The organism is Streptomyces tamarix, assembly GCF_032423885.1.
In the GTDB taxonomy this organism is placed as follows: domain Bacteria; phylum Actinomycetota; class Actinomycetes; order Streptomycetales; family Streptomycetaceae; genus Streptomyces; species Streptomyces tamarix.
In genome coordinates, this window is record NZ_JAWCTQ010000047.1 from 1 (window position 1) to 56,779 (window position 56,779).

At 73.4% G+C, this 56,779-nt stretch carries 44 protein-coding genes and 1 tRNA gene; 17 read left to right on the forward strand and 28 right to left on the reverse strand.

Annotation, left to right across the window (positions count from 1 at the left end; all coding sequences use genetic code 11):
- The first annotated feature begins 302 nt into the window (after positions 1-302).
- A complete protein-coding gene (locus tag RND61_RS27300; protein ID WP_315880785.1) occupies positions 303-1,481 on the forward strand; it encodes a trypsin-like serine peptidase in 1,179 nt (392 codons plus the stop codon).
- 94 nt (positions 1,482-1,575) lie between these two features.
- Here the strand turns inward: RND61_RS27300 and hflX are convergent, their stop codons facing one another.
- From hflX to miaA, 6 genes are all read right to left on the reverse strand, one after another.
- Positions 1,576-3,069, reverse strand: a complete 1,494-nt coding sequence (hflX, locus tag RND61_RS27305) for a GTPase HflX (protein WP_315880786.1) — start codon at positions 3,067-3,069, stop codon at positions 1,576-1,578.
- Between the two features lie 136 nt (positions 3,070-3,205).
- Positions 3,206-4,663: a M1 family metallopeptidase gene (locus RND61_RS27310; RefSeq protein WP_315880787.1), complete on the reverse strand. Its 1,458-nt coding sequence runs from the start codon at positions 4,661-4,663 to the stop codon at positions 3,206-3,208.
- A 131-nt stretch (positions 4,664-4,794) separates the two neighbouring features.
- A complete protein-coding gene (locus RND61_RS27315) occupies positions 4,795-6,879 on the reverse strand; it encodes a RelA/SpoT family protein (protein ID WP_315880788.1) in 2,085 nt (694 codons plus the stop codon).
- Between the two features lie 179 nt (positions 6,880-7,058).
- Positions 7,059-7,931 (reverse strand): diaminopimelate epimerase, encoded by an 873-nt coding sequence (gene dapF, locus RND61_RS27320; RefSeq protein WP_315880789.1) that lies wholly within the window; start codon positions 7,929-7,931, stop codon positions 7,059-7,061.
- 72 nt (positions 7,932-8,003) lie between these two features.
- Positions 8,004-8,474 (reverse strand): hypothetical protein, encoded by a 471-nt coding sequence (locus tag RND61_RS27325; protein WP_315880825.1) that lies wholly within the window; start codon positions 8,472-8,474, stop codon positions 8,004-8,006.
- A gap of 106 nt (positions 8,475-8,580) precedes the next feature.
- Positions 8,581-9,519: a tRNA (adenosine(37)-N6)-dimethylallyltransferase MiaA gene (gene miaA, locus RND61_RS27330; RefSeq protein WP_315880790.1), complete on the reverse strand. Its 939-nt coding sequence runs from the start codon at positions 9,517-9,519 to the stop codon at positions 8,581-8,583.
- Positions 9,520-9,701: 182 nt separating this feature from the next.
- Between miaA and RND61_RS27335 the strand changes: the two genes are divergently transcribed.
- Both RND61_RS27335 and RND61_RS27340 read left to right on the forward strand, forming a co-directional pair.
- Positions 9,702-9,992 (forward strand): hypothetical protein, encoded by a 291-nt coding sequence (locus RND61_RS27335; RefSeq protein WP_315880791.1) that lies wholly within the window; start codon positions 9,702-9,704, stop codon positions 9,990-9,992.
- 78 nt (positions 9,993-10,070) lie between these two features.
- Positions 10,071-10,328, forward strand: a complete 258-nt coding sequence (locus RND61_RS27340) for an antitoxin (RefSeq protein ID WP_315880792.1) — start codon at positions 10,071-10,073, stop codon at positions 10,326-10,328.
- Between the two features lie 76 nt (positions 10,329-10,404).
- Here RND61_RS27340 and RND61_RS27345 read toward each other — a convergent pair whose 3' ends face one another.
- Entirely contained in the window at positions 10,405-11,139 is a 735-nt protein-coding gene (locus RND61_RS27345; protein ID WP_315880793.1) for a hypothetical protein, read from the reverse strand.
- A gap of 79 nt (positions 11,140-11,218) precedes the next feature.
- On the reverse strand, positions 11,219-12,733 hold the full coding sequence (gene miaB / locus RND61_RS27350; protein WP_315880794.1) for a tRNA (N6-isopentenyl adenosine(37)-C2)-methylthiotransferase MiaB: 1,515 nt from the start codon (positions 12,731-12,733) through the stop codon (positions 11,219-11,221).
- 137 nt (positions 12,734-12,870) lie between these two features.
- Here miaB and RND61_RS27355 point away from each other — a divergent pair, with 137 nt between their 5' ends.
- Entirely contained in the window at positions 12,871-13,920 is a 1,050-nt protein-coding gene (locus tag RND61_RS27355; RefSeq protein ID WP_315880795.1) for a TAXI family TRAP transporter solute-binding subunit, read from the forward strand.
- Positions 13,921-13,956: 36 nt separating this feature from the next.
- On the opposite strand, the gene RND61_RS27360 is transcribed toward RND61_RS27355, so the two are convergent.
- Together RND61_RS27360 and RND61_RS27365 are read right to left on the reverse strand one after the other, a co-directional pair.
- Complete coding sequence (locus tag RND61_RS27360) at positions 13,957-15,387, reverse strand: sensor histidine kinase (protein WP_315880796.1); 1,431 nt, start codon at positions 15,385-15,387, stop codon at positions 13,957-13,959.
- Between the two features lie 31 nt (positions 15,388-15,418).
- Entirely contained in the window at positions 15,419-16,153 is a 735-nt protein-coding gene (locus RND61_RS27365; RefSeq protein WP_315880797.1) for a response regulator transcription factor, read from the reverse strand.
- 265 nt (positions 16,154-16,418) lie between these two features.
- Here RND61_RS27365 and RND61_RS27370 point away from each other — a divergent pair, with 265 nt between their 5' ends.
- From RND61_RS27370 to RND61_RS27390, 5 genes are all read left to right on the forward strand, one after another.
- Positions 16,419-17,204, forward strand: a complete 786-nt coding sequence (locus RND61_RS27370; protein WP_315880798.1) for an amino acid ABC transporter ATP-binding protein — start codon at positions 16,419-16,421, stop codon at positions 17,202-17,204.
- A gap of 33 nt (positions 17,205-17,237) precedes the next feature.
- Positions 17,238-18,161 (forward strand): glutamate ABC transporter substrate-binding protein, encoded by a 924-nt coding sequence (locus RND61_RS27375; RefSeq protein WP_315880799.1) that lies wholly within the window; start codon positions 17,238-17,240, stop codon positions 18,159-18,161.
- A 97-nt stretch (positions 18,162-18,258) separates the two neighbouring features.
- The gene (locus tag RND61_RS27380) at positions 18,259-18,906 is read left to right on the forward strand and encodes an amino acid ABC transporter permease (RefSeq protein WP_315880800.1); all 648 of its coding nucleotides are present in this window, start codon (positions 18,259-18,261) and stop codon (positions 18,904-18,906) included.
- Positions 18,903-19,820 (forward strand): amino acid ABC transporter permease, encoded by a 918-nt coding sequence (locus RND61_RS27385; RefSeq protein WP_315880801.1) that lies wholly within the window; start codon positions 18,903-18,905, stop codon positions 19,818-19,820. Before RND61_RS27380 ends, RND61_RS27385 begins: the two co-directional genes overlap by 4 nt.
- Positions 19,821-20,140: 320 nt before the next feature.
- Positions 20,141-21,805, forward strand: a complete 1,665-nt coding sequence (locus RND61_RS27390) for an FAD-dependent monooxygenase (RefSeq protein ID WP_315880802.1) — start codon at positions 20,141-20,143, stop codon at positions 21,803-21,805.
- A 66-nt stretch (positions 21,806-21,871) separates the two neighbouring features.
- Here RND61_RS27390 and recX read toward each other — a convergent pair whose 3' ends face one another.
- Positions 21,872-22,441, reverse strand: a complete 570-nt coding sequence (recX, locus tag RND61_RS27395) for a recombination regulator RecX (protein WP_315880803.1) — start codon at positions 22,439-22,441, stop codon at positions 21,872-21,874.
- 3 nt (positions 22,442-22,444) lie between these two features.
- Positions 22,445-23,575, reverse strand: a complete 1,131-nt coding sequence (gene recA / locus RND61_RS27400; protein ID WP_315880804.1) for a recombinase RecA — start codon at positions 23,573-23,575, stop codon at positions 22,445-22,447.
- Positions 23,576-23,962: 387 nt separating this feature from the next.
- On the opposite strand from recA, the gene RND61_RS27405 reads away from it, so the two are divergent.
- From RND61_RS27405 to RND61_RS27420, 4 genes are all read left to right on the forward strand, one after another.
- Positions 23,963-25,186: a sensor histidine kinase gene (locus RND61_RS27405; protein WP_315880805.1), complete on the forward strand. Its 1,224-nt coding sequence runs from the start codon at positions 23,963-23,965 to the stop codon at positions 25,184-25,186.
- Complete coding sequence (locus RND61_RS27410; RefSeq protein ID WP_315880806.1) at positions 25,183-25,848, forward strand: response regulator transcription factor; 666 nt, start codon at positions 25,183-25,185, stop codon at positions 25,846-25,848. Before RND61_RS27405 ends, RND61_RS27410 begins: the two co-directional genes overlap by 4 nt.
- 205 nt (positions 25,849-26,053) lie before the next feature.
- Positions 26,054-27,361: a cytochrome ubiquinol oxidase subunit I gene (locus RND61_RS27415; RefSeq protein WP_315880807.1), complete on the forward strand. Its 1,308-nt coding sequence runs from the start codon at positions 26,054-26,056 to the stop codon at positions 27,359-27,361.
- Positions 27,362-27,376: 15 nt separating this feature from the next.
- Positions 27,377-28,162, forward strand: a complete 786-nt coding sequence (locus RND61_RS27420) for a cytochrome d ubiquinol oxidase subunit II (protein ID WP_315880808.1) — start codon at positions 27,377-27,379, stop codon at positions 28,160-28,162.
- A gap of 530 nt (positions 28,163-28,692) precedes the next feature.
- On the opposite strand, the gene RND61_RS27425 is transcribed toward RND61_RS27420, so the two are convergent.
- Together RND61_RS27425 and RND61_RS27430 are read right to left on the reverse strand one after the other, a co-directional pair.
- Positions 28,693-29,994 (reverse strand): AI-2E family transporter, encoded by a 1,302-nt coding sequence (locus RND61_RS27425; protein WP_315880809.1) that lies wholly within the window; start codon positions 29,992-29,994, stop codon positions 28,693-28,695.
- A 79-nt stretch (positions 29,995-30,073) separates the two neighbouring features.
- Entirely contained in the window at positions 30,074-30,268 is a 195-nt protein-coding gene (locus tag RND61_RS27430) for a DUF3046 domain-containing protein (RefSeq protein ID WP_315880810.1), read from the reverse strand.
- 91 nt (positions 30,269-30,359) lie between these two features.
- Between RND61_RS27430 and RND61_RS27435 the strand changes: the two genes are divergently transcribed.
- Complete coding sequence (locus RND61_RS27435; protein WP_315880826.1) at positions 30,360-31,274, forward strand: hypothetical protein; 915 nt, start codon at positions 30,360-30,362, stop codon at positions 31,272-31,274.
- A 25-nt stretch (positions 31,275-31,299) separates the two neighbouring features.
- On the opposite strand, the gene RND61_RS27440 is transcribed toward RND61_RS27435, so the two are convergent.
- The 3 genes from RND61_RS27440 to RND61_RS27450 are packed head-to-tail and all read right to left on the reverse strand — an operon-like array spanning position 31,300 to position 33,252.
- Positions 31,300-31,617, reverse strand: a complete 318-nt coding sequence (locus RND61_RS27440) for an AzlD domain-containing protein (RefSeq protein ID WP_315880811.1) — start codon at positions 31,615-31,617, stop codon at positions 31,300-31,302.
- Positions 31,614-32,336, reverse strand: a complete 723-nt coding sequence (locus RND61_RS27445; RefSeq protein ID WP_315880827.1) for an AzlC family ABC transporter permease — start codon at positions 32,334-32,336, stop codon at positions 31,614-31,616. Before RND61_RS27445 ends, RND61_RS27440 begins: the two co-directional genes overlap by 4 nt.
- A gap of 43 nt (positions 32,337-32,379) precedes the next feature.
- Complete coding sequence (locus RND61_RS27450) at positions 32,380-33,252, reverse strand: helix-turn-helix transcriptional regulator (protein WP_315880812.1); 873 nt, start codon at positions 33,250-33,252, stop codon at positions 32,380-32,382.
- 90 nt (positions 33,253-33,342) lie between these two features.
- Between RND61_RS27450 and RND61_RS27455 the strand changes: the two genes are divergently transcribed.
- Entirely contained in the window at positions 33,343-37,962 is a 4,620-nt protein-coding gene (locus RND61_RS27455) for an ATP-dependent helicase (protein ID WP_315880813.1), read from the forward strand.
- Between the two features lie 69 nt (positions 37,963-38,031).
- Complete coding sequence (locus RND61_RS27460; protein ID WP_315880814.1) at positions 38,032-38,835, forward strand: Fpg/Nei family DNA glycosylase; 804 nt, start codon at positions 38,032-38,034, stop codon at positions 38,833-38,835.
- A 126-nt stretch (positions 38,836-38,961) separates the two neighbouring features.
- On the opposite strand, the gene RND61_RS27465 is transcribed toward RND61_RS27460, so the two are convergent.
- From RND61_RS27465 to RND61_RS27510, 10 genes are all read right to left on the reverse strand, one after another.
- Entirely contained in the window at positions 38,962-39,297 is a 336-nt protein-coding gene (locus tag RND61_RS27465; protein WP_315880815.1) for a hypothetical protein, read from the reverse strand.
- 126 nt (positions 39,298-39,423) lie between these two features.
- The gene (locus RND61_RS27470) at positions 39,424-39,894 is read right to left on the reverse strand and encodes a Dps family protein (protein WP_315880816.1); all 471 of its coding nucleotides are present in this window, start codon (positions 39,892-39,894) and stop codon (positions 39,424-39,426) included.
- A gap of 167 nt (positions 39,895-40,061) precedes the next feature.
- Positions 40,062-40,445: a helix-turn-helix domain-containing protein gene (locus RND61_RS27475; RefSeq protein ID WP_019889909.1), complete on the reverse strand. Its 384-nt coding sequence runs from the start codon at positions 40,443-40,445 to the stop codon at positions 40,062-40,064.
- Positions 40,446-40,554: 109 nt separating this feature from the next.
- Entirely contained in the window at positions 40,555-41,058 is a 504-nt protein-coding gene (locus RND61_RS27480) for a CinA family protein (RefSeq protein WP_315880817.1), read from the reverse strand.
- Positions 41,059-41,096: 38 nt separating this feature from the next.
- On the reverse strand, positions 41,097-41,780 hold the full coding sequence (gene pgsA / locus RND61_RS27485; RefSeq protein ID WP_315880818.1) for a CDP-diacylglycerol--glycerol-3-phosphate 3-phosphatidyltransferase: 684 nt from the start codon (positions 41,778-41,780) through the stop codon (positions 41,097-41,099).
- On the reverse strand, positions 41,777-43,273 hold the full coding sequence (rimO, locus tag RND61_RS27490; protein WP_315880819.1) for a 30S ribosomal protein S12 methylthiotransferase RimO: 1,497 nt from the start codon (positions 43,271-43,273) through the stop codon (positions 41,777-41,779). The genes pgsA and rimO overlap by 4 nt, the downstream gene beginning before the upstream one ends.
- Before the next feature lie 135 nt (positions 43,274-43,408).
- Complete coding sequence (locus RND61_RS27495) at positions 43,409-44,242, reverse strand: helix-turn-helix domain-containing protein (protein ID WP_315880820.1); 834 nt, start codon at positions 44,240-44,242, stop codon at positions 43,409-43,411.
- Between the two features lie 214 nt (positions 44,243-44,456).
- A complete protein-coding gene (locus tag RND61_RS27500; protein WP_315880821.1) occupies positions 44,457-47,306 on the reverse strand; it encodes a DNA translocase FtsK in 2,850 nt (949 codons plus the stop codon).
- A 123-nt stretch (positions 47,307-47,429) separates the two neighbouring features.
- On the reverse strand, positions 47,430-48,110 hold the full coding sequence (locus RND61_RS27505) for a response regulator (protein WP_315880822.1): 681 nt from the start codon (positions 48,108-48,110) through the stop codon (positions 47,430-47,432).
- Between the two features lie 245 nt (positions 48,111-48,355).
- Entirely contained in the window at positions 48,356-53,509 is a 5,154-nt protein-coding gene (locus RND61_RS27510) for a hybrid sensor histidine kinase/response regulator (protein ID WP_315880823.1), read from the reverse strand.
- A gap of 385 nt (positions 53,510-53,894) precedes the next feature.
- Here RND61_RS27510 and RND61_RS27515 point away from each other — a divergent pair, with 385 nt between their 5' ends.
- On the forward strand, positions 53,895-56,546 hold the full coding sequence (locus RND61_RS27515; RefSeq protein ID WP_315880824.1) for a SpoIIE family protein phosphatase: 2,652 nt from the start codon (positions 53,895-53,897) through the stop codon (positions 56,544-56,546).
- A 54-nt stretch (positions 56,547-56,600) separates the two neighbouring features.
- Here RND61_RS27515 and RND61_RS27520 read toward each other — a convergent pair.
- Positions 56,601-56,673 (reverse strand) — tRNA-Thr (locus tag RND61_RS27520).
- Positions 56,674-56,779: the final 106 nt, after the last annotated feature.

Consider the following 56,779-nt stretch of genomic DNA (forward strand, 5'->3'; position numbering starts at 1 on the left):
GCACGGCGGCCGGCTCCCCGAGCCGCGCCGCGCCGGCAGCCGGGCGCCGGTGCCGCGCGTCCCGCCCGTACCAACGACGACATCTGCGGGGGATCACGGGCATTTCGAAGATCCCCGCACCGGGGAACCGCCGCCCTGCCGCACGCCGTCCCCAAGGGCACCGGCATAGTGGGGGCCGCGTCCGGCGCCCGGCGCCGTCCCGGCCGCTGCCGGAGCGCGCAGTTCCGCAGTACGAAGTTCCGCGTTCGAGGAGCGCTTCCGCAAGAGCGCTCGGCTCACGAAGTCCCAGGGGGATCACTCACATGCGAACGATTCGTCCGTTGCTCGCGTCGGCCGCCGTCGCGGCGGCGCTGACGCTGACCGCCACGGGCTGCGGCCCCGAGGAGGACCCGGCCGCCGCTCCCAGCGCCTCCGCGGTCCACACCCCCGGCGGGAACGGGAAGATCACCATCCCGGACGACCTGAAGAACCGGCTCAAGGAGCACGGGATCGACCTGGACAAGTGGCGGGACGGCGAGTGGCGGAACTGGGACAGGGACAAGTGGCTGCGGGAGGCCCAGGACTTCGTCAACCCGATCATCGAGGACCTCTGGAACCCGGACCGCATGCGGGAGGCGGAGGAGCCGGACCGGCCGGTCGAGGAGGGGGACCTCCCCAGTGACGAGGGCGTGACGGACCCGACGCCCCGGCGGGTCGAGGCCAAGGAGGTGGAGCCGGAGTACCACGGCAGCGCGCCGGAGGCCGGCAAGCTCCTCTTCGACGGCCCCAAGGGCTCGATGGTGTGTTCGGCGACGGTCGTGAAGGACCCCGCGAACCCCGGCAGGTCGAACCTCGTGTGGACGGCCGGGCACTGCGTCCACGCCGGCAAGAACGGCGGCTGGTACCGGAACATCGCGTTCGTCCCGTCGTACAACGACAAGGGCCTGTCGACCGCGGAGCTGGAGAAGGCGTCCCGCGAGGAGATCGCCCCGTACGGCGTGTGGTGGGGCGACTGGGCCCAGACCTCCGAGCAGTGGATCGACCAGGGCGCGCCGACGGGCGGCCAGGGCGCCCCGTACGACTTCGCGGTCGTCCACGTGACGCCGGAGAAGGGAAGCGGCGGCAAGTCACTGGAGGAGACTGTCGGTTCCGCGCTGCCGGTCGACTTCGAGGCGCCTGCGGTGTCGAAGATCGCGAGCATGGAGGCGACCGGCTACCCGGCGGCGCCGCCGTACGACGGCCAGAGGATGTTCCGGTGCGCGGACGAGCCGGGCCGACTGTCCGTGAAGGCCGACCAGCCGACGATGTACCGCATCGGGTGCAGCATGACCGGTGGTTCGTCGGGCGGCGGCTGGGTCGCCACGGGCGGGGACGGCAAGCCGGCGCTCGTGTCGAACACCTCGATCGGGCCGGTGCAGGCGGGCTGGCTCGCCGGGCCGCGCCTCGGCGCGGAGGCGAAGGGCGTCTTCACGGCGGTCAGCGAGAAGTTCGCGGGCCGATAGGCCACCGGACCGCCGGGCCTCGGCGGCGGTGACGACGCGAGAAGCGGGGGTCCCCGGCCGGGTGCGGCCGGGGACCCCCGCTTCGTCGTGCGCGTCAGGCCGTGACGGCGCTGTACGGGGCGAGCAGCGCGGCGAGCTCGCTGTGCACCCGCGCCTTGAGCAGCGTGCCCTCCGGGGTGTGCTCCTCGGAGATCACCTCGCCCTCGGCGTGCACCCGCGAAACCAGTCCGCCCTGCGTGTACGGCACGAGCGCCTCGACCTCGACCTCCGGGCGGGGCAGCTCGGCGTCGATCATCGCGAGGAGTTCCGCGATGCCCTGGCCGGTCCGCGCCGAGACGGCGATCGAGTGCTTCTCGACGCGCAGCAGCCGCTGCAGGACGAGCGGGTCGGCCGCGTCCGCCTTGTTGACCACGACGATCTCGGGCACGCCGGTCGCGCCCACGTCGCGGATCACCTCGCGCACGGCGGCCAGTTGCTCCTCCGGCGCCGGGTGCGCGCCGTCCACCACGTGGAGGATCAGGTCGGAGTCCCCGACCTCCTCCATGGTGGAGCGGAACGCCTCGACGAGGTGGTGCGGCAGGTGCCGGACGAAGCCGACCGTGTCGGCCAGCGTGTACAGGCGGCCACTGGGCGTCTCGGCCCGGCGGACCGTCGGGTCGAGGGTGGCGAACAGGGCGTTCTCCACCAGGACGCCCGCGCCGGTCAGCCGGTTGAGCAGGGACGACTTGCCGGCGTTGGTGTAGCCGGCGATGGCGACCGACGGCACCTTGTTGCGCCGCCGCTCCTGGCGCTTGATGTCGCGGCCCGTCTTCATCTCCGCGATCTCCCGGCGCATCTTCGCCATCTTCTCGCGGATCCGTCGACGGTCCGTCTCGATCTTGGTCTCACCGGGGCCTCGGGTGGCCATGCCGCCACCGCCGCCGCCGCCCATCTGCCGGGACAGCGACTGGCCCCAGCCGCGCAGCCTCGGCAGCATGTACTGCATCTGGGCGAGCGCGACCTGCGCCTTGCCTTCGCGCGACTTGGCGTGCTGGGCGAAGATGTCGAGGATCAGGGCGGTCCGGTCGACCACCTTGACCTTGACGACGTCCTCCAGGTGGATCAGCTGGCCGGGGCTCAGCTCACCGTCGCAGACGACGGTGTCGGCACCGGTCTCCAGCACGATGTCCCGCAGTTCGTCGGCCTTGCCCGAGCCGATGTACGTGGCCGGGTCGGGCTTGTCGCGGCGCTGGATGACGCCGTCCAGGACGAGCGCGCCCGCCGTCTCGGCGAGGGCGGCCAGCTCGGCCAGGGAGTTCTCGGCGTCCTGCACGGTCCCCGAGGTCCAGACGCCGACCAGCACGACGCGCTCCAGGCGCAGCTGCCGGTACTCGACCTCGGTGACGTCCTCGAGCTCGGTGGAAAGGCCGGCCACACGGCGGAGCGCGGCGCGCTCCTGGCGGTCGAACTGGTCGCCGTCCCGCTCTCCGTCGATCTCGTGGCTCCAGGCGACGTCCTCTTCCATCAGGGCATCGGCCCGAAGGCTCTCGGCGCGGTTCGGCTCCGCGGAGCTCAGCTTGTCCTGGGAAGGGGATGAAGAGGAGGTCATTGGATCCTTACGTCGATGGAAAAGTCGATTCGTCAGGCACAACGCCCGCTCTCCCCGGATCATTCCCGCAGAGGGCCGGGCCACTCCCCGGCGGCGCCGCCGACGTGACGATGGTCGCACGGTGCGGTCGGGTCCGTCACGCGGGTTTCCCGTTCGACGGGGCCTTGCCGCGCCAGTCGGGGTGGCCGGGCATGGGCGGGGTCTTCTCGCCGTAGAGCCATCCGCGCAGGAAACCGGTGAGGTCGCGGCCCGCGGTGTCGGAGGCGAGGCGGACGAAGTCGGCGGTGCCGGCGGTGGCGTGCGCGTACTCGGTCACCCAGCGCCGCTGGAGCTCGTCGAAGGCGGCGGCGCCGATCTCCTGCCGCAGGGCGTACAGGACGAGGGCGCTGCCGTCGTAGACGACCGGCCGGAAGAGGCCGCTCTTGTCGCCCGGTGCGGACGGGTGGGGCGCGGCCGGGGGGCCGCCGGCGGCGCGCCACTGGTCGGACGCGGCGTACGCGTCGCGCATGCGGCGCTCCAGGGGGGCCTGGCCGGTCTCCTGCGCGTACAGCGCCTCGTACCAGGTGGCGTGGCCCTCGTTGATCCACAGGTCGGACCAGGCGCGGGGGGTGACGCTGTTGCCGAACCAGTGGTGGGCCAGCTCGTGGACCATGATCGATTCGATGTACCACTCGGGCAGGTCGGTGCGGGTGAACAGTCCGCGCTCGAAGAGGGAGAGGGTCTGGGTCTCCAGCTCGAAGCCGGTGGTCGCGTCGGCGACCAGCACGCCGTACGTCTCGAAGGGGTAGCGGCCGACCCTGTCCTCCATCCACCGCAGGTGGCCGGGGGTCTTCCTCAGCCAGGGCTCCATCCGCTCCCGGTCGGCGACCGGGACGACGTCGCGGAGGGGCAGGCCGTGCGGGCCGGTGCGGCGGACGACGGCGGAGCGGCCGATGGAGACCTGGGCCAGCTCGGTCGCCATGGGGTGGGCGCCGCGGTACGTCCAGGTCGCGGTGGACCCGGTGACGACGTGGTCGACGGCATGGCCGTTGGCGACGGCGACGAGGTCCTTGGGCGCGGTGACGCGGAAGGTGAAGCGGGCCTTGTCGGCGGGGTGGTCGTTGCAGGGGAAGACGCGGTGGGCGGCGTCGGCCTGGTTGGCCATGGCGAGGCCGTCGGAGGTGCGGACCCAGCCGCCCTCCGCGTCGGCGGCCGGGTCGCTGGTGTGGGTGACGGCGATGCTGATCCGCGTACCGGCGTCGACGGGCCGGCCGAGCTCGACGACGAGGTCCTCCTCCACGCCGGCGAAGTCGGCGGGGCGGCCGTCGACGGTCACGGACTCGACGGTGCCGTGGGCGAAGTCGAGGTTGACGCGCTCCAGCCGGCCGGTGGTCCGCGCGTCGATCGTGGTGAGGGCGTCGAGGGCCTTGCGGTTGTCGCCGCCGTAGGTGAGGGCGATGTCGTACGCGAGGACGTCGTAGCCGGGGTTGCCGAGGTGCGGGAAGAGGGGGTCGCCGATGCCGAGCGGCTCGGGGGCGGGCACGGCCGCCGCGATGAGCCCCGCGGACGTCGCGGCGAGGAGGACGGCGCGCAGGCGTGGGGAGGTGAGGAACATGGAGCCACCGCTACCAGCGCGCCCGGCCCGCTTCGGGACGGCGCGCTCCCGGCGCACCCGAACGAGCGCCGCGCGCTGGCCCGCGGTGGCCCGTCCGGCGGTCGCCGGGCGCCTCGCCGCCCGCGGGCCCGCTACTGCGCCGGGGCCGGGTGCTGCGCGCGGCTCACGTCGTACACGCCGGGTACGTCGCGCATGGCGCGCATCAGGGCGGGCAGGCCGGACGCGTCGGGGAGCCGCAGCGTGTACGTGTGGCGGACCCGCTGTTCGCTGGGGGGTTCGATGGTGGCGGAGACGATCGCGGCACCCGCCGTGGCGATCGCCTCGGTGAGGTCGGCGAGCAGCCGGGGCCGGCCGAACGCCTCGGCGACGAGCGTGACGCGGCAGGCCGCGGCACCGCTCCAGCGCACGGTCACGGGCTGCCGCCCGAGGCTTTCCATCCGGTGCACGGCGGGGCACTCCGCGCGGTGGACGGTGACGGCGCCGCCGCGCACGGCGAACCCGGTCACGGTGTCGGGCGGTACGGGCGTGCAGCAGCCGGCCAGGCGGACGCCGGTGTGCGGCGCGTCGACGACGGCGTTGGCCGTGGGCCTGCGACCGGTGACGACGGAGGCGGGCGGGCGCGGGTCGGCGGCCGGCGCGTCGGCGCCGTGGGGGTGGGTGGCGAGCCAGTGGTCGATGGCGATGCGGGCGGTGGGGGTGCGGGCGTGGTCCAGCCAGTCGGGGGACGGGCCGGAGCCGGCGTCCTCGGCGAGCAGCGGCTGGACGGTGTCGCCGTCGCGCAGGACGGTGCCGAGGGTGGCGAGGCGGCCGTTGACGCGCGCGCCAACGCAGGCGTGGGCGGCCGTGCCGTACTGCTCGTACGCGGCGTCCACGCAGGTGGCGCCGGCGGGGAGGGCGAGGGTGCCTCCGTCGGGCAGGAAGACCGTGATCTCGCCGTCCTGGGCGAGGTCCGCGCGCAGCGAGGTCCAGAACGTGTCCGGGTCGGGCGCGGACTGCTGCCAGTCGAGGAGGCGGGAGAGCCAGCCGGGGCGGGTGGGGTCGGCGCGCTCCCCGTCGTCGGCCGTGTCGGAGGCGTCGGCGGGGACGGCGTAGGGGTTGCCGAGGGCGACGACGCCGGCCTCCGCGACCCGGTGCATCTGGTGGGTGCGGATGAGGACTTCCACGACGGCGCCGTCGGGCGCGGCGACGGCCGTGTGCAGCGACTGGTACAGGTTGAACTTGGGAGCGGCGATGAAGTCCTTGAACGCGGAGATCACCGGGGTGAAGCAGGTGTGCAGCTCGCCGAGCACGGCATAGCAGTCGGCGTCCTCCCCGACGAGGACGAGCAGCCGCCCGAAGTCGGTGCCGCGCAGTTCGCCGCGCTTGCGGCTGACCCGGTGCACGGAGACGAAGTGGCGGGGGCGGACGAGGACTTCGGCCGGGATCCCGGCTTCCCGCAGGACGGCGCGCACGTCGGCGGCGACGGTCGCGAGGGCGTCGCCGGCGGTGGCGTTCTCCGCGATGAGGGCGCGGGTCCGCTCGTACTCGACGGGGTGGAGGATGGCGAAGACCAGGTCTTCCAGCTCGGTCTTGAGGGCCTGGACGCCGAGCCGCTCCGCGAGGGGGATGAGGACGTCGCGGGTGACCTTCGCGATGCGCGCCTGCTTCTCGGGGCGCATGACGCCGAGGGTGCGCATGTTGTGCAGCCGGTCCGCGAGCTTGATGGACATGACGCGGACGTCGTTGCCGGTGGCGACGAGCATCTTGCGGAACGTCTCGGGCTCGGCGGCGGCGCCGTAGTCCACCTTCTCCAGCTTGGTGACGCCGTCGACGAGGTAGGCGACCTCGTCGCCGAACTCCTCGCGGACCTGGTCGAGGGTCACCTCCGTGTCCTCGACCGTGTCGTGGAGGAGGGAGGCCGTCAGGGTCGTGGTCTCCGCGCCGAGTTCGGCGAGGATGAGGGTGACGGCCAGGGGGTGGGTGATGTAGGGCTCGCCGCTCTTGCGGAACTGGCCGCGGTGGGACGACTCCGCCAACTCGTACGCGCGGCGGAGGACGGCCAGGTCGGCGTCGGGGTGGTGGGCGCGGTGGGCGTCCGCGACGTGGCCGATGGCGTCGGGCAGCCGGTCGCGGCCGGTGGGACCGAGCAGCGCGGCGCGGCCGAGTCTGCGCAGGTCGATTCTGGGGAGGCCGCGCCTGCGGCCGGTGGCACTGGGGTTGGTGGCCTCTGCGCTCATGGGGCACCTCCGGCGGCGTCGACCGGCGGTGGACGGGTACGGCGTCGCCGCCCTGCCGGTGCTTGATGCTACCGAGCCCACCACGCGGCGCAGTCGCGCTCTCGCTCAGCGTGAACGGGATCACCCATTCGAGCGAGGTTTACGCACGTACGGTTTCGCTCCGTGATCGCTCCGGAGGCTCAGACGGCCGTTTCGGAGAGCCAGGCGGGGTCGATGCGGCCTTCGGCGACGATCACGGCGGGTCCGGTCATCTCGATCTGCCCGTCGGGCAGCTCGGTGATCACCAGCGTGCCGCCGAGGACGTCGACGGTGTACGTGACGGGCGTGCCGGTCGCGGCCGGGTCGACGCCGTCGCGGCGGGCTGCGGCGACGGCGACGGCGCAGGCGCCCGTACCGCACGAGCGGGTCTCGGCGGCGCCGCGCTCGTGGACGCGCATCGCGACGTGCCGGGGGCCGCGGTCGACGACGAACTCGATGTTGACGCCGTCCGGGTAGACGGCGGCGGGGGCGTAGAGCGGCTCGGTGGAGAGGGAGCCGGCGTGGGCGAGGTCCTCGACGAAGGCGACCGCGTGGGGGTTGCCCATGTTGACGTTGCGCGCGGGCCAGCTCCGGTCCTCGACGGTGACCGTGACACCGGCTTCCGGGAGAACGGCGCGGCCCATGGAGACGGTGACGTCGCCGTTCTTGGCGAGGTGGACCCGCTTGACGCCGCCGCGGGTGGCCACGGCGACGTCACCGGCCGCGACGAGGCCGGCGTGCTCCAGGTAGCGGGCGAAGACGCGGACGCCGTTGCCGCACATCTCGGCGATCGAACCGTCGGCGTTGCGGTAGTCCATGAACCATTCGGCCTCGTCGGCCATGTGGCGGGCCTCGGGGTGGGCGGCGCTGCGGACGGCGTGCAGCACCCCGTCGCCGCCGATCCCGGCGCGCCGGTCGCAGACCCTGGCCACCAGGGCGGCGGACAGGTCGACGGCGTTGTCCGGGTCGGGCACGATCACGAAGTCGTTCTCGGTGCCGTGGCCCTTGAGGAAGGCGAGGGGTGCGGTGCTCACGCGATCAATCGTACGGGGTCGGTGCGGCGGCGGCGGAGACGTCCGGTCGGTGGACCGCTTCGGCGGGCCGCGTCAGCGGAGGCGGGCGACGCGCCAGACGGCGAGGGCGACCAGCAGGGTGACCCCGGCGGCGTACAGGGCGATCACGCGCCAGTCGGGGCGCTCGCCGGAGCCGCGCGGGGGCAGGCCGGGCCAGGTGTGACCGACGCGGCGGGCGGCCATCATGCCCCAGCCGGCCGCGCAGCCGCAGAGCAGCAGCCCGAGCATCGCGAGGACGGCGCCGCCGTCGCCCGACCCGAAGGCCAGGGGGAAGGCGAACATCAGGGAGCCGAGCGCGCCGAGGCCGACGATGGGGGCGAGCTGCCAGATGCGCAGGCGCCGCTGCGGGCGCAGCTCCACCTCGACCTCGTCGGGGGTGATGTCCTGCGCCCCGTCCTCGGTCAGCTCGGGGCCGTCCGGGCTGAGCCGCGGCGCGTCCTGCGCCTGCGGGTCTTCGCCGTCCGGCGCCTCTCGCCGTTCTCTGTCGCGAGGGCCGGCCTCCATCGCCACGCGCCCTCCCCACTCGGATCCACTGGTCGATCGATGCTCGATGATGGCACGGACACGGCCGCCGGGATGACGGGCAGGACGTCCCGATGCCATCACGTGATCAGGCTGTAACCGCTCGTTCGACGAACGTCAGCGCCTGGCGCGGGAGTTCCCCCCGGTCGGCGGCCGCGCCGCTGAGCCACCGGACCCGCGGGTCGCGGCGGAACCAGGAGTCCTGACGGCGCGCGAAGCGCTTGGTGGCGCGCACGGTCTCGTCGCGCGCCTCCCGCTCGGTGCACTCCCCGGCGAGCGCGGCGAGGACCTGCTGGTAGCCGAGGGCGCGGGAGGCCGTACGGCCTTCGCGCAGGCCCCGTTCCTCCAGCGCGCGCACCTCGTCGACCAGTCCGGCCTCCCACATCCGGTCCACGCGCGCGGCGATGCGCGCGTCCAGTTCGGGGCGTTCGACGTCGACGCCGATCTGGATCGTGTCGTAGACGGAGTCGTGTCCCGGGAGGTTGGCGGTGAAGGGCCTGCCGGTGATCTCGATGACCTCCAGCGCCCGCACCACGCGGCGGCCGTTGCTGGGGAGGATGGCGCGGGCCGCGTCGGGGTCGGCGGCGGCGAGCCGGGCGTGCAGGGCGCCGGGGCCGCGCTCCTCCAGCTCCGCCTCCAGGCGGGCGCGGACGTCGGGGTCGGTACCGGGGAACTCCAGGGCGTCGATGGCGCCGCGGACGTACAGTCCGGAGCCGCCGACGAGGACGGGGGTGCGGCCCTCGGCGAGCAGCCGGTCGATCTCCGCGCGGGCCAGCCGCTGGTACTCGGCGACGCTGGCGGTCTCGGTGACGTCCCAGACGTCGAGGAGGTGGTGGGGGATCCCGCCGCGCTCCTCGGGGGTCAACTTGGCGGTGCCGATGTCCATCCCTCGGTACAGCTGCATGGAGTCGGCGTTGACGACCTCGCCGCCGAGCTCCCGCGCCAGGTGGACGCCCAGATCGGACTTTCCGGCTGCGGTGGGGCCGACGACGGCGATGACGCGGGGGGCGGGGAGTGTGCTGCTCACCGACCCAGTCTCGCAAACATCGGGGGGTGTCCCCGAACGAGTTACGTGACGGAGCACGGTCGGCGTCGTTGCCAGTTGCGAGGTTCCGACCGCCGGTTCACGGACCGGCCCCGCCGGGCGACGCAATGGGGCGCTCCGGACAGCGCGGGATTCCGCCCGCACGAGTACGCTATGGAGTTGATATGGGCGTTTTTGCATGGTTTCGCCGGAAGGGTGAGAAAGGCGAGCCGACTGCCGAAGCCACCGCCGACACGGCGGCGGACACCGCGCTGACGGCCGAGCCGGAGGAGCGGGCCGAGGAGGACGCGGCGCCCGGCGGGCCGGAGAGCGGGGAGCGCCCCGAGGAGGCGGCCGCGGAGGCCGCGTCCGGCGGGACGGCCCCGGAGGGGGCGGCCGAGGGCGTGGAGATCCCCAAGCAGCAGTCGGCCGAGGAGGCGGCGGACAACGAGGCGGGCGAAGGCGCCCGCAAGTAGGCCGGGCGGGCACGGCCGGCAGAGCCGGTCCGCCGGGCCGGCCCGGCGCGAACCGGTCAGTTCGAGGGAAGGTGGGTCATGGGCTTCCTGGACACGTTGAAGACCAAGCTCGCCCCGGCCAGGGGAAAGGTCTCGGACCTCGCCCAGCAGCACGGCGACAGGATCGACCACGGCATCGAGAAGGCCGCCCGGATGGTCGACCAGAGGACCAGGGGCAAGTACAGCGACAAGATCGAGTCCGGCACGGTCAGGGCCAGGCACGCCGTGGACCGGCTCGCCCACCGGGACGACGGGGGCGGTGCCCCGCCGGCCCCGCCCGCACCGCCGCCGGTCTGACCGCCGTCCGGTCCGGGGTGCGCGGCGCGGCGCGCGGTCGTGGAGCACGACGCTCCGCGACCGCGCGCCGCCGCGTTCAGGACCAGGCGGCGACCAGGTAGCCGACGCCGTACGGAGCGCCCTCGTAGAGCAGCCGGCCCTCCGGGGAGGCGGCGTGCGCGGCTCCCGCGAGGACCTGCCACGGGGCGCGGCCGGCCGCCTTCAGCTCGTGCGCGAGACCGGCGTCCAGTGCCGCCAGGGCGGCCGTGTCGGCGGCGCCGAGGGCACGGGCGGCGCGCTCGTCGAAACCGGCGGCGCGCTCGTCGAGGTACCCGGGCGCCTTGACGGTGCGGCAGGCGCTGCCGTCGCCCATCACGAGCAGGGCGACCCGCGGGGCCCGCGCGGCGAGCTCCCGGCCGGCCGCCGAGCAGCGCGCGGGCTCCAGCCGCTCGGCGACGCCGACGCCCTCCACGGGCGCGTCCGCCCAGTCGACGCGCTGGAGCAGCCAGGCGGCCACGGCAAGCGACGGCGGCAGCGCGCGGGCCGCGGCAGCACCCTCCGCCCCGCCGGGCCCGAGCCGTACGTCGAGGTCCACGCCGAACCCGCGGAAACCGCCCGCGGCGCCCTCCGGGTACGGCACGGTGCCGCCCGCGCCGGGGTCGGCCCCCGGGTCGGGGCCGACGACCACGAGCCGGTCGGGGCGCGCGGCGGCCAGCACGCCGATCGCGTCGAGGCAGGCCGCGCGCGCGTCGTCCAGTTCGGGCGCGGCACCGGCGGCGACGGCGGGGACGAGGAGCGGCGGGCAGGGGCAGGCGGCTGCGGCGACAAGCATGATCCGCAGCGTAACGCGAGACCCGCCCGGGCCCGGTCGGGACGGGGCGTCCCGGCCGGACCCGGGCGGGCCGGCGGGCTCAGCCCACCGCGCAGCCGTCCGCGGCCGGGGGCAGCGGGGCGGGGACGCCGATCTGGGGCAGGCCGAGCATGACACCGGCCGGCTCGGGCGCCCGGACGGCGTTGCGCCGCTCCCAGGCGTCGCCCGCACGCGTACGGCGGATCGCGGCGACGGGGCCCTCCGCGAGCAGGTGGTGCGGGGCCGCGTACGTGATCTCGACGGTCACCACGTCGCCCGGGCGCACGTCCTCGTCCGGCCGGGTGAAGTGGACGAGGCGGTTGTCGGGGGCGCGGCCGGAGAGGCGGCGGGTGGCGTCGTCCTTGCGGCCCTCGCCCTCCGCGACCATGACCTCCAGCGTGCGGCCGACCTGCTTCTTGTTCTCCTCCCAGGAGATCTCCTCCTGGAGCGCGACCAGCCGCTCGTAACGGGCCTGCACGACCTCCTTGGGGACCTGGCCCTCCATCTCGGCGGCGGGCGTACCGGGGCGCTTGGAGTACTGGAAGGTGAACGCCTGCGCGAAGCGGGCCTCGCGGACGACGTGCAGCGTCTGCTCGAAGTCCTCCTCGGTCTCGCCGGGGAAGCCCACGATGATGTCGGTGGAGATCGCGGCGTGCGGGATGGCGGCGCGGACCTTCTCGATGATGCCGAGGAAGCGCTCCTGGCGGTACGACCGGCGCATCGCCTTCAGGACGCTGTCCGAGCCGGACTGCAGCGGCATGTGGAGCTGCGGCATCACGTTCGGCGTCTCGGCCATCGCCGCGATGACGTCGTCGGTGAAGTCGCGCGGGTGCGGTGAGGTGAAGCGGACGCGCTCCAGGCCCTCGACCTTCCCGCAGGCGCGCAGGAGCTTGCCGAACGCCTCGCGGTCACCGATGTCGGAGCCGTACGCGTTGACGTTCTGGCCGAGGAGGGTGATCTCGGAGACGCCCTCGGCGACGAGCGCCTCGACCTCGGCGAGGATGTCGCCGGGCCGGCGGTCCTTCTCCTTGCCCCGGAGCGCCGGGACGATGCAGAACGTGCAGGTGTTGTTGCAGCCGACGGAGATCGAGACCCACGCCGCGTACGCGGACTCGCGGCGGGTCGGCAGCGTGGAGGGGAACGCCTCCAGCGACTCGGCGATCTCGACCTGCGCCTCCTCCTGGACGCGGGCGCGCTCCAGCAGCACCGGCAGCTTGCCGATGTTGTGCGTGCCGAAGACGACGTCGACCCACGGCGCCTTCTTCACGATCGTGTCGCGGTCCTTCTGGGCGAGGCAGCCGCCGACGGCGATCTGCATGCCGGGCTTGCGGGCCTTCACCGGGGCGAGGCGGCCGAGGTTGCCGTAGAGCTTGTTGTCGGCGTTCTCGCGCACCGCGCACGTGTTGAAGACCACGACATCGGCCTCGTCGGCGCCCTCGGGGGCGCGTACGTACCCGGCGTCCTCCAGCAGACCGGAGAGACGCTCGGAGTCGTGGACGTTCATCTGGCACCCGTAGGTGCGAACTGCATAGGTACGCGTGACGTCCACTGTCTGGCTCCGGTCGCTGCTGGTCATGGAACAAGGGTAGGCGGTGCCGGAGGCGCCCCGGCCCCGGGCCGGGAACCCCGCGCCTCCCCCGGAGCGGCCGGTGGCCCGGGAGCGGCGGGGAGCACGGGTTCCCTCCGGCGGGGGCGGGCTGGCAGGATCGCGCCATGTTCTCCGCCCCGCCCTCGCCGCCCCGCCCCCCGCGCCGCCGGGCGGTGCGGGCCGGCGCCGTGCTGCTGGTCGTGTCGGCCGTGCTGGCCTGGTGGCTCTGGCCGGCCGGGGACACCGGGCCGCGGGGGAGGATCACGTTCAGCACGGGGGTTCCGAGCGGCGTCTACCAGCGGTACGGCGAGCTGCTGCGGGAGGCGCTCCGGCGGGACCTGCCCGGGGTGGCGACGGAGCTGCGCGACAGCGAGGGCTCCCAGCAGAACCTCGCTCGCCTGGCGTCCGGCGAGGCCGACTTCACCATCGCCACGGCCGACGCCGTCGCGACGTACGTCCAGGAGAGGCGGCCCGGCTGGAAGCGTCTGCGCGGCTGCACCCGGCTGTACGACGACTACGTCCAGCTGGTGGTCCCGCAGGGGTCGACGGTCGGTTCGGTGCGCGACCTGGGCGACCTGCGGGTGGGGGTCGGGCAGGACGGATCGGGGGTGCGGCTGCTCGCGGACCGGCTGCTGACCGCGGCGGGGCTGGACCCGGCCACGGACGTGCGGGCGGTGCCGGCCGGGATCGACACCATGCCGGAACTGATGGAGGAGGGGCGGCTCGACGCGTTCTTCTGGTCCGGGGGGCTGCCGACCAGCGCCATCCTGCGGCTCTCGGAGCGCTTCCCGGTCCGGCTGGTCCCCCTGGAGACGGAGCTGCTCGACGCCGTGCACGCCCTCGGGGCCGGGCACGGCTCCGGCACCGGCACGGCGGGCGGCGAGGACGGCCTCAACCGCCACTACCGCTCCGCCATGATCCCCATGGACGCCTACGCCAGGATCCCCAGCCGTGAGCCGGTGCAGACCGTGGCCGTGGCGAACCTGCTCGTGACGACGGACCGGATGGACGCCGGGCTCACCGAGGCCGTCACCCGCACCGTGATCGGGAGCCGGGACCGCATCGGCCGCGTGGTCCACCCCGCGCAACTGGTGGACCTGCGCACGGCGGTCTACACCGATCCGCTGCCCCTCCACGAGGGCGCCCGCCGCTACTACCGCTCGGTCAAGCCGTAGCCCGGCCGCCCGGGCCCGCGGCCTCCCGCGCGGGTCTCACGCGGTCTCACGCGGGGGCGCGGCGGGTGCCGTCTCCTCGGGCGCCGTGCGCGGCACCGTGAGGGTCACGCGCAGGCCGCGGGGGTCGTTGTGGGCGAAGGTGACCGAGCCGCCGCCCGCGGCGAGCAGGGACCGGCAGATGGACAGGCCGAGGCCGGAGCCCTTGACGTTCTGGTGTCGGCCGCTGCGCCAGAAGCGGTCGCCGACCCGGTCGAGCTCCTCGTCCGTGAGCCCCGGTCCGCGGTCGGCCACGACGATCGTCGACGCGTCGCCGCTCGCCGCCGTCCCGACGGTCACCTCCTCGCCCGGCGGGGTGAACTTGAGGGCGTTGTCGATCACGGCGTCCAGGGCGCTGGAGAGCGCCACCGGGTCCGCCCAGGCGGTGACGGCCGCGGGCCCGCGGCCGGTCAGGCGGACGCCCTTCTCGTCCGCGAGCGGGCGCCAGGCCGCGACGCGTTCGGCCGCCAACTGCCCGATGTCCGTCAGCCGCAGGTCCGCGGAGGCGTGCTCGGCCAGGGCCAGGTCCAGCAGGTCGTCGAGGACCCGGGCGAGGCGCTTGCCCTCCGTGCGGACGGAGGCGACCTCCTCGTTCCCCTCGGGCAGTTCCAGCGCGAGGAGTTCGATGCGCAGCAACAGCGCGGCGAGCGGGTTGCGGAGCTGGTGCGAGGCGTCGGCGACGAACGCGCGCTGCTGCTCCAGCACCTCCTCGACGTGGTCCGCCATCTCGTTGAACGACCGGGCCAGGCGCCTGAGTTCCGGCGGGCCGCCCGACGCGGCGACCCGCGAGGTGAGCCGTCCCGTCGCGATGTCGTGGGCGGCCGCGTCCAGGACGCGGACCGGCTTCAGCACCCAGCCGGTGAGCCGGAACGCGGCACCGACGGCCAGGAGCATCGCCGCGCACTCCCCCAGCGCGATCAGCAGCCAGCCGTGCAGGATGCGGGAGCGCAGCTGCCCCGTCGGCGAGTCGGTGACCACCACGGCGACCACGTCCCCGTCCCGCACCACGGGTGAGGCGACGGCCAGCCGGGGGTCGTCCTGCCAGGGCCAGACCTGCGGCGGATCGTGCGACCGGCGGCCGAGCAGGGCCTCGCCGAACGCCCGGTTCAGCTCCCCCTCCTCCGGTACGGTCCACCCGCCGGGCGCGGCGGCCAGGGCCGTGCGGTCGCGGTAGTACACGCCCGCCTTGATCCCGTACACGTCGTGGTACCGGGCGAGTTCGCCCTGGAGGGTCACGCGCCGCTCGTCGACGCCGGGGCCGGCCCCGGTGGCGTCCTGGGCGATGGCGGCGAAGCGGGCCGTGTCGTCGATCCGGTCGACGACCACCTTCTGCTGCCGTGCGGCGGCGAGACTGCCCGCGAGCGGGAAGCCGAGCGCGAGGAGCACGCCCGCCATGAGGACGATGAGCAGGGGGAGGAGACGCGTACGCACAGGTCGCCGGCCGTTTCGTCGGGCGTCGGCCCTACCGGGTCACCGACGGGGCGGCGGGGGCGACGAGGCGGTACCCGACACCCCGTACGGTCTCGATCAGGGAGGGCATCCGCAGCTTGGCGCGCAGCGACGCGACGTGGACCTCCAGCGTGCGGCCCGTCCCCTCCCAGCTCGTGTGCCACACCTCGCTGATGATCTGCTCGCGGCGGAAGACCACGCCGGGCCGCTGGGCGAGGAGCGCGAGCAGGTCGAACTCCTTGCGGGTGAGCTGTACGGCCGCGCCGTCCACGCTGACCCGGCGGGTGGGCAGCTCGACGACGACGGGGCCGAGCCGCAGGGGTGCCGCGGGCGAACCGGCCACCGGCAGGGGCCCGGTGTCCTCCGCGTCGCCGGCGGCGCGCCGGCTGACGGCGTGGATGCGGGCGAGCAGCTCGCCCGTGTCGTACGGCTTGACGACGTAGTCGTCGGCGCCGAGGTTCAGCCCGTGTATGCGGGAGCGCACGTCCGACCGCGCCGTCACCATGATCACGGGGGTGCCGGTGAGCTTGCGGAGCTTTCCGCAGACCTGGTAACCGTCCTGGTCGGGGAGGCCGAGGTCGAGCAGGATCACGCCGAAGGGCGTCCTCCCGGCGTCGCCGGAGGGCAGGACCGCCTTGAGGGCCTCCTCGCCGTTCCTGGCGTGCGTGACGGCGAACCCGTGCTTCCTGAGCACGGCGGAGAGGGCCGCGGCCACGTGGTCGTCGTCCTCGACGAGGAGCAGTCTCATGGCCTCCCTCCGGTGGTGTGCCGCTCGTCCCGGCGACATCCTGACGTCATGCATCACGGCATCCATGCCGATGGCGGGCGTATCAGTCAAGAGGGTGGGGGCCTGTACCGCGGTTCCGTTATGCACCCGTACCCGGGCCGGTGGTCCCGTTCACGCAGCGTACCCGCCCGCGGCCGTATCGTTATGCTCAATTTCCGCTCAGATGTGATGACGCTGCTCTCGGGCCGTGATTAAGGTCCTCCCCAACCGACGAGGACGGAGCATGATGAGCGGAGTGTCAGTGGCCAAGGGCAGTGACGGCGCCGTAGCGGCGGCAGACAGCCTGGTGGTGCTGAGCAACGTCAACAAGCACTTCGGCGCGTTGCACGTGCTCCAGGACATCGACCTGACCATCACGCGGGGCGAGGTCGTGGTCGTCATCGGTCCCTCCGGGTCCGGCAAGTCCACCCTGTGCCGCACGATCAACCGCCTGGAGACCATCGACTCGGGCACGATCACGATCGACGGCAAGCCGCTCCCCGCGGAGGGCCGCGAACTCGCCCGGCTGCGTGCCGACGTCGGCATGGTCTTCCAGTCCTTCAACCTGTTCGCGCACAAGACGGTCCTGGAGAACGTCATGCTCGGCCAGGTGAAGGTCCGCAAGACGGACAAGAAGACGGCGGAGGAGAAGGCCCGGCGGCTGCTCGACCGGGTCGGGGTGGCCACCCAGGCGGACAAGTACCCGGCCCAGCTCTCCGGCGGGCAGCAACAGCGCGTGGCGATCGCCCGCGCCCTGGCGATGGACCCCAAGGTGATCCTCTTCGACGAGCCGACCTCGGCTCTCGACCCGGAGATGATCAACGAGGTGCTGGAGGTCATGCAGCAGCTCGCCCGCGAGGGGATGACCATGGTCGTCGTCACCCACGAGATGGGCTTCGCCCGGTCGGCCGCCAACCGGGTGGTCTTCATGGCGGACGGGAAGATCGTCGAAGAGGCGACGCCCGACCAGTTCTTCAGCAACCCGCGCAGCGACCGTGCGAAGGACTTCCTCTCGAAGATCCTGCACCACTGACGAGCACCGACCTACGACTTGAGGGATGTTCACATGAAGCTCCGCAAGGCCTCCGCCGCCGCTGCAGCGGCCCTCGTCCTCGCGCTGACCGCCACGGCGTGCGGCGGCAAGGAGGGTTCCGCCGGCGACCCGCAGTCCGTCAAGCCGGGTCAGTCCGGCGCGCCGGAACTGCCGGAGTACGCCGTCGCCCAGAACGTCACGCTGGACTCGCCGACGTTCCAGGAGGCCAAGAAGCGCGGCAAGCTGATCATCGGTTCGAAGGCGGACCAGCCCTACCTCGGCTTCGAGGACCAGGCCACCAAGAAGCGCTCCGGCTTCGACATCGAGATCGCCCGGATGGTCGCCGCGGACCTGGGCTTCGGCGAGGACCAGATCGAGTGGAAGACCGTCGACTCGGGCGTCCGTGAGACGGCGATCTCCAAGGGGCAGGTCGACTACTACGTCGGCACCTACACGATCAACGACAAGCGCAAGCAGCTCGTCGGTTTCGCGGGCCCGTACTACAAGGCCGGCGCGGACCTCCTCGTGCGCAAGGACGAGAAGGCCATCACGGGCCCGGAGACCCTGAAGGGCAAGAAGGTCTGCTCCATCGTGGGCTCCACGCCGCTTCAGGAGATCAAGAAGCCCGAGTACGGCGCGCAGACGACCGAGCTGGCCAAGTACTCCGACTGCGTGCAGCAGCTGCTGACCGGCCAGGTGGACGCCGTCACGACGGACGACTCGATCCTCAAGGGGTACGCCGCGTCGAACCCGACCAAGCTCAAGGTCATCGGCAAGCCGTTCACCGAGGAGCCCTACGGCATCGGCATGGACAAGAACGACAAGGCCCTGCGCGACTTCGTCAACTCCACGCTGGAGAAGCGCGTGAAGGACGGCACGTACAAGAAGATCTACGAGGCCACGCTGGGCCTGTCGGGATCCCCCTTCGTCGAGCCGCCGGCCGTCCAGCGCTACTGACGCCCTCCCCGGCGAGCGCCCCGCACACGACGCGTGCGGGGCGCGCCGCCCCCTGTCCTGACTCCCCCGTCCCTGCCGCCGCCGACGCGGAGACCTCATGAATGTATTGCTCGACCACTTTTCGGATTTCCGTGCCGGCTTCCTGGGAACGCTGTCGATCACCGTTGTGAGCAGCGTGATCGCCCTCCTGCTGGGCATCCTGATCGCCGCGTTCCGCGTTTCGCCGGCGCCCCCCCTGCGGTTCTTCGGCGCGGCCTGGGTGACCCTGCTGCGGAACACGCCGCTGACGCTGCTCTTCCTCGTCTCGTTCTTCGTCGTGCCGGAGATCCTCTTCCCCGGCATGAGCACCTTCGTGCTCGGCGCGCTCGCGCTCGGCCTCTACACCTCGGCCTTCGTCGCCGAGGCGGTCAGGTCCGGTGTCAGCACGGTTCCGCTGGGTCAGGCGGAGGCGGCGCGTTCGATCGGGATGTCGTTCGGCCAGACCCTGCGGCTCGTCATCCTCCCGCAGGCCACCCGGACGGTGCTCCCGCCGCTCAGCTCCATCTTCATCGCGCTGACGAAGAACTCGGCGATCGCCGGCGCCTTCAGCGTCACCGAACTGTTCGGCTGGCAGAAGCTGCTGAGCGATCAGGGCTACGACATCGTGTCCCTCTTCTTCTGGGTGGCGCTCGGCTACCTGGTCATCACGTTCACCATCAGTGGCGTCTTCCGTCTGCTGGAGCGACGTTTGGAGGTCGCGCGATGAGCGGCAGTGTCCTGTACGACGCCCCCGGCCCCAAGGCGATCGCACGCAACCGCGTCTACGCGGTGCTCGGTACGCTCGCCGTGCTGGCGGTGGCCGGCGTCAGCATCGCCCGCCTCGCCGAGAAGGGGCACTTCGCCCCCGCGATGTGGGACATCTTCAACTACGCGGGCATCCGGCAGAACATCGCCGAGGGTGTGATCTCGACGCTCAAGGCCTTCGGCATCGCCGCCGTGGGCTCCCTGGTCCTGGGCGTGGTCCTGGCGGTGGGGCGGCTGTCCGACCACAGTGCGGTCCGGTGGCTGGCGACGGCCTTCATCGAGGTCTTCCGCTCGATCCCGCTCCTCATCACGATCTACGCGGTGTGGGTCGGCTTCCTCACCGACCACTCGATGTGGGCGCTCGCCCTGGGCCTCTCCCTCTACAACGGGTGCGTGCAGGCCGAGGTGCTGCGCGCCGGCATCAACTCGGTGCCGCGCGGCCAGCGGGAGGCGGCGTACGCGCTGGGCCTGCGCAAGACGCAGGTGATGACCAGCGTGCTCATGCCGCAGGCGGTGCGGGCGATGATGCCGACGATCATCAGCCAGCTCGTGGTGACGCTGAAGGACACGTCGCTCGGCTTCATCATCCTGTACCCGGAGCTGCTGTACGCGGCCCGGCTCATCGCGAGCAACACGCAGGTCAACGGGCAGTACCCGTACGTCTCGACCATCATCGTGATCGGTGTGATCTACGTCGCGATGTGCCTGGCGCTCTCCGCCCTCGCCAACTGGATCGAGCGGCGCGGCCGGAGGGCGAAGACCGGGATCGGCGTGGCCGCCGCGGCCGAACCGGCGGAGGCGCCCGGTGTCCTGGGGGCCACGGGGACGCCCGCCGACGACATCGGTCCCCACGCCGCGCCGGACGTCCGGAAGTAGCGGACACCGGCGGGGGCCGGCGGTGTCCGCACCTGCCCGGCGGACGGCTTTCGGGCCGTCCGCCGGGCTTCTTCTCGTCCGCCGTCCCAGAACCGCCCCGCGGCGGGGCGGCGCGCCCGGTCTTCCGTCCCGCGCGCCGCTCGGGCCCGCCCGCGGCACGCGGCGCCGCCGTCCCGCGTGTTCCGCCGTCACTTGACGCAAGAACACGCAGTGGGTTGCATACGTTCTGTGATCACTCACCGGGTACCAGTCGCACGTGCACGCGTTTCCCCTGTTCGCCGTAGGTCCATCCGGGTCACAGAAGTCGCAGGAGTCACGCCGTGGACCCGGTGATCGTCGTCGGTGCGGGGCCGGTCGGGCTCGCGCTGGCCCTCGCGCTGGCCGCGCAGGACGTGCCGTCGGTGGTCCTGGACGAGGGGACGGCTGAGGACGAGTACCGGCCCGCCCGGACGGTGGTCCTGCGGGCCGACACCGCCTCGTTCGTGGAGCGGCTGGGCGGCGCCGGGGCGCTGGGGGGCGAGGGCGTCCGGTGGAACGGGTGGCGGACGATGCGGCGCGGGCAGCTCGTACGGCACCTGACGTTCGCGGACGCGCCGGACGGCGCGGCGGACGGCGAGGACGACGAGGGGGGGCTCGGCGAGCGCGTCGCGGCGCCTTTGCACGTTCCGCAGCACGCGCTGGCGGGCGCGCTGCGCGCGGCCCTCGCGTCGCCGCCCGCGGCCGGGCTCGTGCGGGTCGTCACGGACTGCCGCCTGGACGCGCTGGAGCAGGACGCGAAGGGGGTCGCGGCGCACACCCGCGGGGCGCGTGCGACGTGGTGGCGCGGGAGTCACCTGGTGGGCTGCGACGGTGCGCGGTCCACGGTGCGCAAGCTGCTGGGCATCCGCTTCCCGGGGCGTACGGCGGTGGAGCGCCACGCCGTCGCGACGCTCCGCACCGAACTGCCGTGGCCCGACGAGGGCGTGCTGCACCGCCGGCCGCCGTGGCGGGGCGGCGGGGACGAGGTGGCGGCGCGCCCGCTCGGGGGCGGGAGCTGGCGGCTGGACTGGCTGCTGCCGCCGCGCGGGGACCTGGTGACGCCGGAGGCCCTCGTGCGGCGGATCCGGGAGACGCTGTCGGGGTGGTGCGGCGACACGCCCCCGTACGAGCTGATCGACACCGGTGTGTACACGCTGCACCACCGGCTCGCGCGGCGCTGGCGCGTCGACCGGGCGTTCCTGGCGGGGGACGCCGCGCACCTGCTGGGCGCCCTGGGCACGCAGGGCCTGGACGAGGGCCTGCGCGACGTGGAGAACCTGGCGTGGAAGCTGGCGCGGGCGTGGCACGGCGGCGGGTCGCCGGAGGTGCTGCTCGACAGCTACCAGGCGGAGCGGCGGACGGCGGTGGCCGCCCGGCTGCGGGCGGCGGACCAGTCGCTGCCGGTGCTGCGGGGCGGGGGCGGGCTGCGGACGTACCTGCGGGGCGGTGCGCGGGGGCACGACGCGCTGCTGACCGACGGGCACCTGGGGCGCGGGCCGCTGGGCGCCCCGCCCGCCTACCCGCATTCACCGCTCACACCGGCGGACGTGGAGGGCGGGGTGGAGGTCGGTACGGCTCCGGGCTCGCCGGTCGCCGACGTGCCGGTGACCGCCCCCGACGGCACGGCGGGACGGCTCCGGGACCGGCTGGGGCGGGGCGTGCTGGTGGTGCTCGTCGCGCCGGGGACCGGGGTGTGGGACCGGCGCCACTGGGTCACCGCGGGGGTCATGCCGCGGCTGGCCGAGACGGTGCGGTCCCTGCCCGTACGGGGCGAGCTGCTCGTCACGGAGGCGTATCCGGGTGCGGCGGCGCACACGGTGCTGCTGGTACGACCCGACGGCCATCTGACCGCCGCCTTCGCCGGCGTCCATCCGGCGGCACTCCGCGCGGCGGCGGACGCCCTGCTCGGGGACGCGCCGGGGCAGGCCGCGGCCGAGGCCCGGGGGGAGGCCGCCAACGTCCCCTGACCGGCGCCGGGCCGCCGGGCCCGGACGGGCCGCCGGCGGGCCACCGGCCGGGTGACGCGCCGGCCGTCAGGTGCCGTCGAAGTCCAGGTCGTCGGTGTCCTCGCCCTCCTCCTCCAGGGCCCGGCGGACGACGCGGAGGGCGAGGCCCTCCGGATAGCCCTTGCGGGCGAGCATGCCGGCGAGGCGGCGAAGGCGGCGGTCGCGGTCGAGGCCGCGCGTGGAGCGCAGCTTGCGCTGGACGAGCTCGCGGGCCGTCGCCTCCTCCTGCTCGGCGTCGAGCCGGCCGACCGCCTCGTCGATCAGGGCGGAGTCGACGCCCTTGGTGCGCAGCTCCCGGGCGAGGGCGCGGCGGGCCAGGCCGCGGCCGTGGTGCCGGGACTCCACCCACGCCCCGGCGAACGCCGCGTCGTCGATCAGTCCGACGTCCTCGAAACGGGAGAGGACCTCGTCGGCGACCTCCTCCGGGATGCCCCGCTTGTGCAGCGCGTCCGCGAGTTGCCTGCGGGTGCGCGGCGTCCCGGTGAGCAGGCGCAGGCAGATCGCCCGCGCCTGCTCGGCCGGGTCCTGGGGCGGCAGCTCCTTCTCGGCCCTCGACGAGTCGGTGCCACCGCCCGGCCATTCGGTGCGCCGGGCCATGGGTTACCCCTTGGCCGCTGTGGCCTTGGTCGCCTTGGCTGCCTTCACCGCCGGTGCGGGCACCGTCTTCGCGGCCTCGGCCGTGGCGTCCGCCGCGACCGCGGCGTCCGGGGCCGGCTCCGCCGCCGCGGCGTCCGGCCGGACGCCGACGCCCAGCTTCTCCTTGATCTTCCTCTCGATCTCGTTGGCGAGGTCGGGGTTGTCCTTGAGGAAGTTGCGGGCGTTCTCCTTGCCCTGGCCGAGCTGGTCGCCCTCGTACGTGTACCAGGCGCCGGCCTTGCGGATGAAGCCGTGCTCGACGCCCATGTCGATCAGGCCGCCCTCGCGGCTGATGCCCTCGCCGTAGAGGATGTCGAACTCGGCCTGCTTGAACGGCGGGGCGACCTTGTTCTTGACGACCTTGCAGCGCGTGCGGTTGCCGACCGCGTCCGTGCCGTCCTTGAGCGTCTCGATGCGTCGGATGTCGATGCGCACCGACGCGTAGAACTTCAGCGCGCGACCACCGGTCGTGGTCTCGGGCGAGCCGAACATCACGCCGATCTTCTCGCGGAGCTGGTTGATGAAGATCGCCGTGGTCTTGGACTGGTTGAGCGCGCTGGTGATCTTCCGGAGCGCCTGGCTCATCAGGCGGGCCTGCAGACCCACGTGCGAGTCGCCCATCTCACCCTCGATCTCCGCACGCGGCACGAGCGCGGCGACGGAGTCGATGACGATCAGGTCGAGCGCGCCGGAGCGGACGAGCATGTCCACGATCTCCAGGGCCTGCTCGCCGTTGTCGGGCTGGGAGAGGATCAGGTTGTCGATGTCGACGCCGAGCTTCTTGGCGTACTCGGGGTCGAGGGCGTGCTCCGCGTCGACGAAGGCGACCTGCCCGCCGGCCCTCTGCGCGTTGGCCACGGCGTGCAGGGTCAGAGTCGTCTTGCCGGAGGACTCCGGGCCGTAGATCTCCACCACGCGGCCGCGCGGCAGGCCGCCGACGCCGAGCGCCACGTCGAGCGCGGTGGAGCCGGTCGGGATGACCTCGATGGGCTCGTTCGACCGCTCGCCCATGCGCATCACGGCGCCCTTGCCGAATTGCCGTTCAATCTGTGCGAGCGCGGCGTCGAGCGCCTTCTCGCGGTCGGTTCCTGCCATGGGTTCCACCCGATTTGCTTGAGTCGATCGCTTCACGTCAAAGACGCTAACCCCTGCCACTGACAACGCGCCTCGACGCACCTCCCGGCCTGTGGAAAACCCCCGCCGCAGCAGGCGGAGGACCAGGCCACGCCCTCATAAGAATGGATGTTCGATTTTAGTGTCAAGCGAGCCACGCCCCTGTGGACAGGGGCGTTTCCAGGGTGCCGCGACCACCGGGGCCGGCGCGGGCGGCCCCCTGCGGATGTGAGGTGCCCCACGCGACGGGCACGCCCGCCCGACCGGGCCGTACCGGGCCGTACCGGGCCGGGGGCGGCCGTGTCGGCGCGGGGGCGGGCACCACCTCGGCGGCCCGTCGCGCCCCGGGCGGCGCCTATCCTTCCTGGCATGGCCCTCCCCTCCCCCGTCCGGCGCGGCCGGGTGTCCGCGCGGACGGCCGACCTGGCCGTGACCGCCGTCGTCACCGCCTTCGTGGCCGGCTGGACGGCCGTCTCCATCGCCTCCGCGGCCCCGGGGAGCGAGGCCTTCTCCCGCACCGTCCTCGGCTGGTGCCTGCTCGCCGCGGGGTGCGGCGCGCTGCTGTTCCGGCGCCGCAGGCCGGTGGCCGTCGCCGTCGTCACCCTCCTGGCCTCGGTCGCCTACTACCCGACGAGCTCGTACGACGGCCCGCTGATGGTCACGTTCGCCCTGGCCCTGTACACGACGGCCGCCGAGGGGCGGTTCGTGGCCGCCGTCGCCCTGGCTTCCGCGACGCTGCTCGCGGTCGGGCTGGGCGAGATCCGCCAGGACCCGGGTCGGCGCCAGATCGACGACACGTCCCTGGTGATGCTGGCGGGCTGGCTGATCAGCCTGGTCGCGGTCGGCCGCGCGCAGCGCGCCCGCCTCGCGTACCTCCACGAGGTCGAGCAGCGCGCCCTGGCGGCCGAGCGGGAGCAGGAGGCCCGTGCCCGCCAGAGCGCCACCGAGGAACGGCTGCGCATCGCGCGCGAAGTGCACGACGTCCTCGGCCACAGCCTCTCGCTGATCAGCGTCCAGTCCGGCGCCGCCCTGCACCGGCTGGCCGGGAGGTCCGACGCCGCCGACGCCCTGCCCATCGCCGCGGAGGCACTGGAGGCGGTCAGGGCGACCAGCAAGGACGCCCTGCGGGAACTGCGCGGCACGCTCGGCGCGCTGCGCCAGGCCGACGAGGCCGCGCCCACCGCGCCCGCCTCGGGCCTGGACCGGCTGGACGCGCTGGTCGACCGGGCCCGCGCGGCCGGCCTGGACGTCGTGACCCGCACCGAGGGCACGCCTCGGCCGCTGCCGCCCGCCCTGGACCTCGCCGCGTATCGCATCGTGCAGGAGTCCCTGACGAACGTGACCCGGCACGCGCGCGCCCGCGGGGTGCTGGTCACACTGTCCTGGGCGGACGACGGGCTGCGGCTGCGGATCGAGGACGACGGCGAGGGCTCGCCCGACGCCCACGCGCGCGGCAGCGGCCTGCGCGGCATGGCGGAGCGGGCCAGGGCCTTCGGCGGCGAGTTCACCGCGGGGAACACCGGCCGCGGCTTCCAGGTCTCCGCCCGCCTCCCGTTCACCAGCAGCCTCACCACCACCAAGGGGACCGAATGATCCGCGTCGTGCTCGCCGACGACCAGACCCTCGTACGCGCCGGGTTCCGGTCGATCCTGGCCGACGAGGCGGACATCGAGGTCGTGGGCGAGGCCGCCGACGGCGAGCAGGCCGTCGCCCTCGCCTGGGAGCTGCGCCCGGACGTCGTCCTGATGGACATCCGCATGCCCGGTACGGACGGCCTGGAGGCCACTCGCCGCATCACCGGGGACCCTCGGCTGGAGGGCGTCCGCGTGGTCATCCTGACCACGTTCGACGTCGACGACTACGTGTACGGGGCGCTGCGCGCGGGCGCGTCGGGCTTCCTGGTGAAGGACACCGAGCCGATGGAGCTGCTGCACGGCGTGCGGGTGGTGGCGCGCGGTGACGCGCTGATCGCGCCGGCGGTGACCCGCCGCCTGATCGCCGAGTTCGCGGGCCGCGGCCGGCAGCCGGACCCGAGCCCGCGGCTGAACGCCCTGACCGAGCGGGAGCGCGAGGTGATGGGCCTGGTCGGCGCGGGGCTGTCCAACGACGAGATCGCCCGGCGGCTGGTCCTGTCGCCCGCCACCGCCAAGACGCACGTCAGCCGCATCATGACGAAGCTCGGCGTCCGCGACAGGGCGCAGCTGGTGATCCTCGCGTACGAGTCGGGGATGATCACGCCCGGCTGGCTCGCCTGACCCGGCCCCTCGGCCCCCGGTGCCGCGCGGACGCCGGCGTCACCGGCCCGACCCTGATCCCCACCCCGACGCACCCCCGAGGCTCCGGGCCCCTCCGGTGCGACCACCGGAGTACGCGCGCGTAGGAGGTCGCAACCGGTGGGGTACCCGCACTGACGACCGGTGGGCGACGACGGGGGCGCAGCCGTACTCCGATGCTGGCGGCGTGAATCCAGACGTCTCGGAAGTCCTCGGTCTCGCCCGGTTGCAGTTCGCGCTCACCGCGGGCGGCCACTTCCTGTTCGTCGCCCTCACCCTGGGCCTCGCGACCGTCGTCGCCTGCCTGCAGACGAGGGCGACGTTCGGCGGCGGCGACCTCGACGCCCGCCTGGTGCGGTTCTGGGGGCAGCTGTACGTCGTCAACTACGCCGTCGGGATCGTCACGGGCATCGTCATGGAGTTCCAGTTCGGGCTGAGCTGGAGCGGTCTGACGCACCAGGCGGGCAACATCCTCGGGGCGTCGCTCGCCGTGGAGACGATCGTGGCGTTCTTCGTCGAGTCGACCTTCCTCGGCCTGTGGATCTTCGGCTGGAACCGGCTGGGCCGCTGGACGCACCTCGCGGCCATCTGGATCGTCACCCTCACCGCGTACGCGTCGGCGTACTGGATCCTCGTCTCGAACGGCTTCCTCAACAACCCCGTGGGGCACCGCGTGGAGGGCGACCGGCTGGTCCTCGACGATCCGGTCGCCGTCCTGACGAACCCGAGCGCCCTGCTGGCCTTCGGGCACATCGTGGCCGGTGCGCTGCTCACGGCGGGGTTCTTCATGGCGGCCGTCAGCGCGTACCACCTGTTCCGGCGGACCCCGGAGTGGGCGTTCTTCGGCCGGAGCCTGCGCGTCGGGGTGTTCCTGTCCTTCCCCGCGCTGGTGGTGACGGCCGTCTTCGGCGGACTCCAGATGTCGTCCCTCGCCACGCTGCAGCCCGTGAAGTCGGCGGTGTTCCAGCAGGAGACGGCGGAGATCGCCCGTCTCCAGGCGGAGCTGGCGGCCCGCTTCGGACCGGGCGACTACGTCCCGCCGGAGGCGTGGACCCGGGGCGGCGCCCTGGTCATGCTGATCGCCTTCGGCCTGATGATGTACTTCACCCTCGCCGGGTTCGTCCTGGCCTTCTTCCGGACGGCGGTCTTCCGGTTCCGGGCGTGGCACGTGGCGCTGATCGCCGCCGTACCGCTGCCCTACGTCGCGATGATCAGCGGCTGGGTGTTCCGGGAGGCGGGCCGCCAGCCCTGGGTGGTGTACGGGCTGCTGAAGACCGAGGACGCGGTCTCCGACCTCTCCCCCGCCGCGATGCGCGCCTCCCTGGCGACCTTCACCACCCTGTTCGCGCTGCTCGTCGCCGTCAACGCCTGGCTGCTGGTGCGGCACGCCCGGCGCGGCCCCGCCGACGTGGGCCTGGGCCGCGACGAGCGGCCGGACGCGGACCCCGGCGGCCGTGAGGACCCCGCGGGCGCCCTGCCGGTCCCGCGCTACTGACCCGAGGAGCTTTCCGTGGAGACCCTGGCCATCGCCCTGCTCGGCTTCTACGCCGCCGGTTACTTCGTCCTCGCCGGAGCGGACGTCGGGACCGGGATGGTCGCGCCCTACCTGGGGCGCACCGACCGCGAGCGGCGGCTGGTCATCGCCTCGTTCGCGCCCTTCCTCCTCGGCAACGAGGTGTGGTTGGTCGCCACCGCCGGGCTGCTCGTCGGCTGCTTCCCGGTCCTGGAGGGCGAGTTGCTGAGCGGTCAGTTCGCCGTGATCGTGCCGCTGCTGGTCGGCTGGGTCGTCCGCGACTCGGGCCTGTGGCTGCGGGGGCGGGTCACCGGCCGGGCGGGGCGGGCCTGGCGGGCGGGGTGCGACGGCGCGGTGGTGTGCGGCAGTTGGACGGTGGCCCTCGCGTGGGGCTGGCTGCTGGCCGGGGTGCTCGGCGGCACCCCGGAGAGGCCCGCGTCCGGGGCGGTGGCGCTGGTCACGGCTGCCGCCGTCGCCGCGCTGTTCGCCGCGCACGGGCTGGGCTTCGCGGCCGTCCGGCTTACGGGGCTGCCGTACGAGCGGGCCAGGCGGCTCGTCGGGCGTACGCGCGCGGTGCACTCGTTCGCGTTGACGGCCGTCCTCATGGCCGCCGTCCCCGTGGCCGCGGGGGTGGCGCTGCCGCTGGCCCGGTCGGCGGCGGACCACGCCACGCTCGTCCTGCTCGTCCCCGCCCTGCTCGTGGTGACGCCCCCGCTCGTCGCCGTCCAGGTCTGGTCGTGGTACGTCTTCCGGCACCGCGTGACCGGCCCCTCCTACCTGTGAGCCGGGCTTCCCGGAGCCCCTGCGGGAGGACGTCGGCCACGACCGCGAAGGACACCGTCGGCGAGCGGCCGGACTGCGGCGCGGGAGCGCCTTCGAGCGCCCGGTGGCCTTCCCGCACCGCCACCGCTGGGGGCGGTGCCGCTGCGGGTGGTGCCGGTCGCCGGGAGCGCCGCGGTCTCACCGTCCGTGGGCGGCGCCCACCCCGACGGCTCCTCCCCGCCCGGGACGGACCCGCAGCGGGCCCGCGCGGTGCCGGCACGGCACGGGCCGGCGCGACGGTGCGCATCGCGGAACGGGACGACGCGGACGGGGTGCGGGGCTCGGACGGACGGGATGCGGGGTGCGGGCGTACGGGGTACGCGGTGTGCGGGCGGTACGGGGCACGGAGCACGGGCGTACGGCGGCGCGTCGAGGCGCTCCTCGGCGCGGTCGCGCGGCGCCGGGCGTCACCGGTCTGCGGACCCCGTACGAGGACGGCGCGACCGTCTCGCGCCCCGTCCCGTACGGCTCCGGAAGGCGGCCTTCCGGGGTCAGGCGCCGTCCTCGGGCGGCTCCTGGCCCCGCCCGGTGCGCAGCGCCCGCTGGACCCGGGCCAGCACCATCTCGCCGTGCCGGCGGTGGCCGTGCACCCGCGGGTCCTCCGTCACCGCGTACCGCTTCACGTACGCGCCGAGGAACGCCTGGAGCGTGGCGACCGCGGGGATCGCTATCAGCGCGCCGACCGCGCCGAGCAGCGCGGTGCCCGCGACGACGGAGCCGAAGGCCACCGCCGGGTGGATGTCCACGGTCCGCGCCGTGAGCTTCGGCTGGAGCAGGTAGTTCTCGAACTGCTGGTAGACGACGACGAACGCCAGCACCCACAGCGCGTACCAGGGGGCGACGGTGAAGGCGATCAGCATCGGCAGCGCGCCCGCCAGGTACGTGCCGATGGTGGGCAGGAACTGCGAGACGAGACCGACCCACACGGCGAGCGCGGGCGCGTAGGGAACGCCCAGGAACTCCAGCAGGACGAAGTGCGCCACGCCGGACGCCAGGGCCATCAGCCCGCGCGAGTAGAGGTAGCCGCCGGTCTTGTCGACCGCGATCTCCCAGGCCCGCAGCACCTCCGCCTGCTTCGCCGGGGGGAGGACGGAGCACAGGGCGCGGCGCAGGCGGGGGCCGTCCGCGGCGAAGTAGAACGAGAACAGGAAGATCGTCAGGAGCTTGAAGAGGCCGCCGAGCACGGTGGCGGAGACGTCGAGCACGCCGCTCGCGCTGTTCTCCACGTACTGACGGAGCCAGTCGGAGCGCAGCAGGCTGTCCTGGACCTCGACGCGGGAGAGCTCGGTGTGGAACGTGTGGTTGATCCAGTTGACCAGCGAGTCGAGGTACTTGGGGAGGTCCTCGACCATGTCGACGATCTGACCGGCGAGCATCGACCCGAGGAGGACGACGAAGCCGACGCTCACGACGAGGACCCCCAGGAACACCAGGAACGTCGCCAGGCCCCGGCGCATCCCCCGCGCGGCCATGCGGCCGACCGCGGGCTCGATGGCAAGGGCGAGGAAGAATGCGATCAGGATGTTGATCAGCAACCCGATGAGCTGGTGGAACGCCCAGCTGCCCAGTTGGAAGCAGGCGTAGAGGGCCAGCGCGAGAGTCATCGCCTTCGGCAGCCAGCGCGGCATCCTGGCGGCGCCCGCGGTCGCCGGGGCCGGTCCGCCGGCCGGGGCCGGCGTCTGCGCACCGGTCGGCCCCGACGCCGAACCCGCGGAACCCGCCGGATCGGCGGCGGGCTCAGCGGGCGGATCGGAGTCGGGGGCGGGGTTCTGTGTCTCGTCAGTCGGGGCCACGGGGCAAGTGTCGCGCACGTCGGCGACACCGCGCTCAACCTGTGGACAACCCGGACCCGGCGTGCGGCCCGGCCCCGGATCAGCGCTTGTCGGCGGGGACGCCGACGGCCGCGCACACGGCACGCCACACGTCCTTCGCCTCCCAACCGGCGTCGAACGCCTGGTACACCGTCCGGCCGCCCAGTTCGGACATCACGTGGTCGCGGGCGAAGGACTCGGCGTAGGCCGCGCCGAAGTGGTCCGCCATGCGCTCCCAGAAAATCGTCAACCGCATGCGTCCAGTATCGCGCTCCTGAGAGTGCAGACCGTCCCCGGCCGCTTGCCGGAGGCCCTTTCCGCCCTACGGTCGGAACATGGGTCGACACATGGTTGGAACCCCCCTCGCGCGCGCCGAGCAGTTCGTCTGGCTCACGGCCCGCGTCCTCGAACAACGCCGGTTCGCCTACCACTTCCTGGGCGGGGGCGCCGACGCCGTGGAGGCCGCCCTCGTCCCGTACGCCAACGAGGACGGCGGCTACGGGCACGCCCTGGAGCCGGACGTGCGGGGCCCGGTGAGCCAGCCGCTGCACACGGCGCACGCGCTGCGCGTGCTCGACTCGATCGACCGGTGCGGCGGGCTGCGCGTGGAGCGGGTCTGCCGGTACCTGACCGGTGTCTCCACCCGCGACGGAGCGTTGCCCGCCGTCCACCCGTCGGTGCGCGGCTATCCCGTCGCGCCGTTCGTCCCGGTCGTCGACGACCCGCCGAGCGACCTACTGACCACGGGACCCGTGGTCGGGCTGCTCCACCGCAACCAGGTCTGGCACGCGTGGCTGTTCCGCGCCACCGACTTCTGCTGGGCGGCGGTCGACGCGATCGGGAGGGACCGGCCGACGCACCCGTACGAGGCCGAGGCCGCCGTGGCGTTCCTCGACGGGGTCCCCGACCGGGCCCGGGCGGAGGCGGCGGCCGACCGGCTGGGCCGGGTGGTGCGGGGACAGCGGCTGGCGGTGCTGGAGCCGGAGCGGGCCGACGCGTATCCGCTCGCCCCCGGGTACGCGCCGGGCGAGTACCACTTCCCGCACGACTACGCGCGCGTGCCGGACTCGCTCGCCCGGCGGTGGTTCACCGACGAGGAGATGGCCCGCTCCCTGGACCACCTGGTGGCCGCGCAGTCCGATGACGGCGGCTGGCCGGTCGGCTGGCGGCAGTGGGCGCCGGGCACCGCCCTGGAGTCGCGGCCGATCGTCACGATCGAGGCGCTGCGCACGCTGCGGGCGTACGGCCGCAGCGTCGGCTGACGGGCCCGGCCCGCCGCCGCGCGCGTCAGCCGCCCAGCGCCCGCACCCCGGCCGTGACCACCACGGCCACGGCGACGACCACCAGGAACGGCGCGCGGAGCACCAGGGCGAGGGCCGCGGCGGCGAGACCCGCTCCGCGCGCGTCGACGACGAGCGCGCCGTCCGCGCTGAACGTCTGCTGCGCGGTGAGCGCGGCGAGCAGGGCGACCGGCAGCAGCGCCGCCAGGCGCCGCACGAGGGGCCGTTCCAGGGTGTCGGCCGGCACCAGCAGACCGCCGAGCTTCAGCAGGTAGCAGCCGGCGGTGGTCAGGCCGATCGCGACCCAGACGGTGGTGGCGCTCATCGCCGGTCCTCCTCGCGTCCTCGTAGCCACAGCACGGCGGGGGCGGCCAGCGCCGCGACGAGCACCGGCACGCCGGCGGGCAGCACCGGCAGGAACCCGAGCCCCAGGACCACCGCCAGGCCGGCGACGGCGCGGTCGGTGGTGGAGCGGAGCATCGGGGCCAGCAGGGCGAGGAAGACGGCCGGTCCGGCGGCGTCGAGCCCCCAGGCGCCGGTGTCGCCGACGGCCTCCGCGCCCAGGGCACCGGCGAGCGTGGTGAGGTTCCACAGCACGTACAGGGTGAGGCCGGTGACGGTGAAGCCGATCCTGGCGGCGCGACGCGTGGGCTGGGCGAGGGCCACCGCCGTCGTCTCGTCGATGACCCAGTGGGCGCCGAGCGGGCGCAGCGCGCGCGGGAGGGCCAGGAGCTGGGAGAGGCGGAGCCCGTAGAAGGCGTTGCGGGTGCCGAGGAAGAAGGCGCCCGCGGCGGCGGTGAACGGGTTGCCCCCGGCGGCCAGCGCGCCGACGAGCGCGAACTGCGAGGCACCGGTGAAGACGAGCAGGCTGAGCGCGCAGGTCTGGAGGAGGTCGAGCCCGGCGCCGACCGAGGTGACGCCGAACGCGAAACCGGAGAGGCCGACGGCGACGCCGACCCCGAGGGAGTCCCGTACGACGGCCCGGTCCGGCTTCGCCGCGTCCGTGTGCCGCGCCGCGTCCGCGTGCGCGGCGTGCTCCGCCATGGGTGCTGCTGATGGTGTTGACTGTTCTGCCACGCCCGGCACGCTAAGGCCGCTCCGCGCTCCCGGTCTTGTACGTTCTTGCGCGCTCCCGCTGGTAGGCGCCCGGCGGGACGCCGACGATCCGGGTGAAGTGGCGGTTGAGGTGGGGCTGGTCGGTGAAGCCGACCGCCACGGCCGCGTCGCCGGGTGCCCTGCCCGCCTCCAGGAGGCGGCGGGCGGCCCGTACGCGCGCGTTGGTGAGCCAGGTGTGGGGCGGCATCCCGTACGCCGCCTTGAAGGCGCGCAGCAGCGCGAACGGGCTGGTGCCGAGCTCCCGGGCGAGCTGTTCCAGGGACGGCGGCCCGGTCATGCGGTCGAGGAGCACCTCGCGCGCGGCGGCGGCCGTGCGGGCTCCGGCCGGGCGCGGGGTCCGCTGCGGGAGGGTCCGGCCGTGGCGGCGCAGCAGCCGGGCGACGGCGACGCGCAGGATGCTGTCGGCGGCGAGGGCGTTGCCCTCCTCGGCCGCGCGGTGCACGGCGCCGATCAGCCGGGCGGTGCTCTCGTCCTCGACGATGGTCTCGCCGAAGGCGACCGTGCCGCGCAGACTGGTCTCCTCCTCGGCGATCCCGGCGACCAGCCGCGACGACGGGTAGAGCGTGGTGTACGACCAGCCTTCGGGCACCCCGGCGCGCGCGGAGTGCGGCACCTCGGGGTTGATCATGACGACGGTGCCGGGACGGGCCTTGATCGTGCCCTCCGGCATGACGACGTCCTCGATGCCCCGGCGGACGGCGCCCAGCACGTAGCCCTCGTGGCTGTGGCGGGAGAAGGAGTGGCGGACGTAGCGGGCGCGCAGCAGGTCGAGGCCGGGCAGGCCCGGGTACTGCCAGTGCCGGGCCCACTCGTCGGGCCGTCCGCCGTCCGGGGTGGTCGCCATGTCCCCATTCTGCGCCCGCCCGCACCTCGCTGACCTGCCGGTCCGCGGTGTGGACGCCGGTTGTCAGTGGTGGGGTGCACGATGGGGGGCATGGCCGGGACCGCACTCGACTCCTTCTCCCCCGCGACCCGCGGCTGGTTCACGGGGGCGTTCAGCGCGCCCACCGCCGCCCAGGAAGGGGCGTGGCGGGCGATCGGCGCGGGCTCGGACGTGCTGGTGGTCGCCCCGACGGGGTCCGGCAAGACGCTGGCGGCCTTCCTCGCCGCCCTGGACCGGCTGGCGTCCGCGCCGCCGCCCGCCGACCCGAAGAAGCGCTGCCGGGTGCTGTACGTGTCGCCGTTGAAGGCGTTGGCGGTCGACGTGGAGCGGAACCTGCGCAGCCCACTGACGGGCATCCGCCAGGAGGCGGTGCGGCGGGGGCTGCCGGAGCCGGAGGTGCGGGTCGGGATCCGCTCGGGGGACACGTCGGCCGCCGAGCGGCGGTCGCTGGCGACGCGCCCGCCGGACATCCTCATCACCACGCCGGAGTCGCTGTTCCTGATGCTGACGTCCGCCGCGCGCGACGCGCTGGCGGGGGTGGAGACGGTGATCCTCGACGAGGTGCACGCCGTGGCGGGCACGAAGCGGGGCGCCCACCTGGCGCTGTCCCTGGAGCGGCTCGACGAGCTGCTGCCCCGCCCCGCGCGCAGGATCGGCCTGTCCGCGACGGTGCGGCCGGTGGACGAGGTGGCGCGGTTCCTGTCGCCGCGGCGGAAGGCCGAGGTGGTCCAGCCGCCGTCCGGCAAGGAGTTCGACCTGTCCGTGGTGGTGCCCGTCGAGGACCTGGGCGAGTTGGGCGGTTCGCCGGCCGCCGACGCGGGCGACGGCCCCGGCGGGAAGCCGTCGATCTGGCCGCACGTCGAGGAGCGGATCGCGGACCTGGTGCAGGAGCACCGGTCGACGATCGTGTTCGCCAACTCGCGGCGCCTGGCCGAGCGGTTGTGCAACCGGCTCAACGAGATCGCGTACGAGCGGGCCACGGGCGAAGCGCTGCCCGCCGACGCCTCCCCCGCCGAGCTGATGGCCCAGTCCGGTGCCGCCAAGGGCGCACCGCCGCTGCTGGCGCGGGCGCACCACGGCTCGGTCTCCAAGGAGCAGCGGGCCCTGGTCGAGGAGGACCTGAAGGCCGGCCGCCTGCCCGCCGTGGTGGCCACGTCCAGCCTGGAGCTGGGCATCGACATGGGCGCGGTCGACCTGGTCGTCCAGGTCGAGTCGCCGCCCTCCGTGGCGTCCGGGCTCCAGCGCGTGGGCCGCGCCGGGCACCAGGTGGGTGCCGTGTCGCGGGGCGTGGTGTTCCCGAAGTACCGGGGCGACCTGGTGCAGGCGGCGGTGGTGACGGAGCGGATGCGACAGGGCGCGATCGAGTCGCTGCGCGTCCCGGCCAATCCGCTGGACGTGCTGGCCCAGCAGCTCGTCGCCATGGTCGCGCTGGACACGTGGAGTTACGACGACCTGCTGGCGCTGGTGCGGCGGGCGGCCCCGTTCGCGTCGTTGCCCGAGTCGGCGTTCACGGCCGTGCTGGACATGCTCGCCGGGCGCTATCCGTCGGACGCGTTCGCGGAGCTGCGCCCGCGCGTGGTGTGGGACCGGGTCGCCGGGACGGTCACGGGACGCCCCGGCGCCCAGCGCCTGGCCGTCACCTCGGGCGGCACGATCCCCGACCGGGGCCTGTTCGGGGTCTTCCTGGCGGGCGCCGATCCGAAGCGGGGCGGGGGCCGGGTCGGGGAGCTCGACGAGGAGATGGTGTACGAGTCGCGCGTCGGCGACGTGTTCACGCTCGGTACGTCGTCGTGGCGGATCGAGGACATCACGCGCGACCGGGTGCTGGTGTCGCCCGCACCCGGCGTGCCGGGCCGGCTGCCGTTCTGGAAGGGCGACCAGTTGGGCCGTCCGCTCGAACTGGGGCGGGCGGTGGGGGCGTTCCTGCGGGAGGTCGGTTCGCTGGCACCGGACGACGCGCGGGCGCGGCTGACCGCTGCGGGCCTGGACGCGTGGGCCGCCGACAACGTCCTGGCGTACCTGGACGAGCAGCGCCGCGCCTGCGGGCACGTGCCGGACGACCGGACGGTCCTCGTGGAGCGGTTCCGCGACGAGCTGGGCGACTGGCGCGTGGTGGTGCACTCGCCGTTCGGCGCGCAGGTGCACGCCCCGTGGGCGCTCGCGCTGGGCGCCCGGCTCGCGGAGCGGTACGGCATGGACGCCCAGGTCATGCACGCCGACGACGGCATCGTCCTGCGCCTGCCGGACGCCGATCTGATGGGCCTCGACCTGCTGGACCAGGAACCGGTCGCGCCGGGCCCGGAGTGTGACAGCGAACAGGTACCCGTCGGCGCCGCCGACGTCGTCTTCGACAAGGGCGAGGTCGACCGGATCGTCACCGAGCAGGTCGGCGGTTCGGCCCTGTTCGCGTCCCGCTTCCGGGAGTGCGCCGCCCGTGCGTTGCTGCTGCCCAGGCGCGACCCCGGCAGGCGCACCCCGTTGTGGCAGCAGCGCCAGCGCGCGGCGCAACTGCTCCAGGTGGCGAGCGAGTTCGGTTCGTTCCCGATCGTCCTGGAGGCGGTCCGCGAGTGCCTCCAGGACGTGTTCGACGTGCCGGGCCTCCAGGAGCTGATGGGGGACATCGAGTCGCGCCGCGTCCGGCTGGTGGAGGTCACCACGCCCGAGCCGTCGCCGTTCGCCCGTTCGCTGCTGTTCGGGTACGTCGCCCAGTTCCTGTACGAGGGGGACTCCCCGCTCGCCGAGCGCCGCGCGGCCGCCCTGTCCCTGGACTCGCGGCTGCTGGCGGAGCTGCTGGGCCAGGCGGAGCTGCGCGAGCTGCTCGACCCGGAGGTGCTGGCCGAGCTGGAGCGCGAGCTGCAGTGGCGTACGGACGAGCGCCGGGTGAAGGACCCGGAGGGCGTCGCCGACGCGCTGCGCGTGCTGGGCCCGCTCACGGAGGCCGAGCTGGTCGAGCGGGGCGCCGACCCCGCCTGGCCCGAGGAGCTGGCGGCCGCCCGTCGGGTGATCCGGGTCCGGATCGCGGGCGTCGACCACTGGGCGGCCGTCGAGGACGCCGGCCGCCTCCGCGACGCGCTGGGCACGGCGCTGCCGGTCGGTGTCCCCGAGGCGTTCACGGAGCCGGTGAAGGACCCGCTGGGCGACCTCCTGGCGCGCTACGCGCGCACCCACGGCCCGTTCACGTCCGCGCGGGCCGCCGCCCGGTTCGGCCTCGGCACGGCCGTCACGGACGGGGCGCTGCACCGCCTCGCCGCGGACGGCCGCGTCGTGCAGGGCGAGTTCCACCCCTCGGGCATCGGCCAGGAGTGGTGCGACACCGCGGTGCTGCGCCGGCTGCGGCGCCGCTCCCTGGCCGCGCTGCGCCAGGAGCTGGAGCCGGTCCCGCCGGCCGCGCTCGCCACGTTCCTGCCGCAGTGGCAGCACGTGGGGAGCGGCGGGCTGCGCGGCATCGACGGCCTGGCCCGCGCGATCGAGCAGCTGCAGGGCGCGCCCGTACCCGCGTCGGCGCTGGAGAAGCTGGTCCTGCCGTCCCGCGTCCGCGACTACGGCCCCCAGCTCCTCGACGAGCTGACCACCACCGGCGAGGTCGTGTGGGCGGGTGCGGGCTCGCTGCCCGGCAAGGACGGCTGGGTGTCCCTGTACCTCGCCGACACCGCGCCGCTGCTCCTGCCGCCGCCGCACCCGCTGGAGCCGACGCCGCTCCACGAGTCCGTGCTCGCCGCCCTGTCCGGCGGTTACGGGCTGTTCTTCCGTCAGATCGCCGACCAGGTCCGGGCGACCACGCACCCGGACGCCACGGACACCCAGCTCGCCGACGCCCTGTGGGACCTCGCCTGGTCCGGCCGGCTCACCAACGACACCCTCGCCCCGCTGCGCGCCGTACTCGGCTCCGGCCGTACGGCGGGCTCCACGGCGCACCGGGCCAGGCGCCCCGTCCCGCGCGGCCGGTACGGCACGCCGACCGCCGCCGTCCGCCCCGCGTCCCGCTCCGGCCCGCCCACGGTGAGCGGCCGCTGGTCCCTGCTGCCGCCCGCCGAGCCCGAGCCCACGCACCGCGCCCACGCCCTGGCCCGGACGCTGCTGGACCGACACGGCGTGGTCACGCGCGGCGCGGTGGCCGCCGAGGGCGTCGAGGGCGGCTTCTCCGCCACGTACCGGGTCCTGTCCGCTTTCGAGGACAGCGGCCAGGCCCGCCGCGGCTACGTCGTGGAGGGGCTGGGCGCCGCCCAGTTCGCGATGGACGGGGCCGTGGACCGGCTGCGGGCGGCGGCGTCGGCCCGGGAGCGCGCCGAAGGGTCCGCCGCCCCGCAGGCCGTCGTCCTGGCGGCCGCCGACCCGGCCAACGCGTACGGCGCGGCCCTCCCCTGGCCCGAGCCGCCGACCGGCGCGGGCCACAAGCCGGGCCGGAAGGCGGGCTCGCTGGTGGTCCTGGTGGACGGCGAGCTGACGCTGTACGTGGAGCGCGGCGGCAAGACCCTGCTGTCCTGGCCCCTCGACCCGGAGGACCCGGCCCTCCGGGCCGCCGCGGAGGCACTGGCGGCCGCCGCGGGCGCGCTGGGCACGGTCACGGTGGAGCGCGTCAACGGCGCGGCCGCCCTGACGTCCCCCCTCTCCCGTGCCCTGGAGGCCGCGGGCTTCCACGCCACCCCGAGGGGGCTGCGCCTACGCGCCTGACGGCCCCGTCGGCAGCCCTGCGCGCGCGGGCGCGCCGAAGGGCCGGTCCTCCGGCGCATCATGGATGCCATGCCCGAAGGAGACACGGTCTGGCTGACCGCCCATCAGTTGCACGGCGCCCTCGCCGGCCGGCTCCTGACCCGGTCGGACCTGCGCGTCCCGAAGCTCGCCACCACCGATCTGACCGGCCGGGCCGTCGTCGGCGTCGTCCCGCGCGGCAAGCACCTGCTCACGCGGATCGAGGGCGGCCTCACCCTCCACTCGCACCTGCGGATGGACGGGGCCTGGCACGTGTACGCGGCGGACGAGCGCTGGCGCGGCGGACCGGGACACGAGATCCGCGCGGTCCTCGACACCGCCGCGCACACCGCGGTCGGCTACCGGCTGCCCGTCCTGGAACTGCTCCGCACCGTCGACGAACCGGCCGTCGTGGGCCATCTGGGCCCGGACCCGCTCGGCCCGGACTGGGACTTCGAAGAGGCCGTGCGGCGCGTCCTCGCCGACCCGGCCCGCCCGCTCGGCGAGGCCCTCCTCGACCAGCGGAACCTGGCCGGCATCGGCAACGTCTACAAGTGCGAGCTGGCCTTCCTGGCCGGCGTCACGCCGTGGCTGCCGGTCGGCGACCTCCCCGCCGGCGTGCCGGAGCGGCTGGTCGCGACGGCCCGGCGCCTGCTGGACGAGAACAAGGGCCGCTTCGACCGCCGCACCGTGCCCGGTGGCCGCGCCGATCGCCGCCTGTACGTGTACGGGCGCCGCCACCGGCCCTGTTACCGCTGCGGGGCCCCGATCCGCTGGTACGGCGGCGGGGACGACGCCCGCGATCGCGTCTCCTACTGGTGCCCCGGCTGCCAGACCGGCCCCGCACCGGCCTGATCACTCGTCCCGCCGCGCCCGGACACGGGCGCGGCGAGGGCCTCGTGACGCCCCCGCGAGTACTCCTGACACCCTCTCAAACCCCTCAACCCCCAACGACTCAACCCCTACAGCCACCCAGCCCCTTCAGCCTTCGGAGCCGCCCCCGCCGCGCGGCCGGCGCGGCACCCCCCGGCCGAAGGCCCCCACGACATCCCACACGAGGCCCCGCAGCGCCTCCGGGAACGAGTCGCGCACCGCCGCGCGCCACCGGGAGCGCCGCCCGGCTGGCCGCCCAGGCCCGGGCGCCGCCGCGACGTGCACCGGGAGCAGGCTGAGCCCCCAGCCGCTCGCCGCCGCGACCCCTTCGACCAGTCCGGCCCGGTCGGGCAGGAGCGCCAGGCGCAACACCGCCCACCACCACAATCCGCCCAGTACGAGCGCCGACGCCAGCGCCGGCAGCGGGACTCGTCGCCGTACCATGCCGCCTCCTCCGGTCGACGCTAGACCGGCCCGATCACCGGGCGGGAGGGCGCACCGGAGCAGCCGCCGGCGCACCCACCGCCTCACACACGGCCGCCGGGCCCGAGGGCCCGGCGGCGGGTCGCGTCAGACGTTCTCGGCCTGGAACATCCACGCGTGCTTCTCGAGTTCGGCGGTCAGCCCGATGAGCAGGTCCTGGGTGACCGGGTCCGGCTCGTCGGTCACCGCGACCCGCTCCCGCATCCGCTCGATGACCGCGACGAGCGCGTCCACCATGATCCGTACGGCGTCCTGGTCCTGGATCCACCCGGTCGGCACCTCGCCAATGGCACTGCCGGACGCCACCGACGCGGCGCGCCCGTCGGGGTTGATGCCGAGGGCCGAGGCGCGCTCCGCCACCACGTCGGAGTGCGTCCGGGCGGTGGTCACGACCTCGTCGAGCTGCAGGTGGATGGAGCGGAAGCGCGACCCGATCACATTCCAGTGGACCTGCTTGGCCACCAGCGACAGGTCGATCAGGTCCACGAGGGCCCCCTGCAGGGCCTCCCCGACCGTCTTCAGGTCGGCATCGGACAGCGAACTCTTGACGACAGCCATGCGAATCCTCCATTCCGTGCGCACGTTCCACCATGACACACAGCGCGCAAAACGGGCATTCAACTAAAAGCGAAAGCCCCGGTCGGCACCTCGGGTACCCGGCCGGGGCTCAGCCCAAAACGTCGATCCGACGGAACCGCGGTGGATGGACCGCGGAACCGGGCGGATCAGGCGGCGACGACGTCCACCGCTTCCGCGGGCGCCTTGATGGTCACCCGCTCCGTCGGCACACCCGCCACCGACGTCACGGACACAGAATTGAGCATCGGGCGCACTGGCGCGGGCACCGGCTCACTCGCCGCTGCCGATTCCGCCAGCTCCGCCAGCGACAGCTCGTCGCTCACTTCTCGCATGAGCTCGGACATCCGTACGTCCAGCGCGTCGCAGATCGCGGAGAGCAGTTCGGAGGAAGCCTCCTTCTGCCCCCGCTCCACCTCGGAAAGATAGCCGAGTGATACTCGGGCGGACGAGGAGACTTCGCGCAGAGTACGGCCCTGGCGCTGGCGCTGCCGACGCAGCACGTCACCCAGCAGGCGACGGAGCAGAATCATCGGTGGCTCCCTCCTCGGACCGCGTAGCCGCATCCTTCACGCCCCACCGTACCGCCTCGCGCTGCGGCCGTGCGGGGAGCGATGTCGTGTTCACTCAGGGCTGCAAACATCAATTCCCCCCGTTCTGTTCCGTATCCTTTGCCCGCGCATTCTCCGAGAGTTCGTCCACGAGCAGCTCCAGCACGCTCCGTACACTCTCTCTACGGATTTCCGCGCGGTCGCCGTTCAACCGCAAAGCGGCCACTTTCCCCTCGGCGGCGGCGCCGCCGGGCGGCCCGCACACGGCCACGTACACGCTCCCCACCGGCTGCCCGTCCTGCGGGTCGGGGCCCGCCACCCCCGTCGTCGCGGCGCCCCACGCGGCGCCCAGCCGGTCCCGTACGCCCCGCGCCATCTGCAGCGCGACCTCCGCGTCGACCGCTCCGCGCCGCTCCAGCAGCTCCCCGTCGACACCGAGCAGGTCCCGCTTGAGCGGCGTGGCGTACGCCGTGACGGACCCGCGGAAAGCGCGGGAGGCGCCCGGCACGGCGGTCAGCTCCGCGGCGACCAGGCCACCCGTGAGCGACTCGGCCACGGCGAGCGTCTGGTCACGCTCCGCTAGCAGACGTAGCACGCGCGCCGCCACCGGGACCCCCTGCCGTACCGCCTGTCTCACCGGGGCGGCTCCGAGGCGGCCCGGGCCGCCCGGGCGGCCCGCTCGGCGGCGAGCCCCCTGCGGCGCAGCACGACGGCCTGCCGTACGTAGTCGAGCCCCGTGACGACCGTCAGGACGACCGCCAGGGCCATCACCCACCAGCGCAGGGTGGCCAGCGGGCCGGTCAGCGCCAGCACGTACATGCCCACGGCCGTGCCCTGGGCGAGCGTCTTCATCTTGCCGCCGCGGCTGGCCGGGATCACCCCGTGGCGGATCACCCAGAACCGCATGAGCGTGATGCCCAGCTCGCGGAAGAGGATCACACCGGTCACCCACCACGGCAGGTCGCCGAGGGCGGACAGGCAGATCAGCCCGGCGGCCATGATGGCCTTGTCGGCGATGGGGTCGGCGATCTTCCCGAAGTCCGTGACGAGGTTGTACGTCCGCGCCAGGTGGCCGTCGAACACGTCCGTGATCATGGCGACGGCGAACGCCGCCCACGCCCAGGCACGCCAGACGGGGTCGTACCCGCCGTCCTGGAGCAGCAGCACCACGAACGCCGGGACGAGCACCAGCCGCACCATGGTGAGGATGTTGGCGATGTTCCACAGACTGGCCTGGTTCACGGCCGCCGCTCCCAGCTTCCCGACGGGCGCCCTCCTCCCCGTGCCGCCCGAAGCGGACGCCGGGACTCCGGTCATCTGCCCGCCTCCTCGAGTACCTCGGCCACCAGGTCGACGCCTTCCGCCCCCACGACCTTCGCCTTGACCATACGGCCCACGGCCAGCCCGGCGCCCGTCGTGAACAGCACCTGCCCGTCCGTCTCCGGCGCCTGGTGCGCCGCGCGGCCGGCACCGGCGTAGTCGTCGAGGTCGTCGGGGTCGTCGCCCCCGACGGACTCGACCAGTACCTCCAGGGTCTCTCCCAGGCGCTCCTCCGCACGCTGGGCGGTCAGCTCCTCCGCGAGTCTGGACAGGTGCGCGAGGCGCGCGTCGACGACCTCCTGGTCCAGCTTGCCCTCGTACGTGGCGGCCTCGGTGCCCTCCTCGTCGGAGTAGCCGAACACGCCGATGGCGTCGAGCCGGGCGTGGGTGAGGAAGCGCTTCAGCTCGGCGTAGTCCTCCTCGGTCTCGCCGGGGAAGCCGACGATGAAGTTGGACCGCACGCCGGCCTGCGGCGCCTTGCCGCGGATCGTGTCCAGCAGCTCCAGGAACCGGTCCGTGTCGCCGAAGCGGCGCATGGCGCGCAGCACGGCGGGCGCGGAGTGCTGGAACGACAGGTCGAAGTAGGGGGCGACCTTCTCCGTGGACGTCAGGACGTCGATCAGGCCGGGCCGCATCTCGGCGGGCTGGAGGTAGCTGACCCGGACGCGCTCGATGCCGTCGACGGCGGCCAGCTCGGGCAGCAGCGTCTCGAGCAGGCGGATGTCGCCGAGGTCCTTGCCGTACGAGGTGTTGTTCTCGGAGACCAGCATGATCTCCTTGACGCCCTGCTCGGCCAGCCAGCGCGTCTCGCCCAGCACGTCGCTGGGGCGCCGCGACACGAAGGAGCCGCGGAAGGACGGGATGGCGCAGAACGAGCAGCGCCGGTCGCAACCGGAGGCCAGCTTCACGGAGGCGACCGGGCTGGTGTCCAGGCGGCGGCGCAGCGGGGCGCGCGGGCCGGAGGCGGGCGCGATGCCCTCGGGCAGGTCGGCGGGCGCCTCGGCGGGGCCCTGCGGGGCCCCGTGGCCCGGCAGGGCGACGGCGCCGGCGGCGCCCTGGCGCTCGACGGGGCTGAGCGGCAGCAGCTTGCGCCGGTCGCGGGGGGTGTGCGAGGCGTGGACGCCGCCGCTGAGGATGGTCCGGAGGCGGTCGGAGATGTCGGCGTAGTCGTCGAAGCCGAGCACGCCGTCGGCCTCGGGCAGGGCTTCGGCGAGCTCCTTGCCGTACCGCTCGGCCATGCAGCCGACGGCGACGACGGCCTGGGTGCGGCCGTGGTCCTTCAGATCGTTCGCTTCGAGGAGGGCGTCGACGGAGTCCTTCTTCGCGGCCTCGACGAAGCCACAGGTGTTGACGACGGCGACGTCGGCGTCGGCGGCGTCCTCGACGAGCTCCCAGCCGTCCGCTGCCAGGCGGCCTGCGAGCTCCTCCGAGTCCACCTCGTTACGGGCGCAGCCAAGAGTGACAAGGGCGACGGTACGGCGTTCGGGCATGGACTCAAGACTACTTCGTCCCCGGTGCCCCTCCGGCGCGCAGGTCCGGCCCCCGCCCGTACCCCCGGGTCCGGGGGCACGGGCGGGGGCGCGGCGGGGGCGGCCCGTGGTGCGCGGGGGACGGGGGCCGGGCGGTCAGCCGACCTGGGGGTCGCCCTTGGTGTACGTCAGCCGTTCGACCTGGCCGGGGGAGAACTCGTCCTCGATCTTCTTGCCGTTCACGAACAGCTCGATCGCCCCGGCGTTGCCGAGGATGAGGTCGAGCCGCTCGTCGTCCTGGAAGGTCTTGGAATCGCCCTTCTGGAGCAGGCCGTCGAAGAGGAGCTTGCCGTCGCGGGCCTTGGCCGAGATCCAGCTCTTGTCGTCGATGGCGGTGAGCTTGACCGTGACCTTGTCCTGCGGGACGGCCGCGATCGCGCTCTCCGAGGGGACGGGCGCGGGCTTGGACGGCGCCGGCTTGGGCGCCTGGCTCGGGGAGCGGACCGGGGCCGGCGCCTCCGCCACGTTCCTGGTGCCGGTGCCGTCCTGCCCGAAGAGGGTGAAGCCGACGAAGCCGATCACCACGACGATCGCGGCGACCATGGCGGCGGTCCAGTTGGGTCGGCGCCGCTCCGGCCGGATCCGCTCCGCCTCGAACATGGGTGCGGCCGAGGTGGGGGCGGGACGGCCGCCGTGCTCCGCGTCGTACTGCTCGACCAGGGCGGCCGGGTCGAGCCCCACCGCCCGCGCGAGCGTCCGCACGTGTCCGCGGGCGTACACGTCGCCGCCGCAGCGCGAGAAGTCGTCCTCCTCGATCGCGAGCACGATGGGGACGCGCACGCGCGTGGAGCTGCTGACCTCCTCGACGGTCAGGTTCGCCGCGACGCGCGCGTCGCGGAGCGCACGGCCGATCGAGGGCCGGTCGTCCGGGAGGAACGAAGGCCGGTCGTCTTCGGGGGAGTTGCCGTCGGGGGCGTTGCCGATGGACACGAGGGCGCCTTTCGAGCGTGTAACCACCTGCCGGAGGTTCAGTCTATGGGTGGTACGAAAGGGTGGGGCAACCGGGCGGACGTGGTTTGTACGCCATCGGAATGGCCGTGCCCCGCGGTGCGGTGACCGTCATTCTCCGCCCTTCCTCCAACTCGGCGTACGGCCCGGGGCAACGGTTTGCCCGCGGTTTCCTCACGGATGGGACACGGTCGGGTCAGGGGCCGCTCTCACCGCGGATCGAGGCGAGTACGCCATCCAGGTCGTCCGGTTTGACCAGGACGTCCCGTGCCTTGGAGCCCTCGCTGGGGCCGACGATGTTCCGCGACTCCATCAGGTCCATGAGCCTGCCCGCCTTGGCGAAGCCGACCCGCAGCTTCCGCTGGAGCATCGACGTGGAGCCGAACTGCGTGGAGACGACCAGTTCGGCGGCCTGGCACAACAGGTCGAGGTCGTCGCCGATCTCCTCGTCGATCTCCTTCTTCTGCTTCGTCCCGGTCGTGACGTCGTCGCGGAAGACGGGCGCCATCTGCTCCTTGCAGTGCCGGACGACGGCCGCGACCTCCTCCTCCGTGACGAAGGCGCCCTGGAGCCGTACCGGCTTGTTCGCGCCCATCGGCAGGAACAGGCCGTCGCCCTTGCCGATGAGCTTCTCGGCCCCCGGCTGGTCGAGGATGACGCGGCTGTCGGCGAGGGAGGAGGTGGCGAAGGCCAGGCGGGAGGGGACGTTGGCCTTGATGAGGCCGGTGACGACGTCCACGGAGGGCCGCTGCGTGGCGAGCACCAGGTGGATGCCGGCGGCGCGGGCCAGCTGCGTGATGCGGACGATGGAGTCCTCGACGTCGCGCGGCGCGACCATCATCAGGTCGGCCAGCTCGTCCACGATGACCAGCAGGTACGGGTACGGCTGGAGCTCGCGCTCGCTGCCCGGGGGCGTCTTCAGCTTGCCGCTGCGCACGGCGGCGTTGAAGTCGTCGATGTGCCGGTACCCGAACGCCGCCAGGTCGTCGTAGCGCAGGTCCATCTCCCGCACGACCCACTGGAGCGCCTCGGCGGCCCGCTTGGGGTTGGTGATGATCGGCGTGATCAGGTGCGGGACGCCCTCGTACGCGGTCAGCTCGACCCGCTTGGGGTCGATGAGCACCATCCGGACGTCCTCGGGGGTGGCCCTTATCATCACCGACGTGATCAGGCAGTTGATGCACGACGACTTGCCGGATCCGGTGGCGCCGGCGACCAGGACGTGCGGCATCGTCGCCAGGTTGGCCATGACGTAGCCGCCCTCGACGTCCTTGCCCAGCGCGACCAGCATCGGGTGCTCGTCCCCGGCGGCGTCGGCGAGCCGCAGCACGTCGCCGAGCTTGACCATCTCGCGGTCGGTGTTCGGGATCTCGATGCCGACGGCGGACTTCCCGGGGATCGGCGAGATGATCCGCACGTCGGGGCTGGCCACCGCGTACGCGATGTTCTTCGTCAGCGCCGTGATCCGCTCGACCTTCACGGCCGGGCCGAGCTCCACCTCGTAGCGGGTGACCGTCGGGCCGCGAGTGAAGCCCGTGACGTCGGCGTCCACCTTGAACTCGGAGAAGACGTTGCGCAGGGACGCGACGACGGCGTCGTTGGCGGCGCTGCGCGTCTTGCCCGGGCCACCCCGCTCCAGCAGGTCGAGGGAGGGCAGGGCGTACGTGATGTCCCCGGCCAGCCGGAGCTGCTCGGCCCGCGCGGGCATCGGCTCGGGCACGTCCCGTACGGGCGCGGGCTTGGTCAGGTCCGGTACGAGCCCGCCGTCCGCCTCCTCCCGTGCCGGGGGTACGGCGGGGGCGCCCCGGCCCGGGGAGCGCTCCGCGTCACGGCCGGCCGCACCGGTGTCGGTGCCGGTCCGGCCGCGGTCCGCCGTGACGTCCTTGGTCAGGTCGGCCACGAGGGGCGAGGGCGGCATGCCGTTCTGCACGGCGCCGTCGAGGTCCGCCGCCGCGGCCGCGGCGATGTCGACGGGGTCCAGCGCCCGCCCGAACCCGGACTCGGCCGTGCCCGGCGCCCGGCGCGCGCGCGACCGCCCGCGCCGCGTGAGCGCCTCCTCCTCGGCCCGCTCGGGGTCGTACCCGCCGGCCGCCTCACCGCCGCGGCCGCCGGCCCGGCGGCGGGAGGGCGCGGGCAGGCCCTCGCGCCACTGCTCGTCGTACCGCCGGTCGTCGTCCCACTCCTCGTCGCTCCACTCCTCGTACGGCTCGATGACGCCGAGCCGCTCGCCGAGCGCCCGCAGCCGTCGCGGGATGGCGTTGACGGGGGTGGCGGTGACGACGAGCAGGCCGAAGAGCGTCAGCAGGACGAGCAGGGGGACGGCGAGGACCTCGCCCGTCATGAAGATCAGCGGGGTGGACGCGGCCCAGCCGATGAGGCCGCCCGCGTCCTGCATGGCCTGGGCGCCCGCGTCGCGGCCCGGTGAGCCGCAGGCGATGTGGACCTGGCCCAGTACACCGACGACCAGGGCGGACAGGCCGATGACGATGCGTCCGTTCGCCTCGGGCTTCTCGGGGTGCAGGATCAACCGGACGGCCATGGTGCCCACGAGGAGCGGCACGAGCAGGTCGAGCCGGCCGAACGCGCCGGTGACGAGCATGTCGACGAGGTCGCCGACCGGGCCGTGGAGGTTGGCCCAGGTACCGGCCGCGACGACAAGGGCGAGGCCGAGCAGCAGCAGGGCCAGGCCGTCCTTGCGGTGCGCGGGGTCGAGCCCCTTCGCGCCACGCCCTATCCCCCGGAACATGGCGCCGACGGCGTGGGCGAGGCCGAGCCAGAGGGCGCGGACGATCCGGTAGACGCCGCCCGTGGGGGACGGCGCCGGCTTGGGCACCGGTCTGGCGGCCGCCTTCTTCGCGGCCTTCTTGACGGGGGCCTTCTTCACCGCGGCCTTCTTGGCCGGGGAGGACTGCTTGGCGACGGTCTTCCCGGCGGTCGGCTTGCCGGGGACCGCCTTCTGCGCGGCGCCCCTCGTACGGCCGGCGGCGCGCGGCTTCGCGGTGCCCGCCGTGCCGTGGGGACCCTTGCCGGACGTACGTGAGGCCATGGGGGTGAGATTACCGGTGCGGGCCGCGCGGGACACGCGTCCGCCCCCTTCACCCTTTCGTGTCGCTCCTATGGCGTACGGAAGGTGACGTCCCCTCAAGCGCCGCGTCGGGGCGCGGGACGGTCAGGCGGGGAGGCCGGATCCGCCGCCTCCGGTGCCGGGCTCCAGCGCGTCCAGCGCCCGCCGCAGCCCCGTCAGCTTCCGCTCCAGGTGCGCGGCGGTGGCGACGGCCGCGGCGTCGGCGGACTCGTCGTCGAGCTGCTTGGACAGCGCCTCGGCCTGCTCCTCGACGGCGGCGAGTCGCGCCGACAGCTCGGCGAGGAGGCCCGCGGTCTCCTTCGCCGCGGCGCCGCCCTGGCCGCCGTCGCTCCCCTCGAGCTGGAGGCGGAGCAGGGCGGCCTGCTCGCGCAGCTGACAGTTCTTCATGTACAGCTCGACGAACACGGACACCTTGGCGCGCAGGACCCACGGGTCGAACGGCTTGGAGATGTAGTCGACCGCGCCCGCGGCGTATCCCCTGAACGTGTGGTGGGGACCGTGGTTGATGGCGGTCAGGAAGATGATCGGAATGTCGCGCGTGCGTTCCCGCCGTTTGATGTGCGCGGCGGTCTCGAAACCGTCCATGCCCGGCATCTGGACATCCAGAAGGATGACCGCGAAGTCGTCCGTCAGCAGCGCCTTGAGCGCTTCCTCCCCTGACGATGCCCGCACCAGCGTCTGATCGAGCGCAGAGAGGATGGCCTCCAGCGCCAGCAGATTCTCCGGCCGGTCATCGACCAGGAGGATCTTGGCCTTCTGCACCATGGCCCGTCCTCCTCGCCCCGGCAGTTGGCCGGGCGCCGCCCCAGGGGACGACTCCCTTGTGCCGTCCGTCCTTGTGCCGGTCATGGTAGCCGCACCCCACCCGTCGCCACACCCTGTCACCGTGATGTCACTGTGCACGTAACGGAAACGCGGTGGGCGACCAGAAGGTTCCCCGAATAGGGCCTCCTACACGCGCCCCCGGCAACTGCCGATTGGCGTGTTATCGAAAATTGTTCAAAACGCGATCACTTCTCGTGCATCCATTGGTCCATTACGCCGAGCAGGTGATCCGGGTCGACCGGCTTGGTGACGTAATCCGAGGCTCCGGAATCGATCGCCTTCTCCCGGTCGCCCTTCATCGCCTTCGCCGTCAGCGCGATGATCGGCAGCCCCGCGAACTGCGGCATCCTGCGGATCGCCGTCGTCGTGGCGTACCCGTCCATCTCCGGCATCATGATGTCCATCAGGACGACCGCCACGTCGTCGTGCTGCTCCAGGACCTCGATGCCCTCGCGGCCGTTCTCCGCGTACAGCACCGACAGGCCGTGCTGCTCCAGGACGCTGGTGAGCGCGAAGACGTTGCGGATGTCGTCGTCGACGATCAGCACCTTCTCGCCGTCGAACCGGAACGTCCGGCGCTGCTCGGCCGCCTCCTGGGCCGCCCCGGCGGCCCGCCGGCCGTCCTGGCCCGCCTGCATGCGGGCCTCCGCCGCGGCGGCCGCCATGCGGCGGTGCCGGAACAGCGCGCTCGTACCGGCCTGCCGGCCGTCCGCCGGGAACGCACCGGACGCCATGCCGTGGGCCGGCGCCGGCACGGCGGGCACCGCGGGCGCCGGCGCCGCGGGCGCGGTCCCCGTCCCGTCGAGCGCCGCCTCGTCGGCCGCGCCCGCGTGCGGGCCCTGCGGGAGGCCCGTCCCGGAGCCGTACCCGTGCGGCGGCAGCTCGTTGACGTGGAGCGGCAGGTACAGCGTGAACGTCGAGCCGCGGCCCGGTTCGCTCGCCGCGTGGATCTCACCGCCCAGCAGCCGGGCGATCTCACGGCTGATGGACAGCCCCAGCCCCGTACCGCCGTACTTGCGGCTCGTCGTGCCGTCCGCCTGCTTGAACGCCTCGAAGATGACCCGCATCTTGCTCGCGGCGATGCCGATGCCCGTGTCGGTCACCGAGAAGGCGATCAGGTCGGCGTCCGGGTCGCGCAGCGAACCCGCCTCCAGGAGCTGCTCCCGGATCGACGGCGGCACGTCCGCCTTCGCCGGGCGGATGACCAGCTCGACCGCGCCGGTGTCGGTGAACTTCACCGCGTTGGACAGCAGGTTGCGCAGCACCTGCAGCAGCCGCTGCTCGTCGGTGTGGAGCGTCGCGGGCAGCTCCGGGGAGACCCGTACGGAGAAGTCGAGGCCCTTCTCCGCGGTCAGCGGCCGGAACGTCGCCTCCACGTAGTCGACCAGCTGCACCAGCGCGATCCGCGTCGGGCTGACGTCCATCTTGCCCGCCTCGACCTTCGACAGGTCCAGGATGTCGTTGATCAGCTGGAGCAGGTCGGAGCCCGCGCCGTGGATGGTCTCGGCGAACTCCACCTGCTTCGGTGACAGGTTGCCGTCCGCGTTGTCGGCGAGCAGCTTGGCGAGGATCAGCAGCGAGTTGAGCGGGGTGCGCAACTCGTGCGACATGTTCGCCAGGAACTCGGACTTGTAGCGCATGGAGACGGCGAGCTGCTCGGCCCGCTCCTCCAGCACCTGCCGCGCCTCCTCGATCTCGGTGTTCTTCACCTCGATGTCGCGGTTCTGCCGCGCCAGCAGCTCCGCCTTCTCCTCCAGTTCGGCGTTGGAGTCCTGCAGCGCCTTCTGCCGGCTCTCCAGCTCCGCCGACCGCTCCCGCAACTGCTCGGTCAGCTCCTGCGACTGCTTCAGCAGCACCTCGGTCTTGCTGTTGACGCTGATCGTGTTGACGCTCGTCGCGATCATCTCGGCGATCTGGTTGAGGAAGTCCCGCTGGATCTGCGTGAACGGCTGGAACGACGCCAGCTCGATCACCCCGAGGACCTTCCCCTCGAACAGCACCGGAAGCACGATCACGTGCGCCGGAGCGGCCTCCCCGAGACCCGACGAGATCTTCAGGTAGCCCGGCGGGACGTTCACCTGGATCGTCCGCTTCTCCTCGGCGGCCGTCCCGATCAGCGTCTCGCCCGGCCGGAACGACGTCGGCATCGACCCGGCCGAGTAGCCGTAACTGGCGCGCATCCGCAGCTCGTACGAGCCGTCGTCCTCGCCGCCCGGCTCCGCCGACCCGCCGCCGGTCGGCATGGCCAGGAAGAACGCGCCGTGCTGCGCCGAGACGACCGGCGTCAGTTCGCTCATGATGAGCGAGGCGACGTCGTCGAGGTCCCGGCGGCCCTGCATCAGGCCGGAGATCCGGGCGAGGTTGCCCTTCAGCCAGTCCTGCTCCTCGTTGGCCAGGGTCGTGTCGCGCAGGTTGGCGATCATGGTGTTGATGTTGTCCTGGAGGACCTGGATCTCCCCGGACGCGTCCACGTCGATCTTCAGGTTCAGATCGCCGCGGGTCACCGCCGTGGCGACGGCGGCGATGGCGCGCACCTGCCGGGTGAGGTTCCCGGCCATCTCGTTCACCGACTCGGTGAGGTCCCGCCACGTGCCGTCGACGTCCCGTACGCGGGCCTGGCCGCCCAGGATGCCCTCGGTGCCCACCTCGCGCGCGACGCGCGTGACCTCCTCCGCGAACGACGACAACTGGTCGACCATCGTGTTGATGGTGTTCTTCAGCTCCTGGATCTCGCCGCGCGCGTCGATGTCGATCTTCTTGGTGAGATCGCCCTTGGCGATGGCGGTCGTGACGGCCGCGATCTGCCGCACCTGACCCGTCAGGTTGGACGCCATCGAGTTCACCGACTCGGTGAGGTCCTTCCACGTACCGGACACCCCCGGCACGCGTGCCTGGCCGCCCAGTTCGCCCTCGGTGCCCACCTCGCGCGCGACGCGCGTGACCTCGTCGGCGAACGACGACAGCGTCGTCACCATCGTGTTGACCGTGTCGGCCAGCTCCGCGACCTCACCGCGCGCCTCGACCGTCACCTTCTTCGTCAGGTCGCCGTTGGCGACCGCCGCCGACACGCGCGCGATGTTCCGCACCTGCGAGGTGAGGTTGTTGGCCATCACGTTGACGTTGTCGCTGAGGTCCTTCCAGATGCCGGTCACCCCGCGCACCCGCGCCTGGCCGCCGAGGATGCCCTCCGTACCGACCTCGCGCGCCACGCGCGTGACCTCGTCCGCGAAGTTCGACAACTGGTCGACCATCGTGTTGACGGTGGTGACCAGGTCGAGGATCTCGCCCCGCGCGTCGACGGTGATCTTCTTCGACAGGTCGCCCTTGGCGACCGCCGTGGTCACCTGGGCGATCTGCCGCACCTGGGAGGTGAGGTTGCTCGCCATGAAGTTGACCGACAGCGTCAGGTCCTTCCAGGTGCCGGCGACACCGGGAACCTCGGCCTGCCCGCCCAGGATGCCCTCGGTGCCCACCTCGCGGGCGACCCGGGTGACCTGCTCGGCGAACGCGGAGAGCTGGTCGACCATCGTGTTGAGGGTGTTCTTCAGCTCCTGGATCTCACCGCGCGCGTCCACGTCGATCTTCTGCGACAGGTCGCCCCGCGCCACGGCCGTGGCCACCTGGGCGATGTTGCGGACCTGGGCGGTGAGGTTCCCCGCCATGCTGTTCACGGAGTCCGTCAGGTCGCGCCACACCCCGGCCACGCCCGGCACCTGCGCCTGGCCGCCGAGCCGCCCCTCCGTACCCACCTCGCGGGCCACCCGCGTGACCTGCTCGGCGAACGCGGAGAGCTGGTCGACCATCGTGTTGATGGTGTTCTTCAGCTCCAGGATCTCACCGCGCGCATCCACGTCGATCTTCTGCGACAGGTCGCCCCGCGCCACGGCCGTCGTCACCTGCGCGATCTGCCGCACCTGCGAGGTGAGGTTGCCCGCCATGAAGTTGACGGAGTCGGTGAGCTCCTTCCACGTACCGGACACCCCCGGTACGCGCGCCTGGCCGCCGAGTCGGCCCTCCGTTCCCACGTCGCGGGCCATCCGCGTCACCTGGTCGGCGAACGACGAGAGCTGCGCCACCATCGTGTTGACGGTGTTCTTCAGCTCCAGCATCTCGCCGGCCACGTCGACCGTGACCTTCTGCGACAGGTCGCCGTTGGCGACCGCCGTCGTCACCTGCGCGATGTCCCGCACCTGACCCGTCAGGTTCCGGAACGCCGTGTTGACCGAGTCCGTCAGGTCCTTCCACGTGCCGGCCGCACCGGGCACCTGCGCCTGCCCGCCGAGCAACCCCTCGACACCGACCTCCCGCGCCACACGCGTCACCTCGTCGGCGAACGTGCGCAGCGTCTCGGTCATCTGGTTGATGGTGTCCGCGAGCTGCGCGACCTCGCCGCGCGCGCTGACGGTGACCTTCTGCGACAGGTCGCCGTTGGCGACCGCCGTGGTGACCTCCGCGATGCCGCGCACCTGGGAGGTGAGGTTGCCCGCCATCGTGTTGACGGAGTCCGTCAGGTCCTTCCACACACCGGCGACGCCGGGCACCTCGGCCTGCCCGCCGAGTTCGCCCTCCGTACCGACTTCGCGCGCGACGCGGGTCACTTCGGAGGAGAACGACGACAGCTGGTCCACCATCGTATTGACGGTGTTCTTCAGCTCCAGCATCTCGCCGGCCACGTGCACGGTGACCTTGCGCGACAGGTCGCCCTTGGCGACCGCCGTGGTGACCAGGGCGATGTCCCTGACCTGCGCGGTCAGCCGGTACGCCATCGTGTTGACGGAGTCGGTGAGGTCCTTCCACGAGCCGGACACCCCGCGCACCTGCGCCTGCCCGCCGAGCTTGCCCTCCGTACCGACCTCGAGGGCGACCCGTGTCACCTCGTCGGTGAACGACGACAGCTGGTCGACGAGGTTGTTGACGGTACGGGCGACCTTCAGGAACTCGCCCCGCAGCGGCCGCCCCGCCCCGTCGGGCCCCTCGGAGCGCAGCTCCATGCGCTGCTCCAGGTCACCGTCCGCGACCGCGGACAGTACCCGCCCGACTTCGGAGACGGGCCTGGTCAGGTCGTCGACGAGCGCGTTGGCCGCCTCGATCGCGCTGGCCCAGGCGCCTTCGCTGGCGCCGACCTCCAGCCGCTCCGACAGCTTCCCCTCCCGGCCGACGACCCGGCGGACCCGCGCGAGCTCACCGGTGAGGTGCAGCTTGCGGTCGGCGACCTCGTTGAAGACGGCGGCGATCTCCGCCATCGTCCCTTCGCCGGTGACGGTGAGCCGCTTGCGGAAGTTGCCGTCGCGCATCGCGACCAGAGCTCCCAGCAACCGCTCCAGTGCGGCGGCGTCCACCTCGACGGTTCCGCTGCTCCGGGACCGTCCGCCCTTCGCGCGCGTGCTACCGCCCCGCGCCGCTACGCCAGACTCCACCGTGTCCCTCCCGCAGGGGTTGACCGTATTCCTCGGGCTCGTGTTCGGATGCCGATCCGGCCGCGGCCCTCGCGGTGACCGCCGCCGGAATCCTTCCCAGTCTTCCACCGCGAACAGACCGGGCCATAACAGTTCGGCAGCTTCGCATAACGTCCCCGTCCACTGGGGACGGAAACAGCCGTGACCACCGCCCGCCCGGACTGTGAAGGTAAGTAACCTGGCATGCGGCTGTCCAACCGCCCCGGTCCGCCCGGCGGGGGCGGTGTGACCGTACGAGCACGGGGTACCGGGAGGGGCGGGGCCGATCATGGCGAAGCCGGGCGTCGAGACGCGTACGAGGAGTTCTGTGATCACCGCGCGGGCGGCTGCCACCTTCGAACCTGTGGGACGGTCGGTCGCGACCGCCCGGGCCTTCGTCCGGGACACCCTGCAAGGCTGGGGCTACTCCGACATCGTCGACGACGCCGTCGTCCTGACCAGCGAACTCGTCACCAATGCCATGGTCCACGCCGGTACGGCGGCGGACGTCCTGTGCCTGCGCACGGAGGACGGCGTGCGGGTCGAGGTCGCGGACCGCTACCCGGAGCGCGAGGTGCCCCTCCAGGGCGTCGCCCAGCCCACCGCGGCCCTGGACCGGGAGAACGGCCGCGGGCTGCTCCTCTGCGCCGCCCTGGCCACCCGCTGGGGCGTCGAGTACTCCCCCACCCGCAAACGCGTCTGGTTCCAGCTGGACCTTCCTGAGCGCCCGGTCGGCACGCGCCACGCGGGCCCCGCGCTCCCGACGGACCTGCTGCCCGTCGCGGACGAGCGCGTCCGGGTCGCGGTCGTGCAGATCGACCGGGCCGGCGCCATCGCGGCCTGGAACGACGACGCGGAGCACCTTTTCGGGTACGCCGCGGACCAGGTCGTCGGCAAACCGCTCGGCGACTTCGCCGCCTGGCCGCACACGCCGGGTACGGGCACGGGCCTGGCGGAGGCGCTGCGGCTGTCCCGCTGGGAGGGCAGCTACGGCATCCGCGGCACGGACGGCCGTGTGATCCCCGTGTACGCCTCCCACCTGCGGGTCCGCGACACGCACGGCGAACCGTCGACGGTGTGCCTGCTGGTGCGCGACTACGAGCGCGCCGTCCTGCAGACCCCGCCCCGCGCTGCGGGCGGCGACTCGGCGGGCGAGGGGCGTACGGCGGACCCGTTCGAGGTGTTCATCGGCTCTCCCGCCCCGGACGACCTGGACGGTCTGCTCCAGCGCACGGTGGAGCGGGCCCGCGACATGCTCGACGGGGACGCCGCGTTCCTGCTCCTGGCGACGGACGACGAGACGGAGCTGGAGGTGCGGGCCACGACGGGCCTTCCGTCCGCCCGCCAGCGCTTCGCGCGCGTACCGGTGGAGGCGGGGACGAGCCGGTACGCGTCGGCCCGCATGCCGGCCGTCCACGAGGACCTGCTGGCGGTGCCGGGCGCGGTTCCGCTGCTGAACGGCACGGGCATGCGCTCGGTCGTGACCGTCCCCCTCAAGGTGGAGGGCCGCCTGACGGGTTCCCTGGGGGTGGCGGCGGAGTCGGCGGGCCGCTACTCGAACGAGGAGGCGCTGCGGCTGCAGTTCGCCGCCGACCGGATCGCCCTGGCCGTCGAGTCGGCCCGTCTGGGCGAGCTGGAGCGGCTGCGCCGCGGTTCGCTGAGCTTCCTGGTGGAGGCGTCGGACCTGCTCGCGGGCACGCTGGACCGGGACCAGACGCTGGCGCTGATGGCTCAGATGACCGTCCCGACGCTGGCGACGTGGTGCGCCGTGTACACGATCGCCGATCAGGCGTCGGAACCGTTCCTGTCGTACGTGCTGCACGAGGACGAGGAGCGCATCGACGGGTTGAAGGACCTCCTGTCGGGCGTCACCCCACCGGATCCGGTGCCGACGCCGGGTGCCCGTGTGTGGAACGCGCCCGCGGAGGCGGCCCAGCGGGCGGCGTTGGAGGCGTCGCGCCGGCAGTTGGGCGGGGTGTCGTCGCCGCTGTCGTCGGGGATCGGTACGACGCTGGCGACGGCGGCCGCGGTGGGCGGTGAGACGGTGGTGCTGCCGCTGGTGGCCCGCAACCGGGTGATCGGCATGCTGACGTTGGGTAAGCCGTCGGACGACCGCTTCCGCCAGGAGATCCTGGAGCTGGCGGAGGACTTGTCCCGCCGTGCGGCGCTGGCGTTGGACAACGCGCGGCTGTACAGCGAGCGGACGGCGATCAGCCAGTCGCTGCAGCGCAGTCTCCTCCCGCCGGGGCTGCCGCAGGTCCCGGGGGTCGAGGTGGACGTGATCTACCGGGCCGCCGGCGAGGGCAACGAGGTGGGCGGCGACTTCTACGACCTGTTCCCGATCGGGGACGGGGCGTACGGCTTCGCGATCGGCGATGTGTGCGGTACGGGCCCGGAGGCGGCCGCGGTGACGGGTCTCGCCCGTCATGCGCTGCGGCTGCTGGCCCGTGAGGGTTTGGGCGGTCCGGCGGTGCTGGAGCGGTTGAACGCGGCGATCCTCGACGAGGGGGCCCGGAGCCGTTTCCTCACTCTGCTGTACGGGGAGTTGCGGCCGCAGGAGGACGGCAGCGCGGTGTTGAAGGTGGTGTGCGCGGGGCATCCGCTGCCGTTGCGGCTGCGCCAGGACGGCACGGTGGTACCGGCCGCGGAGCCGCAGCCTCTGCTGGGTGTGATGGACGATCTGGAGTTGTACGAGGAGACGGTGACGCTGGATCCGGGCGATGTCTTGTTGTGCGTCACGGACGGTGTCACGGAGCGCCGTGAGGGTGCGCGCATGTTGGGCGACGACGGCCTGACGGAGGTGTTGCGGACGTGTACGGGCCTGACGGCCGGCGCGGTCGCGGCGCGTGTGCTGCGGGCGGTGGAGCGGTTCGCCGCGGAGCCGGCGTCGGATGACATGGCGATCCTGACGCTGCGCGTCCCGGAGCCGCACCAGCAGTAGGGTTCCGCATACGACGAAGGCCCCCCGCCGTGAGGCGGGGGGCCTTCTGTTCGGAGCCCCCAAACGGAATCGAACCGTTGACCTTCTCCTTACCATGGAGACGCTCTGCCGACTGAGCTATAGGGGCCTGTCGTTTTCGAGGTTTCCCTCGCGGCGACGTGAGAACTATACCCCGTGGAAGGCCCGAACACCTAATCGGCCGCCACGACTCGAACGCAATCCGAAAGGGACAC

Bases quoted from the DNA above. Each gene is read 5' to 3' on its own strand.
- RND61_RS27300 (WP_315880785.1), top strand. From the start codon at position 303: ATGCGAACGATTCGTCCGTTGCTCGCGTCGGCCGCCGTCGCGGCGGCG.
- hflX (WP_315880786.1), bottom strand. From the start codon at position 3,069: ATGACCTCCTCTTCATCCCCTTCCCAGGACAAGCTGAGCTCCGCGGAG.
- RND61_RS27310 (WP_315880787.1), bottom strand. From the start codon at position 4,663: ATGTTCCTCACCTCCCCACGCCTGCGCGCCGTCCTCCTCGCCGCGACG.
- RND61_RS27315 (WP_315880788.1), bottom strand. From the start codon at position 6,879: ATGAGCGCAGAGGCCACCAACCCCAGTGCCACCGGCCGCAGGCGCGGC.
- RND61_RS27325 (WP_315880825.1), bottom strand. From the start codon at position 8,474: ATGGAGGCCGGCCCTCGCGACAGAGAACGGCGAGAGGCGCCGGACGGC.
- RND61_RS27335 (WP_315880791.1), top strand. From the start codon at position 9,702: ATGGGCGTTTTTGCATGGTTTCGCCGGAAGGGTGAGAAAGGCGAGCCG.
- RND61_RS27340 (WP_315880792.1), top strand. From the start codon at position 10,071: ATGGGCTTCCTGGACACGTTGAAGACCAAGCTCGCCCCGGCCAGGGGA.
- RND61_RS27345 (WP_315880793.1), bottom strand. From the start codon at position 11,139: ATGCTTGTCGCCGCAGCCGCCTGCCCCTGCCCGCCGCTCCTCGTCCCC.
- miaB (WP_315880794.1), bottom strand. From the start codon at position 12,733: ATGACCAGCAGCGACCGGAGCCAGACAGTGGACGTCACGCGTACCTAT.
- RND61_RS27355 (WP_315880795.1), top strand. From the start codon at position 12,871: ATGTTCTCCGCCCCGCCCTCGCCGCCCCGCCCCCCGCGCCGCCGGGCG.
- RND61_RS27365 (WP_315880797.1), bottom strand. From the start codon at position 16,153: ATGAGACTGCTCCTCGTCGAGGACGACGACCACGTGGCCGCGGCCCTC.
- RND61_RS27370 (WP_315880798.1), top strand. From the start codon at position 16,419: ATGAGCGGAGTGTCAGTGGCCAAGGGCAGTGACGGCGCCGTAGCGGCG.
- RND61_RS27375 (WP_315880799.1), top strand. From the start codon at position 17,238: ATGAAGCTCCGCAAGGCCTCCGCCGCCGCTGCAGCGGCCCTCGTCCTC.
- RND61_RS27380 (WP_315880800.1), top strand. From the start codon at position 18,259: ATGAATGTATTGCTCGACCACTTTTCGGATTTCCGTGCCGGCTTCCTG.
- RND61_RS27385 (WP_315880801.1), top strand. From the start codon at position 18,903: ATGAGCGGCAGTGTCCTGTACGACGCCCCCGGCCCCAAGGCGATCGCA.
- recX (WP_315880803.1), bottom strand. From the start codon at position 22,441: ATGGCCCGGCGCACCGAATGGCCGGGCGGTGGCACCGACTCGTCGAGG.
- recA (WP_315880804.1), bottom strand. From the start codon at position 23,575: ATGGCAGGAACCGACCGCGAGAAGGCGCTCGACGCCGCGCTCGCACAG.
- RND61_RS27405 (WP_315880805.1), top strand. From the start codon at position 23,963: ATGGCCCTCCCCTCCCCCGTCCGGCGCGGCCGGGTGTCCGCGCGGACG.
- RND61_RS27410 (WP_315880806.1), top strand. From the start codon at position 25,183: ATGATCCGCGTCGTGCTCGCCGACGACCAGACCCTCGTACGCGCCGGG.
- RND61_RS27430 (WP_315880810.1), bottom strand. From the start codon at position 30,268: ATGCGGTTGACGATTTTCTGGGAGCGCATGGCGGACCACTTCGGCGCG.
- RND61_RS27435 (WP_315880826.1), top strand. From the start codon at position 30,360: ATGGTTGGAACCCCCCTCGCGCGCGCCGAGCAGTTCGTCTGGCTCACG.
- RND61_RS27440 (WP_315880811.1), bottom strand. From the start codon at position 31,617: ATGAGCGCCACCACCGTCTGGGTCGCGATCGGCCTGACCACCGCCGGC.
- RND61_RS27445 (WP_315880827.1), bottom strand. From the start codon at position 32,336: ATGGCGGAGCACGCCGCGCACGCGGACGCGGCGCGGCACACGGACGCG.
- RND61_RS27450 (WP_315880812.1), bottom strand. From the start codon at position 33,252: ATGGCGACCACCCCGGACGGCGGACGGCCCGACGAGTGGGCCCGGCAC.
- RND61_RS27455 (WP_315880813.1), top strand. From the start codon at position 33,343: ATGGCCGGGACCGCACTCGACTCCTTCTCCCCCGCGACCCGCGGCTGG.
- RND61_RS27460 (WP_315880814.1), top strand. From the start codon at position 38,032: ATGCCCGAAGGAGACACGGTCTGGCTGACCGCCCATCAGTTGCACGGC.
- RND61_RS27465 (WP_315880815.1), bottom strand. From the start codon at position 39,297: ATGGTACGGCGACGAGTCCCGCTGCCGGCGCTGGCGTCGGCGCTCGTA.
- RND61_RS27470 (WP_315880816.1), bottom strand. From the start codon at position 39,894: ATGGCTGTCGTCAAGAGTTCGCTGTCCGATGCCGACCTGAAGACGGTC.
- RND61_RS27475 (WP_019889909.1), bottom strand. From the start codon at position 40,445: ATGATTCTGCTCCGTCGCCTGCTGGGTGACGTGCTGCGTCGGCAGCGC.
- pgsA (WP_315880818.1), bottom strand. From the start codon at position 41,780: ATGACCGGAGTCCCGGCGTCCGCTTCGGGCGGCACGGGGAGGAGGGCG.
- rimO (WP_315880819.1), bottom strand. From the start codon at position 43,273: ATGCCCGAACGCCGTACCGTCGCCCTTGTCACTCTTGGCTGCGCCCGT.
- RND61_RS27500 (WP_315880821.1), bottom strand. From the start codon at position 47,306: ATGGCCTCACGTACGTCCGGCAAGGGTCCCCACGGCACGGCGGGCACC.
- RND61_RS27505 (WP_315880822.1), bottom strand. From the start codon at position 48,110: ATGGTGCAGAAGGCCAAGATCCTCCTGGTCGATGACCGGCCGGAGAAT.
- RND61_RS27515 (WP_315880824.1), top strand. From the start codon at position 53,895: ATGGCGAAGCCGGGCGTCGAGACGCGTACGAGGAGTTCTGTGATCACC.